The sequence below is a fragment of the Azospirillum mesophilum genome, assembly GCF_053470405.2.
Genome location: NZ_JBPXMQ020000001.1, coordinates 223384 through 278432 on the forward strand (window position 1 = coordinate 223384; position 55049 = coordinate 278432).

Genomic DNA, 55049 nt, shown 5'->3' on the forward strand with positions numbered 1-55049 from the left:
TCGACCGCTTGCTAGCGTGCATGGAGCCTGAGGATCGTAGGCTTCCAGGGTTCGAGGACATTCCGCACGACAACGACGAAGCGATTGTTAGGTTCCTTTTCGCCGAACTGGGTAGCATCGCAGTCCCACACCGCTGGCGTGCAGCGCACGCGGTGCGTTTTCTGGCCACGCTTGGACGGACCGACCTGCTCGAGCGGTTGGTTGAGGTCTATGCGCGCGATAAAGAGCCTTGCTTCGGCCATCCAACGGCGCCCTTTTACGCACTGGCGGCGCGGGTATGGCTGATGCTGGCGCTCGCCCGCATTGCCTGGGATACACCGGCAGCGGTGACGCGCTTCAAGGACTGGTTGTTGACGCAAGGCGAGCGCGCCGACTTTCCTCATCTTCTGCTGAGGTTCCTTGCCAAACAGGCTCTACTCGGCCTCGCTGCTGCCAATCCCGAGCTTCTAAGCCCTGACGAGCAGCAGCGGATCACCGTCATTGCCGAAAGCTTGCTGCCACGCATCCCGTCCAAGCAGAAGAGCTACGAAAAGGGCTTTGATCGCCACCAGCCGCCTGGAGACGAAGGGCGGCGGTTCCGCTTCGACAGCCTTGACACACTGCCCTATTGGTACACGCCGCTGATGCGCTGCTTCGCGGATCCCAATCCGGCATATTTTCTCGAGCGCGCCGAGCACTGGATCATCGACCGGTGGGGCGCGGCTGGTGAAACTTGGGACTATGACAAACTACGTGGTAACGGGCATTTCAATCGCGGCGGGCGCGACGTATCGAGTAATCGCCACGGCAGTTTGCCCGAAATCGAGCGCTACCGCACGTATCTCGAGTGGCATGCAATGTTCACTGCCGGCGGTGAGGTCCTCTCCGAATGGCCGCTCACCTCGAGCGATGAGGACAGCTGGGATCAATTTTCGGACTGGATCGTGCGCCAAGCCCCGACGATGGCGCCACTCTGGCTTTCGGATTTGCGCGGTCCTAAGCCTCTCGAACCAGTTTTGTGGTGGCCACCTCACAATCCCCAGACGTGGCTTGCGCATGTCGGTAGCGCAGATATCCGTGAGGTGCTCGCGCTCGATGATCCCGAATGGCTTGTGATCAGCAGCTACACACTAGTACACCACGGCAAGCTAGTCGGCTCTACGGTCCGTGTCGAGAGCGCGCTCGTGTCCCGTGAAAACGCAACCGCGCTTCGGCTGGCGCTCGAAGCAAGTGAGAACAGTTACCAATACCGGATTGCGGTCAACCATGATCATCAGATTGCCTCGGGTCGCTTCGTGCTCGCCTCGCTCCTCGTCGACCGAGATGGCGAAACCGGGCTTGACCGGCATGATATGCTACGAGGCGAAGTTGATGCACCCAGCCAGCTGCCACATTCACGAGTGATTGAAGCCCTTGCGCTCACGCGCGATCCCACTGGCCTGCCGATCTGGCGCGATGGGGCCGGCACGCCGATTATCAGGAGTCTAAGCTGGAGCGATCCGATGCGCGCTGAACACGAGCACTACGGCAGCTTTGGGAATGGCACTCGGCTCATGATGCGCCGCGAGTCGCTTGCACAGCTGCTCGATCAAGAAGGACTAGATCTTCTTACAAACCTGACAATCAGACGACGGAGCGGTAATGACAGCGAAGGATGGACCGAAGCCAACACAGAGCGCGAGTTCGACTACATCATCATCTTCCGTGCAGACGGAACAATCGAAGCGCGACAAGGCGATCTCGGCCGCTGGCGCTGAGATTGAGCGCGCCCTTCATCTTGCCGGAAGCACCGATGTGCTTGCGCGTTGGATGGCATATCGCTTGGCTGAGCTTGATCTTATCATTGCCGAGGCACCAAATGCGGCGGAGCGTAGCGCTGCGAAAACCGAGCGCGACGAGCTCATTCTGGCACTCTGGCGCCAGCGCGCTGCGCTGCCGATTACTGAAAGCGACCGTCAGCTGAAGACCAGTCTCGGCCTGCTGACGGCGTTGTTAGACGATCCTAAGCCGTGGCGGCGCGATGAACCGCGAGTGGGCACGCCGGAAGCGCTGGTCGAAGCCTTGCGCCAAGCGAGTGCACGAATGGTTTCTGCCGCTGCAGTGCTAATCCGCACCCGACACGAGCTCGAAGGTGGGCCGGAAGATCCTGACCTGCCGCTCGCCGAGGAAGAGGCAGAGATACGCAGCCTGCTGGACAAGCTGCGCGGACGTGTCATTCGGGATATCATGTTTGTTGCGGATGACGGCGCACCTGGGGCCGAACCATCGCTAGAGGAAGAGATCGCATTGCTTGAGCGGAAAGTGGATAACGAACTATCCGCTATTGTGGAAGCAGTCACAGAGCTCCGCACGGTGTTGCTGAACGCGCGCCCGCAACCCGCACCGCCAGAGCAGTGCACCACCAAGCCGGCCAAGTGAGAACAAGCAAATGAGACAAAGTGCAGGCGTCTCCCTCACAGTAGGCAGCAAGCCACTGGATGAGTGAAGGAGCACTCTCGGCAGGGGGTTGGGCTTACGGGAGAAGTTTGGGTGGGCGACGTCCGGGCGATGGTCAAAATGTTACCGTGGTTTCTGCGACCCGAACCAAAGGCAGATGTCCTCCGTGTGGGGCTGTCCTCCCGGTTTCGATCCGTTTCATCGAGCATCGCTGATCCTAGTCTGCGAATGGACCTGAACCTTAATGGGTCCTATAAAAAATTTATGCGGCTCTAAACTTAACTTTCAAATAACTTTTGTTAACTTCGAGACGGTAAGGCGGCTTGTTGAGGGTTCGGGGAGTGCCTACGGCGTGGCCATCGCAAAACAGCGAGTCGGGAGAGGTCGCTGTTTTGCGATGCCGGCTAACCCTCAGAAAATACAATGTGCTGGCACCATTTCTCGATCTTCCCCAAGCGTTTGCCGCCTATCAAACAGGCTGAGTTCGCATCGCAAAACAGCGAACTCCGTCGAGACGCGGGCGGAGTATCGATCCATTTGGCAGCCAATAAGCTGCACGTAATGGCAATTCATCAAGGATGGAAAATCTGAAGGATCGGCAGTGCAGCGTTATCGTGTCGGTACAGTGCCAAACAGCAGCAAAATCGAATGACTGAAAAATTGAAGAAATGTCCGGAAAAGTGCCTGAAATACACAAATGTGATATTATAGTGATGGTTTGCTGCGTCGTATGATGTGAAATAACCATTTGAGAAATACATTAGTCACAATGCCATGTATTGGGGGCAGGCAGCGGTAAAAGCCTATTACCTCGCCGTAGCTCGCTACGCTCGCCAGCTCGGGGGCGCTGCGCGCCCATAGCCTATGATTGGATTGATCGAGATTGCTTCGGCAATAGTAAAAAATTGCCGCACTCTAACGAATGCGGGTGCTATACGACTCGAATGGACCGATTGCTTGCTCCCCGGGGCGTGGCCTCACGGGACTAAGCGGTTACAGGTCCTATCAACCCAACCCGTTCAGAACTACGAAGTGCTCATAGGTGTGCGGGTTGGAAATCTGTTTCGTACAATACCTAGAAACCACGTCGTGGTCACGAATAATTTGTGTATCGGTGGTGCCAGCCTGAACAAGCCGCTTCCATGTCGGCTCAACGAGCTGGTGAAACCGCTCATGGTGACGTTCGAGTGGAGAGACTAAGCCGTGCCAATGTGGGTTGGTCGTGAAGCTCTCAAGAAAGAACAGGCACAATGGGCGCTCATCCGGCTTATTTCTCCAACGTGGCCCCAAGAGGTCTCGGTCCAATAAAGCATTCCATTTGAGAAGACGCTCGTTTGCCTTGGCCGGCGTGACGCTCGGATCGTTGAAGGCGAGCGTTACAAAGAAGCTGAAGCGCCGCATCGCGAGCCAGCGCGTTAGCTCAGCCCGGCCGCCCGGCGTCATGCAGTCAGCTCCTCGCAATCATCGCTGGGCAAAGCGACTGCCTTTCCTAAGATGGGGGTGTATGGGATGGCGTGCGCGACGGTGCGCAGCTCATCCACTACTCGGTCGATCTCGCTGAGCGGGTAGATGGTTCGACCGTTGCGTCGCTCGAAGTAGGGCGGGCGGCTCAGGCGCGTACGGTAGACCGGCTGGCGCCGCCGCAGGTCGGTTAACCACAACGCGGGATCGATGTTCGGTAAGAACGGCGCGAGTCGGCGGGCTGCTTCGGGTGCCGGGAGCCATTCGATCAGGGGCGGCATGCTTTACTCCTTAAGATTGAGATTAAGCGCGTTGATGACGTGAGAAGCGCGTGGGAATGTTCCTTACCTAAGCCTTAGGCGCTGGCATTCCCGGAACGGTCAACGATAGTTGGTGCGTGAGCCGCAGCATCGGCAGAGGTTGCCAGCGCGCCAGCGCGGGCCGTGTGACGGCGCATCTCGGCGGCGATCTGCTGGGCGACGACAAACGGAAACGAGCGTTCCGTGTCATTGATCGCGAGGACCAGCCCCCGACCGCGTCGGAAGGTCCGCACCAAACGCTTGCCGCGTTCCGTAGTGGTCGTGAATTCGAAAGACGAACGCACTCCCGCCTTCGCGGTCCGTTCGATGGCGTCGGCTAAGGTGCTGGCCTCGGTGGTGCTGAGTACCGTGAGTGGCGCGCTTTCCAAGCTGATGGCAACAACGGGCGTGGTGCCCACCGTGTGGGCGGTGATCCCGATGTCTGAGAGGAGCCGGTGCGATTTCCGTTCGACCGAGTTGACTCGCTCAATGACGAGCTCTGACACCAGCTGAGCCATCGGCTTCTGCTCGTATTCCGCATGCTCCTTGAGCATGTTATGGACAAATCGCGAGAGCGATAGCTTCACAAAATCTGACAATTTCACCTCCATCACTGAGAGCTTACATTATAGACCCATAGGAAAAAATGCTGCAAGCACATTATGGGTGGGGGTCATAAATGATAAATTATTCTAGGACTTCGGCTTGTGTGACGAAATGACTGTATGACATCACATATTGTTCTTAGTGGGTGCTTGGAATGTGTTTAGTGGATAGGGTTTATGGCATATTGAATGCTCCGTCGCTCAATTCACCTCGCCATCTGACCAAGATCTATTTCCTCGTAGCTAATGCGGCCCATCGCGTCGGCGAGTTGCCTTGGCGTAAAAGCTGTTCCTCCACTACCATAGATACCAGCCGTTGTTTGGTCCGCGTGCCCAAAAAGGGCATCAGCAATGCCGGGGTGCATTCCGGCGCGCCGCTGTGCATCCTTGAATGTGTGTCGAAAGCTGTAAAAGCTGGTCTTCTTCGATTTCACTCCGAGGCTTGGGAGAAAAGTTCTGTTAAAAAATCGTGGAAAGGTGCTGATGTATTCTCCAGAGGAACTTGGCTTCCAGCTGTGGAATATGCGTTGATAGCCTTTGTTCTTCTGCGCTTGAACGTAACGTAGAAAACCAATGTGCTCCAGTTGGGGATGGACGGGTATAAGCCGGACGGCATTCTCCGATTTTAAATGCTTTTTCGGGGCAACTGACGATTTGTCGTCTCCTTCGTCGGCGCTTGTCGTGATATTGAGCATCCATATGCCGTCGCGCTGGATCAGATCCGTAACCAGGAGCTGGGCAAGTTCTGTTGGTCGTGCGCCTGTGAACAGTGCTACCAGCGGTACCCAGAAACGGTGGTCTTTCACCTTATGAGTCCCAGGTTTCTTGGTTTGCGTATCAGACTCACAGCCGACGAATAGTGGAGCCTGGAAGATATGAGCCAGCTGTTCGGCTGAGAAAGGATGGCGCTTATCGCGCCGACGGTCGGCTTTGGTCGTACGGGCCCTGATATCAGCGGCTGGATTGTCATCAATCCAAAGCTCCTCCGCTGCCATAGCGAACAGGACGCGCAAGGGACTGAGCCATTTGTTGATTGTTTTGGACTCCAGCGTCGGGAATGGCTGTGTTCGGCGTCTGTTCAGAGCTGCGGCTTCAGGTAGGGTCTTACCTTGAAACCGCTGCTTTGCGTTGGTGGGAGTTTCCTCCAGTAACTTTCGGAACTCCAAAAAATCGCGCTTGGTCACCTCTCCGATAGGCCTGGGGCCCGCAAACTCCTCGAACATGCGCACCGCGACTTGGTAGTCGCTTGCTGATCGTCCTTCCAGTGCACGACGCCGTAGAAGGTTCTCAAGAAGTTCGCTTAATGCCATGCGACTCTCGGGAGCCCTTTCCGAACTGGTCGATACGAGTCGGTCAGGTGAGAGAGTGCCGGCGGGGGCTGGTGGTGCAGCCGCCACCGTTTGGGCTGGGGCGGATTGAGGGAGGAGCAGTTCAGGCGACAGATTGATGCCGGACGAGGCCCTGTCGATTTCCGTGAGCGCCGCGAGATAGGCCCGGGCCAGCCCGGCGCATAAGTGCGCGTATTGCGATGTGTTTTTCGCGATGTTGAGGCTGTTGCATTCGATCAGGTCATCAGCGATGGCTTGGACGAGAAGCGTCTTTCCCTCGGCAATGTCGCCAGCAAGTGCTCGGGTTAAGTGGGGGCGTTGAGCATCCAAATGCGCCTTCTGCCTTGCCGCACGAGGCGAAAATCTTGCAAGCTCTTCAACTGTGCGGTACTCGCGCAACTCTGCTTCATAGAACTGTCGTACCAGTGCGGCGATGTCGTCTCGCGTCATGCTTTCGTCGTCTCTAACAGCAGTGAACAGAGCGTAAACGAGCTCGGCAGCAACGGCCCCGTAATGCCGCGCTTCCGTCGGGTCCGACGTGCCCAATGTACGTGCTAATTCGAGACGACCGAAGCGGTTGACAAGGTCCGCTGGAACGCGACAGCGGAAGTGGTAAGCCGCGCCACGCCGGCGCACGTTCGTTTGAATGGGCATGCTGCCACCTGCGGTCAATGATGCGGACAGTTCCGCGGACAATGCGCAGCGACAAATGCCCTTTGATACCAATCACCTAGCTAGGCCAGTAGGATAGCGTGCGGTCGGACTATCCTCCCTCTCCCTCCGCCACAGAGTTTTGGGGCAGCACCGCTGCTGACAAAAAGGCCCGGCGACTTGCCGGGCCTTTTTGTTTGTTCGACGGCTTCCCTCGCGGCCTTTTCTACGCCGCCATGACGGCTGGCGCGTTGTTCCGCCACTCCAAGAACAAGGACTGCGCTTCGCTCGCCAGGGCGGCGCGGCGAACCGGGTCGGCGGCCAGTGCCGCGGGGAACAGGGCGCGGATCTCGTCCGTGGTGAGCACGTCGACGGCCAGAATGACGCGGTCCCGGTCGGTCGGGTTGTCGACCTGATGTGGGAACGAGAAGTCGCCGGTCCAGCATTGGCCCTCCGGATAGGTGACGACCTCGTGCCCGATCAGCGTGAAGGCTCCTTCCGGCGCGTGGATGGGGATCAGCAGGCGCGTCATGTCGCAGTGAAGCCCCATGCATTCGTAATGCCAATCCAGCTTGCCATGGGGCGGTTGCCGAAGGACATGGGAGCACTGCACGCGGAGATCCGGCCGCTCCAGAAAGGACCGCACCGTCGGCATATGTTCCAGCCCCGGTTCCGGCTTGCCGGTCAGCAGGGGTATGGCCGTCCAGCCGCTGCCGGGTGCCGCGCCGTAATGCGTTCGCCCCTCCGGCGGCAAGACCGCGTCCAGGGCCGCGAATTCGGCCTTCAGCCTGTCCGCGTCCAGCCGCGCCGAGGCCGCCGCGTGCAGCGTCAGACCGCTTCCGATGGTGACGCTCTGAAACCTTTCCATGTGCTTCCTCGCAACGGACCATTGCCTTCCGACAAACGACATAATGCCGACTCCATCAGAAGGCGACAAGTGCGCTTAAAATTCTACCAAGATCAGCGGCTGTCAGCTTTTCAGCAATCGAAGACCCTAATAATCGTGATGGTGGTCGCCAGGGGGCGTGTGCCACGACCATTCGTCGCATGTCGGGCGGGTGGGCGGGCTGTTATGCTCATTGATAACAATAACGACGCCGTCCAGACCTCGGAAACGAAGCCGGGGATGGATGGACAATCAGGGTTGGGACACCATGCGCTTCAGGGACATCCGCCTGGGCCTGCGGATTCATTTGCCGACCGTTCTCGCGCTGATCGGGTTGGGGCTGGTTCTTCTGATCGTGCTGCTGTCGATTCACGGCCGCATGATGGAGGACCGGCGCACCAAGCTGCGCAATCTGGTGGAAGTCGCGTCCGGCATCGCCGCGAGCTTCGAGGCGAAGGAGCGGGCGGGGCAGTTGACCCGTGATCAGGCGCAGCAGCTTGCCAAGGACACCATCGCCGCATTGCGCTACGAGGGTGACGAGTATTTCTGGATTAACACCGCCAGCGACGCCACGCTGGTTGCGCACCCCAAGCGGCCGAAGGATGTCGGCCGGAGCATGTGGGACTTCAAGACGCCGGACGGCGACTTCGTTTACCGCATGTTCGTCCAGGCGGCGACCGGGCCGGGCAAGGCCGGTTTCCTGTCCTACTCGCAAAAATTGCCGAACAGCGACGTGCAGACGGAAAAGGTCTCCTACGTCAAATTGTTCGAGCCGTGGGGCTGGGTCGTCGGCTCCGGCATCTATTTCAACGACGTGGACGCGGCCCTGCGCTCCACCGGCTGGTCGGTCGGGGCGGCGATCCTGGCGATCGCGCTGGTCCTGCTGGCCGCGGGCGCGGCGATCGGGCGCGGCATCACGGTGCCGCTCGCCGCGTTGGTGGCCGCGATGAAGGAGTTGGCGAACGGCAACCTGTCGGCCCCGGTGCCCGATCGTGACCGCCGCGACGAGATCGGCGCCATGGCACTGGCGCTGGAGACCTTCCGCGAGCACGCCCAGGAGCGTGCCCGCCTGGAGGAGGCGCAGCGGCGCGAGGCGCAGGGGCGGGAGGAGCGCGCCGCCCACATCGACCGCATCGCCGCCGGCTTCGAAACGCAGATTGCCGCTCTGCTGGAAGCGCAGGTGAGCGCCGCCACGCGGCTTCAGGACACCGCGCAGGCGCTGACCGGCATGGCCGAGGACACCACCCGGCGCGCGTCCGCCGTGGCCGCGGCCACCGGGCAGGCCACGTCCAACGTGCAGTCCGTCGCGTCCGCCGCCGAGCAACTGGGCACCTCCCTGCGCGAGGTCAGCCGCACGGCCGGCGTCTCGCGGGAGATCGGCGCCGAGGCCATGGAGCGCGCCGACCGCTCCACCCGGCTGGTGGACGGGCTGGAAAGCGTCGGCCGGACCATCGGCGACGTGGTGAAGCTGATCTCCTCCATCGCGGAGCAGACCAACCTTCTGGCGCTGAACGCCACCATCGAGGCGGCCCGTGCGGGCGACGCCGGCAAGGGCTTCGCCGTCGTGGCGGGCGAGGTGAAGACGCTCGCCAACCAGACGGCCCAGGCGACGGAGCAGATCGTCCAGGAGATCGCGGAGGTGCAACGCGTCGCCCAGGAAACGGGCGAGGCCATCCGCGACGTCTCCGGCATCATCCGCCGCATGGAGGAGCTGTCCAACACCGTGGCCGGCGCGGTCGAGGAGCAGTCCGCCGCGACCCAGCGCATCGGCCGGAACACGCGGGAGGCGGTGGCCGGAACGGAGGAGGTCGCGCGCAACGTCACCGACATCCATGGCGACGCTGAATCCACCAGCCGCGCCGCCGCCGACCTGCTGGGCGCCGCGCGCACCCTGACCCGGCAATCGGAGGATCTGCGCGCCCAGATGCGGCGCTTCCTGGAGGAGCTGAAGGCGGCGTAGGAGCCTACCTGTTGCCGTCGTCCCTGGCCTTGCGCCGCCGTGAGGCGGTGATCTCGGCCAGGGTGACGGGGCGGAAGTTCCAGACGTCCACGCCGACGTCGAACTGGCGGGGCATGCCCTTCAGCTGGCCGTGGCTGTGGCCGTGCAGGTTCAGGGCGCCCTTGTACATGCCGTTCCAGGTGCGGAAGGCGTAGTGGCACATCACCAGCCGAGTGTCGTCCACCAGGATCTCGGCGTAGGCCTGGACGCTCGCCCAGCCGGGCAGGCGCAGGGTGGCGGGGCCGTCGTTGTTGCCGGTGATCAGGTGCTTGGTGCCGTGCAGACGGTCGAGCAGGGTCACCATCTCGTCGGGCGTGCGGCGCAGGGCGAAGTCGCCGAGGTGCCAGATCGCGTCGTCCGGTCCGACGGTGGCGTTCCAGTTCGCCACCATGGCCTCGTCCATCTCCGCCACGGACGAGAAGGGGCGGCGGAAGCGGCTGAGGGCGCCGGTGTGGCCGAAATGCGTGTCGCTGGTGAAGAAGACCGCCATGGCAGGCCGTCAACGCCCCGCGGGCGCGGAGGGTTCCCCTCCGCGCCGGCTTCGGCGGCCGGGGAACGGGGTGCGACCCGTCCCGGCGTCTTTATCCCGACCGGTCGATGCAGGCCGGTGGTGCCGATCAGTGATGCCTGATCAGTGGTGATCGTGGGCGTGGCCTTCGGCCGACGGATCCAGCAGCCGGTGCAGGTGCACGATGAAATAGCGCGTGTGGGCATCGTCGATGGTCGCGCCCGTGGCGCCGCGCCACGCCTTGTAGGCTTCCTCGTAGTTCGGGAAAATGCCGACGATGTGGACCTTGGTGGGGTCGACGAACTGATCGGAATCGGGGCGGACGAGTTCACCGCCGAAGACGAGGTGGAGGAGCTGCTGCTTGTCCGGCATGACGCTGAGATCCTTATAGGCTGGTTTTGCGTCAACTCATATCCGCCTCACGGGCTGTCGTTCAAGTGCAATGCAGTGCTGTGACGCCTTGTCCACCGCCTTCCGCCGCGTTTCGGCGGAAATGCGGGCAAAACGCATCGCAATTGGGCATAGATGAGCAAAGAACACGATAAGCGAGGGCTGATTCATGGCAGGTGGTAATACCACAACTCGGCGGGCGGCTGCGCGCGACGTGACCGTCTGGGACTTGCCGACCCGCATGTTTCATTGGAGTCTCGTCCTGCTGGTGACGGTTGCGGTGGCCTCCGCCAAGCTCGACCGGATGGCGACCCACACCCTGGCGGGGGAGGCGATCCTGGCGCTCCTGCTGTTCCGGCTGGTCTGGGGGCTGATCGGCAGCCAGACGGCGCGCTTCAGCGACTTCGTGAAGGGGCCGCGCGCGGTGCTGGCCTACGCCGCCGGGCTGTCCGGCGCGGGAGCGGGCGATGGCAAGGGCGGGCCGGCCTCGCCGCCGGCGCTGGGGCACAACCCTATGGGCGGGCTGATGGTGGTTGTGCTGCTGGGCGCGCTGCTGACCCAGGCGGCGAGCGGCCTGTTCACCTCCGACGACATTCTGGTCGACGGGCCGCTGGTGCCGCTCGCCGCGTCGGCGACGGTCAAGACGCTCAGCACGCTGCACCGGCTCCTGGCGAACGGCATCCTGCTGCTGGCCGCCGTGCATGTGCTGGCCGTGCTGGTCTATCTGCTGGTGAAGAAGGAAAATCTGATCCGGCCGATGATCACCGGCCGCAAGACCATCCCCGCCGACGCGGCGGTCGCGCCGCCCCGGCGCACGCCGACCGCCGTGGCGTTGGCCGTGCTGGCCGCCGCCGTGGGTCTGGTCGCCGCCGTGGTCCAGGCGGGGTGAGGCAGCCCTTCCCCCACTTGATACGCGGTCCGAAACATTCGGACCGCTGCTTTCACACGCCACGCAGGCTTCGGCCCTCGCGGGCCGCGGCCGCCGTCGCGGCCGATACCGTGTTCGAAAAGTCAGAACTTTCCGAACACGGTATGAGGAGGGAAGGGCTGAGCGCGGAGCGTTACTCCGCGCGGTAACGCTCGTGGCAGGCCTTGCAGGCGCCGCCCAGCGCGGCGAACTGCTTGGCGGTGGCGGCCTTGTCGCCGGTGGCGGCGGCCGTCTCCAGGGCCTTGGCGGCGGATTCAAAGTCCTTGGCCTTGGTCGAGAAGTCGCCGAAGTTCGCCCAGATGTCCGCCTTCGCCTTGGTGTCGCCCTTGTCGCTGCCGGCCGGGAACAGGGTCGGCAACTGGGTCGCGAAGGCGCCGACGCGCTGGGCCACGGCGCCGACCGGGGCCACCTTGTCGCCCTGCAGCAGGTCCTTCATCTCGGCCATCGCCTTCTTGGTGGCTTCGAAACCGTCCTTGCGGGTCTTGATCGTGTCCTGGGCCAGCGCCGGGCCGCCGACGAGCAGCAGGGCGGCCGCCGCGGCCAGCGTGATGCGGGTGAGCATGCGAATTCTCCAAAAGCCTGAGCGTTGATCGAAACCGGAGGACATACTCGCGCTGCTGATCCCGCTGTCAAGAGACGACCGGGCCGCGCGTACCCGTGGTTGCAAGACCACTTCCCGTTGTTTGCCGAAAATGCTAACAAGCACCCATCGATGCAGCCCGCGGCAATGGCCGGTGCGGGGCGATTTCGGCTGAGGACGGGATGGGTGACGGGTTGCGGCGCGTGTGCGGCATTCTTGGGGCTTGGGCGCTCGGCGCGCGCGGCTGGCCGGCCCGTGCCGTCCCCCATGCCGTCCGGGGCCTGTCCGCCGCCATTCTGACCGTTCTTCTCGCGGCGCCGCTCGCTGCAGAACCGCCAACGCCCACCCCGCCAACGCCCACCCCGGCGCCTCCTGCCCCGGCGCCGGCCTTCTTCCACGAATCGCCCGAACTGGCGACGCGGGTGGCGCGTGGTGAGCTGCCGCCCATTAAGGACCGGCTGCCCGCCAACCCCGCCCTGATCCAGGTGGAGGAGGAGGTTGGGACCTACGGCGGCATCTGGCGCATCGCCATGGTGGGGGAGGCCGACGGCCTGCTGCTCTACCGCAACATGGGCTACGAGCAGCTGGTCCGCTGGGATCCGTCCTGGCGCCGCGTCATCCCCAACGTCGCGCAGTCCGTCCAGGTCGCCGACGGGAACCGCCAGTTCACCTTCCGCCTGCGGCCCGGCCTGCGCTGGTCGGACGGCGAGCCCTTCACGGCGGAGGACATCCGCTTCTGGTTCGAGGACGTGCTGCTCGACCCGGAGCTGATGGAGGAGCGGCCGCGCTGGCTGCCCGCCGGCGCCGACGCGGTGCGGCTGGAGGTGCCCGACCCGCTGACCTTGCGGTTCGTCTTCGCCCAGCCCAACAGCCAGTTCCTGCGGGCCATGGCCTCCGGCCACAACGTCGCCTCGGCCACCGAATTTCCCCGGCACGCGCTGGCGCGCTTCCACCCGCGCCACAACCCGGAGGGCATCGCCGCCGAGCTGGCGGCGGCCGGCGTGACGGACTGGCGGGCGTTGTTCCGCCTGAAGGCCCGCATCCAGCGCAGCCCCTCCGACCCGGCCTCGCTGCTGCGCCGGCCGGTGGGGGACCTGACGGTGACCCAGCTCGTGGAGCCGGTGCCCACGCTCGACCCCTGGGTGCTGGAGCGGCGCGAGCCCGGCGACCCGCCGCGCTATGTGGCGCTGCGCAACCCGTACTATTGGAAGGTGGACCGGGCTGGCAACCAGCTGCCCTACATCGACCGGGTGGAGGTTCTGGAAACCTCGCCGGCGCGGCTGGCCGATCTGCTGCGCGCCGGGCGGCTCGGCATGCAGGTCCGCCACGTCGGCACCCGGGACATGCAGGACCACATGCCGGATCTCCAGGCGCGCGGCTACCGGACGGTGCCGCTGATCCCGGCGGGCAGCAACGTGATGCCGCTGGTCTTCAACCTGACCCATCCCGACCCGGCCCGGCGGGCGCTGCTGGCCGACCGGTCGCTGCGCATCGCGCTGTCGCGCGCCATCGACCGCAAGGCGGTCATCGACGACGCGCTGGGCGGGCAGGGGGAGCCCTGGCAGGTGGCGCCCCGGCGGGAGTCCCCGAACTATTCGGACCGGCTGGCGCATCAGTATCTGGAGCACGACCCAGACGCCGCCTCCGCCGCGCTCGACGCGCTGGGGCTGGACCGGCGCGACGGGGAGGGCTACCGCCTGGACGCGGAGGGGAGGCGGGTGTCCCTCACGCTGCTCACCCGGCGGGACCGCCCCTATCAGGCGGCCGTGGGCGCGGCCATTGCCGCCCAGTGGCGTGCGGTCGGCGTGGAGCTGGTGGTGGAGACGCTGGACCGCGTCGCCCTTCAAAGGCGCGTCCGCGAGGGGCGGTTCGACATCGTGCCGGGCACCGGCGACGGCGGCATGGACGCCGTGCAGGAGGCTCACGCCTACATCCCGCTCAGCAACGAAAGCGCCTTCGGCCTGGCCTGGGTGCGCTGGCTGAAGGACCCGTCCGGGCCGGGCGCGGAGGAGCCGCCGGAGCCCGTCAAGCACCAATGGGCCATCCACCGCCGCCTTCAGGAAGCCGAGGAACCGGAGGAGCGGCAGGCGCTGGTCGCGGAACTTCTCGACAGCGTGGCGGAGGCCTTCGTGCAGATCGGCATCGCCACGGACGTTCCCCGCTTCGCGGTGGCGCGCAAGGACTTCCGCAACGTACCCCGCATGCTGTGGGATTCCTGGATCTACCCGACGCCGGCGCCCACCAACCCGGCCCAATATTACATCGACGCCCCCTGAATCATGACCCCTTGCGCGACGGAAACCGCCCTGCGCTCGCGCAATCCGCTCATCCCTTCCGGCGAGCGCACATCCGTGGTAGCACTCGCCGCGAGGAAATTCCCTCGCTCAACGCATGGGCCGGATCGGCCGGCGCGACCGGCGCCGGCACCGGCGGTACAGGGGTGATGCCGGTGCGCACGCTGTTCCGAAGCCTGGTCTTCCGCATCGGCCTTGCGGTGCTGGTCGTGCAGGCCTTGGTGCTGGCCCTGGTCGGCGGGATCGCCCTGGACCGCCTGACGGAGGAGATGGACCTCCGCGCCCGCGACCGCATCACGCTGCCGGGCACGCTGATGGAGCGCGGCGAGCTGTCCTACGAGGCGGTCGCCGACCGCGCCACCCTCACCCACCTCATCGGGCAGGAGCTGGAAGAGGGCATGGTGGTGGGCGCCAACTGGAACGTCTTCCACGCCCTGAACCCCGACCATCTGGGCCGCGACATCCGGCAGCTTCCGGGGATCGACCCCGCCTGGTTCTCCGGCAACGCCCGCCAGCCCTCCATCATCGAGGTGGACGAGGGCGACCGCGGCGCGCTGCTCTGCGTCACCCCGCTGTTCATGCGCGGGGCGGAGGTGCCGACGCTGTTCGCCTACGTCAAGGTCAACACCGGCGCCCTGGCCGCGCAGAAGGCGGCGCTGCGCGACACCGTGGCGGGGGTGGCCCTGCTCTGTGCGCTGCTGACCTCGGCCATCATCGTGCTTCTGTTCCGCGTGACCGTGCTGCGCCGCATCGGCGGGCTGACCGCCTTCGTCGGCCGCATCGCCAAGGGCGACGAGCTGGCGCCGCTGCCCGTCCGTCCCGACGAGCTGGGCGTGCTGGAGGCGGGCGTCAACCGCATGGCCGGCGACCTCGCCCAGCGGGCCGGCCAGCGCGCGCGGGCGGAGGCCGAACTGCGCGAGAGCGAGGCCCGCTTCCGCGACTTCGCCGCCGCCTCCAGCGACTGGTATTGGGAACTGGACGCGGACCTGCGCTACGTCGCCCTGTCCGACCGCTTCTTCGAGCTGGTGCGCCCGGCCCTGTCGCCCATCGGCCGCCCGGCCGACGAGCTGGGGGTGGAGGCCGCGTGGCAGGGCGGCTGGCGCGCCTTCATGGACCGGCTGGAGCGGCGGGAGCCGGTGGCGGAGTTCGACGTCACCTGGACCGACACGCGCGGCCAGTCCTACTACGCGCGGCTGTCCGGCCTGCCGGTGCGGGACCCGGAAGGCCGCTTCACCGGCTACCGCGGCACGGGCCGCGACATCACCCTGCACCGCGCGGCGCGGCGCATCCTGGAAAAGCGGGTGGAGGAGCGCACCGCCGCCCTGACCCGGGCCAACACCGAACTTCAGGAGACGCTGGACAGCCTGAACCGCGCGCAGACGGAGCTGGTGCGGTCGGAAAAGCTGGCCTCCCTGGGGGCGCTGGTGGCCGGGGTGGCGCACGAGATCAACACGCCCGTGGGCGTCGCGGTGACCGCCGCCTCGCACCTCGCCGAGCGCACGCGGGATCTGCGCGGCCGGGTCGAGTTGGGCGGCCTGCGTAAGACCGAACTGGCCGCCTACCTGGATGTGGCGGACGAATCGGCGCGGCTGCTGCTGCAGAACATGGAGCGCGCCGCCGCCCTGATCCAAAGCTTCAAGCAGGTGGCCGCCGACCGCAGCTCCGAACGGCTGCGCGCGTTCGATCTGCGCAGCTATCTGGAGGACATTGTCGCCAGCCTGTCGCCGGCCCTGCGCCGGCAGCAGCACCGCATCGAGCTGGACTGCCCGCCGGGGCTGGAGATGGTCGGCTATCCGGGCCTGCTGAGCCAGGTCGTGACCAACCTCATCATGAACTCCCTGACCCACGCCTTCGCCGAGGGGGACGTGGGCACGCTGCGCATCGGCGCCGCTCTGTCGGGTTCGGGGCTGGTGGAACTGACCTACCGCGACGACGGACGGGGCATCGCGCCGGAGCATCTGCCGCGGATCTTCGATCCCTTCTTCACCACCCGGCGCGAGGCGGGGGCGACCGGGCTCGGCCTCAACATCGTGCACAGCATCGTGACCGGGCCGATGAAGGGGCAGCTGAGCGCGGCCAGCACGCCGGGCCAGGGTGTGACCTTCACGCTGCGCCTGCCGCGCGTTCTTCAGGAAAGCGCGCAAGCGGCGGAGTGATCGGCTTGCAACACGGATAATGCGGAAGTAAGGTCCCGCGTCTCGTTACAACCCACCCGATTTCTGCCACCAATCGCCATAGGGGCAAGCCCGCCATGTCGATCATCGCGTCCCGTCTGTCGCGCATCAAGCCCTCGCCGACCATCGCCGTGACCAACAAAGCCCGCGAGCTGAAGGCGGCCGGTCGCGACGTCATCGGCCTCGGCGCCGGCGAGCCGGACTTCGACACTCCGGACAACATCAAGGCCGCCGGCATCAAGGCCATCGAGTCCGGCGACACCAAGTACACCGCCGTGGACGGCACGCCCGCGCTGAAGAAGGCCATCTGCGCCAAGTTCGAGCGCGAGAACGGCCTGAAGTACGCGCCGGAGCAGATCTCGGTCGGCGTCGGCGGCAAGCAGGTGCTGTACAACGCTCTGATGGCGTCGCTGAACCCCGGCGACGAGGTCATCATCCCGGCCCCCTACTGGGTGTCCTACCCGGACATGGTGGAGCTGGCCGAGGGCACGCCGGTGTTCGTCTCCTGCCCGGCCGAGCAGGGCTTCAAGCTGCAGGCGTCCGACCTGGAGAAGGCGATCACGCCGAAGACCAAGTGGCTGATCCTGAACTCCCCGTCGAACCCGTCGGGCGCGGCCTACACCTATGACGAGATGAAGGCCCTGACCGACGTGCTGGTCCAGCACCCGCATGTCTGGATCATGTCCGACGACATGTACGAGCACCTGCTCTACGACGGCCTGAAGTTCGTCACCCCGGCCCAGGTCGAGCCGAAGCTGTACGACCGCACGCTGACCGTGAACGGCGTGTCGAAGTCCTACTCCATGACCGGCTGGCGCATCGGCTACGCGGGCGGCCCGAAGGAGCTGATCAAGGCGATGGGCGTGATCCAGAGCCAGTCGACCTCCAACCCGACCTCGATCTCCCAGGCCGCCGCCGTGGAGGCCCTGAACGGCCCGCAGGACTTCATCAAGGAGCGCGCCGAGGTGTTCCGCCAGCGCCGCGACCTCGTGGTGTCCATGCTGAACCAGGCCACGGGCATCAACTGCCCGAAGCCGGAAGGCGCCTTCTACGTCTACCCGTCCTGCGCCGGCACCATCGGCAAGAAAACCCCGGACGGCAAGGTGATCGAGACCGACGAGGATTTCGTCACCTATCTGCTGGAGTCGGAAGGCGTCGCGGTCGTCCAGGGCTCGGCCTTCGGCCTCGCCCCGCACTTCCGCATCTCCTACGCGACCAGCACGGAAGCCCTGGAAGAGGCCTGCCGCCGCATCCAGCGCGCGTGCGCCAACCTGCGGGATTGATCCTCGCGGGCACAATGATGTGCGAAGGGCCGGAGGCATCGCCTCCGGCCCTTTTCGTTTGCAAAATCCGTAGGTTGGGTTGAGCGTCAGCGAAACCCGACACTTGTCCGTTTGCGGTCATGTTGGGTTTCGCTGTGCTCAACCCAACCTACGCGGCTCGCGCTCTCCCCCACCCATATCTTCACGACGCGGCCAGCATCTCCTTCCTCATCTCCACGGCCTTGTCCGCCGCCTTGCCGGTCAGTTCCTGCAAGCGTTCGAAGGTCCAGGTGAAGGTGCCCACGCCCAGCGACAGGGACCGCAGTTCCACGATCAGGTCATGGACTTCCGACTGCGGCAGGTAGGCCTTCACCTCGTCCCAGCCCTGCCAGCCGGGGCGGGCGTCGTAGCCGAGGATCTGGCCGCGCCGGCCGCTGATCAGGCGCTGCACCTTCGAGGTGAAGTCGCTGGGCACGGCGATGGACACGTTCAGGATCGGCTCCAGCAGCACCGGCTCGCAGCCCGGCAGGGCCTCCGTCATCGCTTGGCGCGCCACCGTCTTGAAGGCCATTTCGGAGCTGTCCACCGCGTGGAACTGGCCGCCGGTCAGCTTCACGGCGAAGTCCACCACGGGGAAGCCCAGCGGGCCGCGCACCGAATATTCGCGCACGCCGGTCTCCACCGCCGGGATGAACTGGCGGGGCACGACGCCGCCGACGATGCCGTCCTCGAACTGGAACCCGCTGCCGCGCGGCAGGGGCTTCACCTCCACATGGATGTCGGCGAACTGGCCGTGGCCGCCGGTCTGGCGCTTGTAGCGGGCGTGGTGCGACGTGCCCTTGCGGATCGTCTCCTTGTAGGGGACCTGCGGCGGCACGCCCTTGACCGACACGTTGAACTTGTTGCGCAGCCGGTCCATGGCGATCTGCAAATGGATGTCGCCCTGGCCCCACAGCACCAGCTCGCCGGTGTCGGTGGACTGCTCCAGCTTCAGGGCGGGGTCTTCCTCCACCAGCTTCTGGATGGCGGCGGTCAGCTTCACCTCGTCGTTGCGGTTCTGGGCGTGCAGCGCCAGCCCGAAGACCGGCGAGGGAACCTCCGGCCACAGATCCGGCTTGCCCAGGTTGCCCTTGTCGGTCAGCAGGTCGCCGGTCGCCGCCTTCTCCAGCCGGCCCAGCGCCACCACGTCGCCGGCCGACGCGGCGGAAAGCTTGTCCTGGTTGTGGCCCATCATGCGGAAGACGCCGGACACCCGCTCCCCGCCCAGCGTCATGCCGTCGCTGACCGTGCCGCGCCAGACGCGCACGACGCTGAGCTTGCCGGCGTGCGAGCCGTTGAGCGTCTTCACGACCTGCGCGGCCACCGCCGCATCCGCCGGAACGCCCACGCGCTCCGCCGCCACGGACACGCCCGGCCCCTCGTGGCGCAGGGCCTTCAGCAGGCGGCGGATGCCGTTGTCGTTCTCGGCGGAGCCGAAGAAGACCGGCACGATCAGGTCGTCGGCCAGTTCCTTGGCGAGGCGGTCGTAGACCTCCTGGGTCTCCGGCGCGACGTCCTCCAGCAGCTTTTCCAGCAGGGCGTCGTCATAGTCGGCGACGGCCTCCAGCATTTCCTGCCGGGCCTCGTGCTCGCGGTCCTTCAGGCTGTCGGGGATCTGGATCAGCTCGGACGGCTTGTGCGGGTTGAAGTGCCAGGCGCGCTCGCTGACCAGATCGACGAAGCCGGCGATCTTCCCGCCCTCGCGGATCGGCACCTCGCGCAGCACCAGCTTGCGCTCCGACACCGCTTGGTAGGCCTGCACCACGTCACGCACGCGGAGGTCGCCCAGCGCGTCGACCTTGTTGATGAACAGCAGGTGCGGGATGCGGTTCTCGTCCAGGAACTTGAACAGCGGGGCCAGCAGCACGGCCTTTTCCGGGGCGGCTTCCGCCACGATCACGGCGACGTCGGCGGCCATCAGGGCGTTCTGCGTCTCGCAAACCAGTTCCACCGAACCGGGACAGTCCAGGATGTTCCAGCGTTCCCCCAGATAGTCGAAGGAAGCGACGTTGACCTCCACGCTCATCTGCCGGGCCTTGGCCTCGGCGGAGCTGTCGCCGACGGCGTTGCCGTCGCGCACGCTGCCCTTGCGCGTGGTGGCCCCGGCCGCCGACAGCAGGCTTTCCAGCAGCGATGTCTTGCCGCTGAGATAGGGGCCGACCAGGGCGGCGCAACGGGCCGTCTGGATCTGTGTATGGGGCATGCACACCTCCCGTATGGCTCTCTCCCGCAGGGCCCCGTTCGCGGCCCGATGGATGACGTTTCTGGGAAAACCGTGCTCTTTCAAGATCATGGTCCACCCGCGCCGGGGGACCTGTCGATGGAAAAAAGGGGCGGCATGTCGTCACGCCGCCCCCCGGTGGGGAAGTCCTTGTCAGGGCGGGCCGTCGGCGTAGGGCGCCAGGGCCGCCGCGATCACCCTGTGGACGGGGGTGGGCACCCCCAGCTCCGCCCCCAGCCGGACCACCGCACCGGACAGCCAGGGCAGCTCCAGCCGCCCGCCACGCTCCAGGTCGTTGAGCATGGAGGACTTCATCTCCGGCACCAGGGCGTCCAGCAGGCCCTCGACGCGCGTCACGATGTCGGATCCCAAATCCACGTCGCGGACGCGGGCGATGCGCGCCACCTCCGCCACCGCGTCCAGAAACAGGGCGCGCGTCTCCGGCACCCGGCGGATCACCCCGGCCGGCTGGCGGGTCAGGCCGGTGACGCCGCTGAAGGGGGCCAGGAAGGTGAATTTCTCCCAGATCGCCGGAAGGATGGACCGGGACAGGGTGGCCTCGAAGCCCGCCTTCGAGGCGACTTCGTGAAAGGCGGCGAGGCGGGGGGAGGGGGCGCCGTCCAGTTCCCCATAGGTCAGGCGGGCGAGCGCGCCGGTGTGGCGGATCACGCCGGGGGCGGCGATGGTCGCGGCGATGTGGGCGACGCCGCCCCCCACATGCTGCTCGCCCAGGGTGCGGCACAGCGTGTCCAGACTGGTGACGCCGTTCTGGAACGGGATGACCAGGGTGTCCGCCTTCAGCAGCGGCCGGCAGGCCTCCGCCGCCGCGTCGGTATCCCACAGCTTGACCGCGAACAGCACCACGTCCACCGGCCCGACCCGCGCCGGGTCGTCGGTGGCCCGGACGTCGGCCAGATGCAGCGGGGCGGCGTGACTGTCGATGCGGAGCCCGTTGGCGCGGATGGCCTCCAAGTGCCGGCCACGGGCGATGAAATGCACCTCAACGTTCCCGGCGGCATCTCCGGCCGCTTGGCCGGTCGCAGCGATGCGGGCGCCGAAATAACCGCCGACCGCGCCCGCACCCATGACTGCGATGCGCATGCGTGTATTCCTCCCTTGAAGCGGTCCGGGCCGGCCGGCTCCGTTTCGTGGGCTGGCCTTGTCGTCCCGTGACATCGAAAGCGGTGTTAGCAAGCGAACAGTGTTGTGCGCAAACAGTGTGGCGCGCAATGGCCGTCGCGGCAATAGGCCGCACAGGGTGGAATCGCGGTCAGCCTGGGTGACCGGTCATTCCTATGTATTTCAGACGGCTTGATTTTTTGTGCCGGACTGTCGCCTGCCGGGTGCGCGGCAATGTTGCAGTGCGGCAACCTTGCGTAACCGTGGCAAAATGGGCCGGACAAACTCCTGCAATATTTGGCTAATATACGCACCAACGGTGCACCCCGGACGCGTTCCCGCGCGGGTGCCCGAACAACGATGGAATGGCCGGGGCACCACCGGCCTGCCAAACGCTTTTGGGGGAAGTTCCATGCACACGCTCATCCGCGCCCTGTTCGCCGGGCTGATCGCCGTTGGCGCCGCCGGGGGAATCGCCGCGACCGCCGGCCTCGCGCCGACGCCGGCCTTCGCCCAGGACCAGAAGCCGACGCAGGAGAACGCCAAGGCCATCACGCTGAAGGCCGCCGACCTGATCGCGGCCAAGGGCCTGGACGAGGCGGCCAAGGCCTTCAACGCCGACGGCGAGTTCAAGCAGGGCGAGATCTACGTCAACGTCATCGACTTCGCCGGCGTGTGGAAGGTCTACCCGCCGCGCCCGACCGGTGTGGGGCAGAGCGTCGTCAACGTGAAGGACCCGGACGGCAAATTCATCGTCCAGGACATCCTGGCGCTGGCCAAGGACAAGGGCGAGGGCTGGGTCGAATACCGCTGGCTGAACCCGGCCAGCAACAAGATCGAACCGAAGATCACCTACGTGAAGCGCGTTCCGGGCCAGGAACTGGTCGCCTACGTCGGCATCTACAAGTAAGCCGACCCGCCCACCCTGGACCTTTCGCTTCCAGGGGGCGGCCGGGACACAGCACGGGGGAACGGGGATGAGCGGAGGTATCGGGGCGCGCCTGTCGGGGGCGTCGGTGACGGCGCGCGTCTTCGTGGCGCCGCTGATGGGCATCGCGCTGACGGTCGGCGCCCTGTGGCTGGCCGACCGGCAGTCGGAACAGGCGGTCGCTTCGGTGGACGCCATCCACCGCTCGGCGGCCGGGCGGCAGGGGGAGATCGACCGGCTGGTCGCCACCGCCTACCGAATCCACTCCGATGTGTCGCGCCATCTGGCGCTGGCCGGTTCGGGGCTGGAGGAGGCGAAGCTCCAGGGCATGCGGGACGCCATCGCCGCCAACGTCGGGGCGGCGCGCAAGACCATCGCGGCGCTGCGCGACATGCCGCTGGCCGAGGATGAGCGCGCCATGCTGGCCGACATCGGCCGCCGCCTGGACGCCTACGCCAAGGCGGTGGACGAGATGAACCAGATGGCCGCCATCGACCGGCTGATCGGCATCCCGATGATGGGCCATGTGGACGAGCAGTTCGCCGGCCTGACCGACCGCATCATCGCCGCCCAGGGCGCCATCGCGCGCTCCGCCGAGCAGGCCAACCAGGCCGCGCGCGACGCCGCGGCCGAGGCCCGCCTCCGCTTCGCGCTGGTCATGGCGGCGCTGCTGGCCGGCATGGCGGCGGCCGGGCTGGTGCTGGCGCGTTCCATCACGCGGCCCCTGCAACGCCTGTCGCACGCCACGACGGCGCTGGCCGACGGGCAGCTCGGCGTCGAAATTCACGGCACCTGGATGCGCAACGAGATCGGCGCCATGGCCCGCGCGCTTCAGGTCTTCCAGACCAACGCCCGCGAGGTCGAGGCGCTGAAGGCCGCGCAGGAGCGCCAGAAGGCGGAGGCCGAGGCCGAGAAGCACCGGGCCATCCACGAACTGGCCGACCTGTTCGAGGCGCGGGTGAGCGAGGTGGTGCAGCAGGTGGGGGCGGGCGCACACCGGATGCGCACGAACGCCGCCGGCATGCTGCAACGCGCCACCGCCACGACGGAGCAGGCCGCCGCCGTCGCCACCGCCAGCCAGCAGGCCGGGTCCAGCGTCGAGACCGCCGCCGCGGCGGCGGAGGAGATGAGCGCCAACATCGCGGAGATCGGCGGGCAGGTCCGCCGCTCCTTCGACATGGCGCGCGATGCCGTGCGGTCGGTGGAGGAGACGAACGGCCACGTCGTCGGCCTGTCCGACGCGGCCAACCGCATCGGGGAGATCGTCGGCCTCATCAACTCCATCGCCGCGCAGACGAACCTGCTGGCGCTCAACGCCACCATCGAAGCGGCGCGGGCGGGCGAGGCCGGCAAGGGCTTCGCGGTCGTCGCCAGCGAGGTGAAGAACCTCGCCACCCAGACGGCCAAGGCCACCGAGGACATCTCCGCCCAGATCGCCGCCATGCAGCAGGTGACCAACGCCGCGGTCGGCGCCATCAAGGGGGTGGGGGATACGGTGGTGTCGATCAACGAGGTCGTCGCGACCATCTCCGCCGCCATGGAGCAGCAGAGCGCCGCCACCCACCTGATCGCCCGCAACGTGCAGGAGGCCGCCGCCGGCACCGGCGAGGTGTCGCGCAACATCGCCGCCGTGTCGGACACCGCCGGCGAGACGGGCGCGGCAGCCGGCGAGGTCCTGCAAGCCGCCGAACGGCTCGACGGGCAGGCCGCGACGCTCGGCACCGAAGTCAAGCAGTTCATCGGCCGCCTGCGCCAGGGCTGATCCGGCCCGTTTCTCCGCCGCACCGCTTTCGCCAAGGCTTGACCCGCGAACGGCCCGCCCAAGCTTGTCGGGGTGGGCCGTTTCCGCATGCGCCCCCTGCAACGCTGCTTTTAGAACTATTCTAAAATAGGCGCTTTACCGGGCGTATGGCCAAGCGTAGCCTGATGGGCAGCACGGAACGGAAAACGATCAGACGGAGGGTGAGACAGTCATGCAGATCGACATCGGAATCGCGGACACCGACCGGAAGGCCATTTCCGAGGGCCTGAACCGCGTGCTCGCCGACACCTTCGCGCTGTACCTGAAGACGCACTCCTTCCACTGGAACGTCACCGGCCCGATGTTCAACACACTGCACACCATGTTCATGGAGCAGTACACCGAGCTGTGGAACGCCCTGGACGAGATCGCGGAGCGCATCCGCGCGCTGGGCTTCCCGGCGCCCGGCAGCTTCTCGCAGTTCGGCCAACTCGCGACCATCAACGAGGAGCCCGGCGTTCCCAAGGCGCAGGAGATGATCCGTCAGCTCGTGGAAGGGCACGAGACGGTCGCCCGCACGGCCCGCCAGGTCATCGTTACGGCTGACGAGGCAAACGACCAGCCGACCGCCGACCTGCTGACCCAGCGCCTGCAGATCCACGAGAAGACCGCCTGGATGCTGCGCAGCCTGCTGGAGTAGGCTGTTTTCCTTCGAGTTGAAATGTGTCAGATGCGAGGTTTAGCTGCGCTAAGAAGAAACAAGGTCGGCGGTTGGTTGGGAAGCCCTTCTCCCCTTGGGGGAGAAGGGTTGGGATGAGGGGTCGTTACCCGCCCGGAGGGCGGGGACATACGTTTCCTGCCGGCCTTCGGCCGGCGCCACCCTCACCCCAACCCCTCTCCCCTCAAGGGAGAGGGGCTTGCACGCTTCATCCGCTGCGGATCGGCGCGCCCCAACGGCGCGCACGCATCGACCGCATCGCCTGTCGTTCCAACCGCAGGGTGGAGGCAATCGACATGGCTTCTTACGATTACGACCGGACACATGACGCCACGCGGCTCGGTTGGGTGGACCGGACGGCGATCGGCAGCCAGGACCTTCTGCTGCTGGTCGCCCGGCTGCTGATCGGCGCGATCTTCGTGCAGAGCGGCTTCGGCAAGCTGATGAATCTCGGCGGCTTCGCCGGCAGCCTGGCGTCGCAGGGGCTTCCCGCCCCCACGTTGCTGGCCGCACTCGGCGGGGCGGTGGAGTTCTTCGGCGGGCTGGCCGTGGTGCTGGGGCTCTGGACGCGGCTGGCGGCCGCGGCGGTGATCGTCTTCACGATCATGGCGACGCTGATCGCCCACCGCTATTGGGAACTGCCGCCGGAAGCCCAGCCGATGCAGCGCATCCAGTTCATGAAGAACGTCGCCATCATCGGCGGCTTCTTCGCGCTGGTCGCCGCCGGGGCCGGGCGTTTCAGCCTGGACGGCCTGCGCCGACGGTGAGTCACCTCACCGCTCCAGCAGGAAGTTCATCCTTGCGCCCCCTTGTTACGCCCCCGCGCGCTTGGCCGAGAGGCCGGCGGGGGACAGCAGAACCTCGCGCTTGCCCTGGTGGTTGGCGGGGCCGACCACCCGTTCCGTCTCCATCCGCTCCACCAGCCGGGCGGCGCGGTTGTAGCCGATCTGAAGCTGGCGCTGGATGAAGCTGACCGACACCTTGCCCTCGCGCACCACGAGGTTGACGGCCTGCATGTAGAGGTCGTCGCCGCTGGCGCCGCCGCCACCGCCCTCGTCGTCCTCGTCCGCGATGGCCTCTTCCTCTTCCTCGGTGATCGCGGTGACGTAGTTGGGTGCGCCCTGCGATTTGATGAACTGCACGATCTCCTCGACCTCCGAATCGGAGACGAAGGGGCCGTGGACACGGGTGATGCGGCCGCCGCCGGCCATGTAGAGCATGTCGCCCTGGCCGAGCAGCTGCTCCGCCCCGGCCTCGCCCAGGATGGTGCGGCTGTCGATCTTGGAGGTGACCTGGAAGCTGATGCGTGTGGGGAAGTTGGCCTTGATGGTGCCGGTGATGACGTCCACCGACGGACGCTGCGTCGCCATGATCAGGTGGATGCCGGCCGCGCGGGCCATCTGCGCCAGACGCTGGATCGCCGCCTCGATGTCCTTGCCCGCCACCAGCATCAGGTCGGCCATCTCGTCGACCACGATGACGATGTAGTGGAGCGGCGTCGGCTCCTGCGGCGTCAGGTCGAAGACGTTCTCCGCCTCGCCGGGGGCGGTGCGCTTGGGCATCTTCTCGCCGTTGGCGATCATCTCGGCGATGCGGGCGTTGTAGCCCTCGATGTTGCGCACGCCGAGCTTAGACATCGCCTCGTAGCGGCTTTCCATCTCGCGCACGGCCCAGCGCAGCGCCACGACGGCCTTCTTGGGGTCGGTCACCACGGGGGTCAGCAGGTGCGGGATGCCGTCGTAGACCGACAGTTCCAGCATCTTCGGATCCACCATGATGAAGCGGCAGCGCTCCGGCGGCAGGCGGTAGAGCAGCGACAGGATCATCGTGTTGATCGCCACCGACTTGCCCGAACCGGTCGTGCCGGCCACCAGCAGGTGCGGCATGCGGGCGAGGTCGGCGACCACCGGCTCCCCGCTGATGTCCTTGCCCAGCGCGATGGCGAGATGCTGCTGCGCGTTGTCGCGGAACTTCTCGTGGTCGAACATCTCGCGCAGATAGACCATCTCGCGCACCGGGTTCGGCAGCTCCACGCCGATGACGCTGCGGCCGGGCACGATGGCGATGCGGGCGGTGACCACGCTCATGGACCGCGCGATGTCGTCGGTCAGGTTGATGACCGTGGCGGACTTGGTGCCGGGCGCCGGCTCGAACTCGTAGAGCGTCACGACGGGGCCGGGGCGCACGTCCATGATCTCGCCGCGGACGCGGAAGTTCTTCAGCACCGTTTCCAGCATCCGCGCGTTGCGGGCCAGAACCGTCTCGTCATGCTGCTGCGGCGGGCGCGGCGGCGGGCTCTGCAACAGGGTGACGGCGGGCAGGGCGTAGGCCTGCGGGAAGTCGGCGAGGCTTACCGGCGCGGCGACGGCGACCGGCTCGGCTTCCTCGGACTCCGCATAAGCTTCGACCAGCTCCGGCTCGACTTCGGCCTCTTCCTGAGACTCGGGAGCTTCCAGTTCAGGCTCCGACGGCGGAACGGCGGCGGCCATGGCGGCCGGGGTCGGCTCCTCCACCGGCTCGCGCGCCTCGTAGGCCCACTCCACGCCCGACAGGAAGGCGAAGCCGGCGACCACCGCCAGCGCCTCGTCGGCGAGGTTGGTCGAATAGACCGTGCCTGCGCGCGGCGTTCCCGGCAGCACCTCCACGTCCCACAGCACGCGGCCGTCCGGACGCGCGTTGGGGATCAGGTTGAAGGGCCGGCCGTTCAGCGCGCACCACAGATTGAACTCGTCGGCGGTGACGACCCCGGACTGGGTGATGGGGGCGATCAGGTGGGGCGTGCGCGGCGTCATGCCGGGGCTCCCGGATTCAGGTCGGTGGAGAGGGGCTTGGCGGGATCGGTGTCGTCGGACGGGCCCGTGTCGGATTCGCCCTGGTCAGGCTCGTCCTCATCGGGCTCGCCCTCGGCTGTCGGTTCGTCGGCGGGGCCGTCGGCGGGATCGTCCGCGACGGCCTCGGCAACGGGCTCTTCGGCGGGCGGCTCTTCCGTGATGTCCGAAGCTTCCTCCGGAATATCGTCCAGTGGCGCTTGCTCGGCGAGCGGGGCATCGCCGTCCGTCAGCTCGTAGGCGGCGACCAGCAGCTTGTCGATCAGCTCGCCGTCGCTGGACATGGGCAGGGCCAGCCGTTCCCAGGTCCGCGTCACGCCGTTGAAGTCGGCCGTGTAGACACGGGCGACCGGCAGCCGCTCCCGCCGGACCGATTCGTATTCGGGGCGCAGGATGGCGCGCTGCTCTTCCGGCAGCTCGTCCAGCGTGGCGCCCAGGCGCGAATGGCCGAACGCCTCGGCCAGAGCCTTGCCGTAATAGGAATAGACGAAGTCATCTTCTCCAATGACTTCAAAAATCACAATGTTGTCCTTCCACGGCCACAGGTCGGCCGGAGCAATCGTGCTGGACACCGGCGGTTTGTCGCCGATGCATTTGGTGAGCCAAAAGTCGAGCAGGCCGCTCAGGTGCGGCGTCGCCAGCTCGGTTCTTTCCTTGATCATCGATTTGGGTGCGGAATTCTCGGGCGGCGCCCCGCGGGGCTGCCCCCTGGAGCTTTCATGGACCGCCGGAACCATACCCGGAAGGGGAGGGCCCACGCAACCGCGAGGGCGCCCGTCGCGCGCGTCGGGCTACCCCTGTCGCGCGGATGTCGCAGTGGGTGCGGTTGCCCCCACCCTAACCCTCCCGCGCTTCGCAGGAGAGGGAGCCGTGGGAAGGGTGGGGGCGACCGCAAGCCTCAGATCGCGCAGCTCACGCCGGTGCCGCCAAGCCCGCAGTAGCCGGCCGGGTTCTTGGACAGATACTGCTGGTGATAGTCCTCGGCGTAGTAGAAGGGCGGGGCCTCGCGGATTTCCGTGGTCACCGGGCCGAAGCCGGCCTCGCCCAGCCGCGCCTGATAGGCGTCGCGGCTCGCCTCGGCGGCCTGCCGCTGGGCGTCCGTGTGGGTGTAGATGGCGGAGCGGTACTGGGTGCCCACGTCGTTGCCCTGGCGCATGCCCTGGGTCGGGTCGTGCGCCTCCCAGAAGACGCGCAGCAGATCCTCGTAGCGGACCTTGGCCGGGTCGTAGACGACGCGGACCACCTCCGCATGGCCGGTGCGGCCGGAGCAGGCCTCCTCATAGGTCGGGTTGGGCGTGTGGCCGCCCTGGTAGCCGACCGCCGTCACCCACACGCCGGGCACCTGCCAGAACTTGCGCTCCGCCCCCCAGAAGCAGCCGAGGCCGAAGTCGGCAACCTCCAGGCCGGCGGGGAAGGGCGGGGTCAGCGGGTTGCCGTTGACGTGGTGGCGGGACGTGACCGGCATCGGCGCGTCGCGGCCGGGCAAGGCCTCTTCCGCGCTCGGCAGCCCGAGGGGCTTGCGCAGGAACATTCCGAGCATCAGGACTCCTCCCATGGCCTATGTTCAGCAGCCTATGTCGGGTCGCGGAGCTTCGGCGGCAAGGCCGCTCCTCCAGGGAAGCGGTTGGGGAACCGGCTTGGGCACCGGCCGGTTGTCTCCGGCGTGGAGGTGACCCGCTGAACCCGCTGCTGCATCCGCAACTGGTCAACCCGCCCTTCGGCGACCCCGGCGTCCTGGTGGATGTGCGGTTCGAGCGGCGGTGCCTGCTGCTCGACCTCGGCGACCTGTCGCCGGTGCCGCCGCGCATGCTGCTGCGGACCACGCACGCTTTTGTCTCGCACACCCACATGGACCATTTCGCCGGCTTCGACCATCTGCTGCGCGTCTGCCTGGGGCGGGAGAAGGCGCTGCACCTGTTCGGGCCGCCGGGCTTCGTGGACCGGGTGGCGGGGAAGTTCGCCGCCTACAGCTGGAACCTCGCCCCCGGCTACGCGGCGGACTTCGTGGTGACGGCCACCGCCGTGGAGGAGGACGGCACCGCCCGCACCGCCGAGTTCCACAGCCGCCGCAGCTTCGCCCGCGAGGCGGAGCGGGACACCCGCATCGACGGCGGCCTGCTGGTGGCGGAGGACACGCTGAGCGTCCGCGCCGCCACCCTCGACCACGGCATCCCCAGCCTCGCCTACCGGATCGAGGAGCCGGCGCACGTCAACGTCTTCCGCGACCGGCTGGAGGAGTTGGGGCTCGCCGTCGGGCCTTGGCTGCGCGACCTGAAGCGCGCGGTCTTCCGGGCGGAGTCCGACGAGGTTCCCATCGCCGCCCCCGGCCGCGACGGCGGGACGGTGATGCTGCCGCTGGGGCAACTGAAGGCACGGGCGCTGTCGGTCACCGCCGGGCAGTCCATCGCCTATGTGGTGGACGCGGCCTTCACGGCGGAGAACGCCGCGCGCATCCTCGACCTCGCGCGCGGCGTCGACCTGCTGTTCATCGAGGCGCCCTTCCGCGCCGCCGACGCGGAGCACGCCGCCGCCCGGCGCCACCTGACCACCGATCAGGCCGGGCGGCTGGCCGCGGCGGCGGGCGTGCGGCGGGTCGTGCCCTTCCACTTCTCCCCCCGCTACCTGGGCGACGAGGAGACGATGCGGCAGGAGGTGGAAACAGCCTTCCGCGCTGCAAAGCCGCTGTTTTTTAGCGGGAGCCTTCGCCCCTCATCTTGCGTTTAGTCCAAGGTTCCACACGTGGGGGGAAAAGGACGATGAGCATGATCGACGACGAAACCATGCAGCGCCTGACCGATCTGGGCCGCCGCCACGGCAACCGCCTGAGCGTCGAGCAGTTGGGCCAGGAAGTCCCGGTCGAGACCATGACCCCTGAAGAGGTCGCCGTGGTCGTGGACCAGTTGGAAAGCGCCGGCATCGACGTGGAGCTGGACGACGCCCGCCTGAAGCGCCCGCGTGCCGCCCGCGCCTACGACGGGCCGGTGGACAGCAGCGCCGGCGTGGTGGACTTGGCGAGCCCCGCCGCACCCGCCGTGTCCGTTCCCGGCGTGAAGCCCTCCGTCCACGGCTGGGAGGACGAGGGGCTGGGCCACGCCCACGGCACCGCCCATGGGTCGCGCAAGGCGCCGGTGTGGATGCGCAACGGCGTGGACATGCTGCCCATCGTCATCGTCGTGGTGGTGGCGGTGGTGCTGATCGGCGTGCTGGGCGGGCACTGAAGGCCGGGATTACCCCTTCACCGGCCCCTTCACCGGCTTCGCCAGCGCCTGGATGAGGATGGCCGCCGTGGCCGCGACGTTCAGCGACTGAATGCGGCCGGTGCCGGGGATGGTCAGCACCTCCTCGCAGGCGGCGAGCGTGGCCGGGGGCATCCCGTCCTCCTCGTTGCCCAGCACGACGGCGACCGGCTTGTCGGACCGGGCCAGCGCCGCCACGTCGGTCACCGCCCGGCCTTTGCCCAGCGCGGTGCCGACCACCCGGTAGATCCCGCGCAGCCGCTTCAGCGCCACCGGCAGGCTGGCTGCCTGATACAGCTCCACCCACTCGAAGCCGCCCTCGGCGACGCGGTAGGCGGCCTCCGACGGCAGCGCCTGGCCGGGATGGTCCGACACCACGACGCGCGGCAGGCCGAAGAAGGCCGCCGTGCGCAGGATGGCGCCCAGGTTGTGCGGGTTGCCCACCCCGTCGAGGATCAGCAGCGGCTGCCCGTCCGCCGCCCAGCGCTTGGCCTCCTCCGCGTCGAAGGCCGGCACCGGCCGAGGCGCGATCAGGGCGACCACGCCGCCGTGCAGCACCGTGCCGGCGACCTTCGCCAATTCGTCGGCCTCCACCATGCGGTACGGCTTGCGCGCCGCCGCCAGAGCCTTGCAGAAGTTGCCGACCTCGCCCTTCAGCCGCTCGTCGAAGAACAGGCGCTCGACGCTGGCCGGGTCATGCTCGAACAGGGCGGAGACGGCGGACAGGCCGGCGACGCGGAACAGCTTCCTCGGCTCCTCGCGCGGAGCACCGGCCTGCGCCGGCGGGGCCTTGGGAGCGCGGGAGGGGCGGGAACGGGAAGGAACGGGCGTGCGGCCGCGCGGCGTCGCCGGCTTCGGCATCATCATCTCGGGGGTTGGATGGTCGGGGGCTGGGTGGACGGGCCGGCATTCTGGACCAACCCGTTACCCAAAACCAACCTTAATGGCGCCGCTCATCGCGCAGGTCATGGTGGTGGCGCCGCGCGTAGCCGGCGTAGGCGGCCGCCGCAGCCGCCGCGACCCCGGCGACGAGCATGGGCGCCATCCAGGCCGGCGCCGGCGAGCGGTACCCGCCGGTGACGCCGCGTCCTTCCTCCATCGGCTCGAACAGGTTGCCGTCGCTGGCCGGGGCGGCGGGGGTGCGGCTGAAATGGCGGTGGGCGCCGCGGCCGGCGATCCGCTCCATCAGGCGCGGCGCGACGGCATGGCCGAGACGGGTCAGCGGAGTGAGGGCCCCGACCATCGCCTGGGCTCGCGGGCGCAGCGCCACCGCCACGATGGTTTCCGCCACGTCCTCCGGGTCGTCGTAGAAGGGGTTTTCGGCCTGCAACTCGTGCCCGGTGTAGTTGGCGCCGTGCGTCATGCCCGGCGTGTCGGTGAAGGACGGGTAGACGCCGCAGATGTGGATGTCCGGCTGGTCGACCAGCTCCGCCCGCAGGCTCTCCAGCAGCCCTTCCTGCCCGAACTTGCTGGCCGCATAGGCGGCGGCGTAGGGGGCGGGCGCCCAGGCGCCGACCGACACGGTGTTGATGAGGGTGCCGTGGCCCTGCCGCCGGAACACCGGAATCGCCGCGTGCGCGGCGTGGAGCGTCCCGAACAGGTTGGTTTCGATGACGCGATGGTGCGCCTCGATGGGCGTTTCCTCGAAACGGCCGACCGCACCGACGCCCGCGTTGGCGACCCACACGTCGATGCCGCCGAGGTCCATCACCGCCCGCTCGGCCAGCCGCTTGACCGCGTGATGGTCGGTGACGTCGACCGGCACGACGATGGCCTCGGCGCCCAGGTTCCGGCATTCGTCGGCCACCTCGTCCAGCAGCCCCTCGCGCCGGGCAGCCAGCACCAGCCGGGCGCCCTGCCGCGCGAAGGCCTGCGCGGTCGCCCGCCCGATGCCGCTCGACGCGCCGGTGATGACCACGCGGGCCCCTTGCAGACTGTCCATCCGTCCCCTCCTGTCGACAGCGTATCGCCAGCGTCAACAGGGCGGGAGGCGGGGGGTTGCGGTTACGTCGGCAACGGGAGCACCATCGTTGAGCGGCGCACGCACTTGCACTACTTTATGCGGAGGCTGCGGGGGAGGCCGGCATGGGCCATATTACGATCAAGGATCTGGATGACGCTGTGATCGAGGCGTTGCAAAGCCGCGCGGACCGCCATGGCCGGTCCGTGGAGGACGAGGTGCGGGACATCGTCACGAAGTCTGTCCACAAGCCATTCACACCGGAGGAACGGGTGGCCTTTGCGGATCGCGTTCGGGCCATGACGCGTCCGGGTCCGCATCCACTGGCCGAAGAACTCATTCGTCAGGATCGGGACAGCCGATGAGGCTGATCGCCGATGCCAGCGTTGTGATCAAGTGGCTGGTCGAAGAGCCGGGTTCAGAGCATGCGCGCGGATTGCTGGGTCCGGAGAATGAATTCGAAGCTCCGGACCTGATTATCGCGGAAGTTTGCAACGTCATCTGGCGTCTGCATCGAACCGGAGTTGTGCGTACCGAACAGCACGGTCAACTCATCGAAGGGCTGCCGCGTCTCTTTGCCCGTTTCGGAAGCTTGTCCGCGCTTGCACCCCGCGCTTCGGTGATCGCCCGCACGCTCGGGCACCCAATTTACGACTGCTTCTATCTGGCTTTGGCCGAATACAGGCGAGCCCCTCTCGTCACCGCCGACCGGCGTTTCCTGAACGCCGTGTCGGGGAGCCCCTGGCAGGGGCTCGTCCGCGATCTGTACGCGCTTGGCGCCTAGATGAGCTTGATGACCAGGAAGCCGCCGACCAACGCGACGGCGAAGGCGGTGGTGACCAGGGTCAGGCGCTTTTCGATGAAGGCCCGCACCGGCTCGCCGAACCAGTAGAGCAGGGCGGCCACCAGGAAGAAGCGCATGGAGCGCGAGATGATCGACGCGCCGATGAACACCCACATGCTCAGATGCGCCACCCCCGCCGTGATGGTCAGCAGCTTGTAGGGGATAGGCGTCATGCCCTTGATGATCAGGATTTCCGCGCCGTAGTCGATGAACTTCTGGCGCAGCACCTCGAACTGGTCGTTCAGGTGGTAGAAGTCAATGACGGCGCGGCCGATGGCCTCGTACAGGAAATAGCCGATCATATAGCCGGCGATGCCGCCGACGACCGAGGCCAGCGTGCAGATCGCCGCGATGCGCCACGCCGCCTGCCGGTTGGCGAGCACCATCGGGACCAGAAGCAGATCCGGCGGGATCGGAAAGAAGGAGCTTTCCGCGAAGGAGACGCCCGCCAGCCACGCGGTGGCGTTCTTCGAGGCCGCCTTGGCCATCGTCCAGTCGTAAAGGCGCTTCAGCATGCCGGTCGCAGCCCATGGTTGGTGCCCTAGGTCACCCTTGTTTTAGCGGGGCGACGGCGGCGCGGCTACGGCCAAATCGGGGCGGCCCCGGAAAGGTCCCCGGAATTCCCCCGGAATTTCTATGATGACTTCTCCGCCGGGGTAGGCCGGGCGGCGTCCGGTTCGGCGCGGGCGTTGGGCGCGCAATCCTCGTCCAGCGGGCCGCCGGGGAAGCCGCCGGGCATGCCGCGGAAGCGGGTGTCGGGGTTGGACCCGCCGCCGCCCATCTCCTCGTCGCACACCGGTTCGATGTCGGTCTTGTGGTTCGGGTTCGGGGTTTCGGTCGGGTGCTGCTGCTGGGGTTCGCCAGCCATGCCGGTCGCTCCGTGACTTGCGGATAGGACACTGGGAACAGCCTCCAGTCCCGGCGGTTCCCGCCCGTCAGCCTCCGCCGCGCTGGAAGGCCCGGTCGAAGCGGGCGAGAAAGGCGGTCCGCTCCGCCTCGTCCCAGCCCCGGAAGGCGAAGCCGACCCGCAGGCGCGGGATCGCCACCGGGCCGAAGCGGCGGGGCGGCAGTGGTTCGACGTGCAGGTCCACGCCGCCCGCCTCATCCCCGATGCGCACCCGGTCCCCGTCGGCCCGCCAGGGAAGCGCGCCGACGGCTCCGGGCAGCAGGCGCAGCAGGTCGTCCCAGGTCAGCGCCATGTCCTTGCTGATCATTCAGCCCGTCAGCCGCCGGCCACGGGCGGCCACATGGCGACGGCGTCGCCCGCTTTCAGCGGGTGATGGTCGAGCTGGCTGGGCGCGACATAGACCCCGTTGACCAGCACGAGGTGGCATTTCTCCCGCGCCATGTTCAGCCGGTCGATGACGTGGGCCGGGGTGGCGTCCTCCGGCAGCTCGATCCGCGTCTGGTTCTGCTTCGATCCCGGCGGCAGGTGCTGGGACAGCGTGGCGTAGAGCTTGACGACAATCTCCATGATCCCTCCGGGAAGCCCAGGGCTGGGTGGCGGGCGGGCGCCCGCCCCCTTTCCGTGGGCTTACGTCAGATGGGTGCGGGCGATGTAGGCTTCCATGAGGCGGTGCGGGTCCGCCTGCAGCCGGGCCTTCCAGGGGCCGAGCTTCGTGCCCGTCTGGATCAGCCCGCGCAGCACGCCGACATGCTGGGTCATGCCGATGGCCGTGCCGCCCACCAGCACGTCGTCGGCGAATTGCAGGTTCAGGTACTTGTAGTTGGTGTCGTCCACCACTTCGATCGAATCGCCGCCGTCCACCCCGGCCCACAGCCCGAAGGAGCTGGAGATCAGCCCCACCGTGTCCAGCACGTTCATCTGGAGGCTGCCGTTGTACTGGATGTTGTGGCCGGCCATGTTCATGGCGGCGATGCGCCCGTGCTCCGACGCGGTCGGCTGGATGGCGTGGACGTCGTGCGCCTTGGTCGAGAAGTCGTAGCCCTGGGCCACGTCGCCGGCGGCGTAGATGTCGTTCACGCTGGTCCGCATGTAGCGGTCCACCATGATGCCGCGGTCCAGCTTGACGCCGCTGTTCTCCAGGAACTCCACGTTCGGCCGCACGCCGGCCGACACGACGACGAGGTGCGCGGCCAGCATCTCGCCGCTGTCCAGTTCCACGTCCAGCGTGTCGCGGCTGTCGGTCGGCTCCTTGCGCTTCAGGAAGCCGAAGATGCCCCGGCTCTTTTCCGCCGCGACGTTCTGCAGCGACTTGATCTTGGTGTTGGTCAGGACGCGGATGCCCTTGGCCTCGCACCAGCGGCGGATCATGGTCCCGGCGATGGGGTTCATCATGCGGGGGACCATGCGGTCGCCCATCTCCACCACCGTCAGCTGCACGCCGCGCGCGGCCAGCGCCTCCAGCACGATGCAGCCGATGAAGCCGGCGCCCATCAGCACGACGTGCGTGCCGGGCTCGGCCAGCTTCATGATGTTGCGGGTGTCCTCCAGCGTCCAGCAATGGTGGACGCCCTTCAGGTCCAGGCCTGGAATGGGCGGACGGACGGGCCGCGCGCCGGTGGCGATCAGCAGCCGGTCGTATTTCAGATGGGTGCCGTCGGCGAAGTCGATGCGCTTGTTGTCGGGCATCAGCGAGGTGGCGCGCGCGTTCACGCGGACATCGATGCCCTTGGCGGCGAAGTGGTTGTCGCCCTTGCGCAGGTGGGTCCCCGCCTCGCCGATCTTGCCGGTGAGGACGTAGGGGATGGCCATGCGGGAATAGGGCGGCTCGTTCTCGCTGCTGACGAGCGTGATGGAGCCGGTGGGATCGGCCTTGCGCAGGGTTTCCGCCGCGACAACGCCCGACGGCCCCGCCCCGAGAACGACGTAATGCATTTTATGGCCCTCATGGGGAAAGCATCACTCCCTCTCCCCTCCGGGGAGAGGGGCGGGGTGAGGGGGATGTCGGGGGACCGTACGCTCAGGCGATGCCGGACCCCCTCACCCTAACCCTCTCCCCGGAGGGGAGAGGGGACTTGAGGCGATGTCAGAGCGCCAGCCGGGCCAGCGTCTCGCTGGTCGGCACGCCGTCCGGCGTCCAGCCGCGGATGTCGTAGTATTCCGGCAGCATCTTGGCGAGATCGTTGACGCGGCCCTTGGCGGGGCCGGAGTTCGCCGGTTCGGACAGCAGGCGCTTGGGCAGCGTGTCGTCCTTGGCGGTGAAGCCGGCGGCGAGGTTGAACTGGCGCTCCAGGTTCCAGATGCGCTCGCCCGTCTCGACCATGCGCTCCACGGTCCAGCCGCCTTCGATGTCCGCGTCCACCTGCGGGGCCACGTCCTGGAGGGTCCAGGCGAAGGAGGTGAAGATGCAGATGCCGGCACTGTCGAAGGCTGCCGTGGCGTCCTGGAAGGCCTTCACCAGACCGGCCTTGCCGTCGGTCGCCAGCGGATCGGTCTTCTCCGGGATGCCCAGGATCTCCGAGGCCACGGTGTAGCTGCGCAGGTGGCAGGCGCCGCGGTTGGAGGTGGCGTAGGTCAGGCCCATGCCCTGGATGCCGCGGCTGTCGTAGGCCGGGAATTCCTGGCCCTTGACGCCCATGTGGAAGTCCGGATGGCCGTACTTCTCGCACAGCAGCTTGGAGCCCAGGCCGATCTCAGCGCCGAAGCCCTCGCCCTTGCCGGTCAGCTCGGCGAGCTGGGTCAGCGCCTCGGCCGAGCCGAAGCGCAGCTCGATGCCGCCGGTCTGTTCCGTCGTGATGGCGCCGATCTCGAACAGCTCCATCGCCGCCGACACGGTGGCCCCGAAGCTGATCGGGTCCATGCCCTGTTCGTTGCAGATGAAGTTGGCGAAGGTCAGGGCTTCCAGATCGTCCACGCCGGTGTTGGAGCCCAGCGCCCAGGCCGCTTCATACTCCAGACCGCCCGACGCACCCCAATACTGCGGCCGGTTGACGACCGTGTAGTGGGTCTTGTCGATCACGCTGACGCGGCCGCAGGCGATGGTGCAGCCGAAGCAGGCCTGATTGGCGGCGAGGTTCGACTTGCCGTCGGTCGGGCGCTTCTCGGCCATCGCTTCGGCGGAGATCTTGTGCGCGCCCTCGAACTGGATGTCGCGGTGGTTGCGCGTCGGCATCGCGCCGGTCTCGTTGATGACGTTCATCAGGACCTGCGTGCCGTAGGTCGGCAGGCCCTGGCCCGTCACCGCGTTGCCGGACAGAACGGCCTTGGCGGCGTTCGACGCCTGGAAGAAGGCGTTGAAGTCGCGGACGCCGACGCCCTGCGTGCCGCGCACGGCGACGGCCTTCAGGTTCTTCGACCCCATCACGGTGCCGACGCCGGACCGGCCGGCGGCGCGGTGCAGGTCGTTGACGATGCAGGCGTACTTGACGCCCTTCTCACCGGCGAGGCCGATGGTGGAGACGCGGATCAGCGGGTCCTGAAGCTCCGCCTTGATGGCGTGCTCGGTGTCCCAGACCGACTTGCCCCACAGGTGGTCGGCGGGGATCAGACGCGCGTTGCCGTCCTCGACGAACAGGTAGACGGGCGAGGGCGCCTTGCCCTCGAAAATGATCATGTCCCAGCCCGCGAACTTCAGCTCCGCGCCGAAGAAGCCGCCGGAGTTGGAGCAGGCGATGGCGCCGGTCAAGGCGCCCTTGGTGATCACCGTATAGCGCCCGCCGGTCGACGCCATGGTCCCGGTCAGCGGGCCGGTGGCGAAGATCATCTTGTTGTCGGGCGACAGCGGATCGACCTTCGGGTCGATCTCTTCCACGAGGTACTTCGTGCCGAGACCGCGGGAGCCCAGATACTTCTGTGCCCACTCCATGTTCAGCGGTTCGGACTTGATCGTGCCGGCGGTCAGGTTGACGCGCAGGATTTTACGTGCCCAGCCCATATCGGTGGCCCCCCTCAGTTCGCGCGAGCGCCGGTGTCGGTCTTGGCGGCCCAGGCGCGCATCTTGTCCAGCCCGGTCCAGTTCGAATCGACGAAGGTGATCGCCTGCGTCGGGCAGGCCTTGGCGCACGCCGGATCACCCTCGCACAGGTCGCACTTCATGACCTTGCCGGAGGAGGCGTTGTAGTTGATGGTGCCGAACGGGCAGGCGATCGTGCAGACCTTGCAGCCGACGCAGAGGTCCTCATGGACCTCCTTGGCGCCGGTGGCGAGGTTGATCTTGATCGCGTCCACGGGGCAGGCCTGCATGCACCACGCTTCGGAGCACTGGGTGCAGGTGTAGGGCACGAAGCGCGCCTCGGCATCGAAGGTGAAGACCTTGATGCGCGACTTCGATGGATTGAACACGCCTTCGTTCTCGTAGGAACAGGCCATTTCACATTGCCGGCACCCGGTGCATTTGCCCGGGTCGATGTTGAGCGAGCGCTGCATCGACGCACTCCCTAAGCGCGGTGAACTTCTGGAACCGAGGTGTTATCGGGTCGGCACGTCACCGCTCCTCCTTCGCGGGGAAGGGGAGACGGGCGTTCGCCCATTTTCATTTTTTCGAAATCGAGCCTATGCGCGCACGCGGGTCGGAGCAAGGTCGGCGGCGTCGCAGGGCATCGTACTTTAGGCGGAGAGGGGGCGCGATGCCCCCTCCCTCCCGCTTCGTGGGTCCCTCCCTCCCCCGCTTTCGGCGGTGGAGGGTTAGGGAGGGGGCAACGGCGGTCACTTCGTCGCGGTCTGCAGATACGCAATCAAATCCGCCCGGTCCTCCGGCTTTTGAATTCCGCCGAACGCCATGCGGCTGTCCGCGATGATCGACCTCGGGTCGGTCAGGTAGCGATCCAGCGTCGTCGCGTTCCAGGTGATGCCGGACGCCTTCAGCCCGTGGGAGTAGTTGGCGTAGCTCTCCACCGTGCCGGCCTTGCGGCCGAACAGGCCGTGCAGGGTGGGGCCGATGCGGTTCTTGCCGGCCTCGGTCGTGTGGCAGGACTTGCACTGGCGGAAGAGCTTCTCGCCGTTGGCAGGGTCGCCCTCGGCTTGGGCGGTGGCGGTCAGGGCCAGCAGGGTGGTGGCGGCGAGAACGGTGCGGGTCGCGGTGAGCATGGGGTAAAAGCCTCCCTCGTTTCGCCGCGCGGACGAGTGGCGGCGTCGGGGGCAGACTTTACGGATCGTCCGCGTCGGGAATATTGGACTTTGGATCGGCGTCGCTCACGCTTCCGTCCGCCAGTTCCGGCTTCAGCGCCTCGTTCAGCCAGGACAGGTGGGGGGACGCGGCCTTGCGTGCCTCCTCCTCCATCCTGCGGTAGCGGGCGATGACCTCCTGCCCGAAGGCGGTCAGGCCGGCGCCGCCGCCCTCGCGCCCGCCGACGTTGGTGCGGACCACCGGTTCGCGGAAGGCGCTGTTCATCGTCTCCACCAGGAACCAGGCGCGGCGGAAGGACATGCCGAGCGACCGCGCCGCCGCGGAGATCGAGCCCGTGCGGTCGATCGCCTCCAGAAGCGAAACCTTGCCGGGGCCGATGGCCCCCGACGGATGCAGGAATCGCACCCGGATGTCGGTCGTCATGTCCGTTCGTCTCGTCGCGTGCAGAAGGGTCGTCCTTCGCCCAAGGTACCATTTACGGCCATGGGGTCATTCCACAAAACTCACGCCGTCTTACCAGCCGGTGCCCACCGGCTGCGTCTTTCGGCCGCAGCACGGCCGATCCAGCAGGCGCCGGGGTTTCCTCTGAGCCCGGCCCGCGACGGAGGGCGTCCGTCGAACCTCAGCCGGGGACCCCATCGCGGGTCCCCGGCGCTTTTCGGGGCCAGACTCCGGCCTTCAACCAAAGTCGAATTTACCGGAAGGGCCGAAAGCCGCGATAACGGTGGGGCGCTGTGACGGGAAATGCATATCGGGCGATATGACATTTTTCTCATAGCGAACCACAATCCGCATCGGGAGGACACGGTCGTGATCCATCAGGCTCTGGAATCGCTCAGCAAGCAGGTCGCCATCCGTCCGCGCTACGACAATTTCATCGGCGGCCAGTGGGTTGCCCCCACCAAGGGCCAGTACTTCACGAACCTGACCCCGATCACCGGCAAGCCGCTGTGCGAAGTCGCCCGTTCCACGGCCGAGGACGTCGAGAAGGCGCTGGACGCCGCCCACAAGGCCAAGGACGCCTGGGGCCGCACCTCCCCGGCGGAGCGCTCGCGCATCCTGAACAAGATCGCCGACCGCATGGAAGAGCGCCTGGACGTGCTGGCGCTGGCCGAGACGCTGGACAACGGCAAGCCGATCCGCGAGACGACCCACGCCGACCTGCCGCTCGCCATCGACCACTTCCGCTACTTCGCCGGCTGCATCCGCGCCCAGGAAGGCACGATCGCGGAAATCGACCACACCACCTACGCCTACCACTTCCATGAGCCGCTGGGCGTCGTCGGCCAGATCATTCCCTGGAACTTCCCGCTGCTGATGGCCGTGTGGAAGCTGGCCCCCGCGCTGGCCGCCGGCAACTGCGTCGTGCTGAAGCCGGCCGAGCAGACCCCGATGGCCATCATGGTCATGATGGAGATCATCGGCGACCTGCTGCCGGAGGGCGTCATCAACGTCGTCAACGGCTTCGGCGTCGAGGCCGGCAAGCCGCTGGCGCAGAGCCCGCGCATCTCCAAGATCGCCTTCACCGGCGAGACCTCGACCGGCCGTCTGATCATGCAGTACGCGTCGGAGAACATCATCCCGGTCACGCTGGAGCTGGGCGGCAAGTCGCCGAACATCTTCTTCTCCGACGTGATGGCCGAGGACGACGAGTTCCTGGACAAGGCGCTGGAAGGCTTCGCCATGTTCGCGCTCAACCAGGGCGAGGTCTGCACCTGCCCGAGCCGCGTGCTGATCCAGGAGAAGATCTACGACAAGTTCATGGAGAAGGCTCTGGCCCGCGTCGCCGCGGTGAAGCAGGGCAGCCCGCTCGACCCGGCCACCATGATCGGCGCGCAGGCCTCCATCGACCAGCTTGAGAAGATCCTGGGCTACATCGACATCGGCAAGTCCGAGGGTGCGAAGGTCCTGATCGGCGGCGAGCGCGCCCACCTCGGCGGCGAGCTGGAAGGCGGCTACTACGTCAAGCCGACGGTCTTCGAAGGCCACAACAAGATGCGCATCTTCCAGGAGGAAATCTTCGGGCCGGTCGTGTCCGTGACCACCTTCAAGACCGAGGACGAGGCGCTCGCCATCGCCAACGACACGCTGTTCGGCCTGGGCGCCGGCGTGTGGAGCCGCGACGGCAACCGCGCCTTCCGCATGGGCCGCTCCATCCAGGCGGGCCGCGTGTGGACCAACTGCTACCACCTCTACCCGGCCCACGCGGCCTTCGGCGGCTACAAGCAGTCGGGCATCGGCCGTGAGACGCACAAGATGATGCTCGACCACTACCAGCAGACCAAGAACCTGCTGGTCAGCTACAGCCCGAAGGCCCTGGGCTTCTTCTGATCGCGGAGGCGCCCGACGTTGGGTTTCGGCTGCACCTCAACCCAACCTACGAAAGACCGCTCTCGCAGGTTGGGTTGAGCGAACGCGAAACCCAACGTCGGGCCCCCCCCTGATCGTTGTTCCCTTCATCTTCCTCCCCGGAGGGGAGAAGGGATTTCGGCAGCACCGATGGTTTTGTTCTCCTCCCTGTGACTTCCGGCCGGGGGCCTTCGCGGCCTCCGGCCTGCTTTCTTTGGAGCATCCGCCCATGGTCGAACGTGTCGTCGCCACACCGGCCGCCCTGGAGCTGATCGAAAAGCTGCGCGGGCTGTACGGGGCTTTGTTCTTCCACCAGTCCGGCGGATGCTGCGACGGCAGCGCGCCGATGTGCTTCCTGGAAGGGGAATTCCGGCCGGGCGGGCAGGACGTCCGGCTCGGCGCGATCGGCGGCTGCGAGTTCTACATGGGCGCAGCCCAGTTCGAATACTGGCGGCACACCCAGCTCATCATCGACGTGGTGCCGGGGCGGGGCGCCAGCTTCTCGCTGGAGGCGCCGGAGGGCGTGCGCTTCCTCACCCGCTCGCGCCTGTTCACCGACGAGGAGATGGAGTGCCTGCAAATCCTGTGACGATATGATGATTTTAGCATAGCGCCAGACCGCGGAACTTGGTATGTAGACTGTGACTTTGGGAATTTTCCCGGTCTCGTACGGCCGCAGGCCCGCCTGACCCCCGTCAGTCCGGCCCCTTTGCGCGGCGGTGCATTTGGAACCGAACTCGGCGCCCCCGCCCTCCCGCGGGTGGCGCCATTTTCGTAGACTGCCCGGTATTCATGCAAAGCCTGGTGGTTCCCTTAGACGATGGTCGAATGCCCGTGGAGGCCCGTCGGCTTTGCCCGGCGCGTGCCGGTGGGGTAACGTTAGCGTGAGCCCAAGACTCAAGCGTTTTCCCTTCGGGCGGTGGATGCCATGCCGATGCTGACCGGAACCCGCTACCCGCACAGTTCTTCGCCCGCCCCGTTCCCCACCGGCGAAGCGCCCGCGCGCCCTCCATTGCCGCGCGCCGTCTCCATGGCGGAGGACGCGCGGACCGCCGCGCGGGAACTTCACGACGCGCTGTGCGGGCCGAACTCGCCGAGCCCCGATCTGGAGATGGCGCTGGTCTTCTGCTCCGCCCATTACGACCGGGAGGAGCTGGCGGCGGCGCTGGCCGAGCTGTTCGGGCCAATCCCGGTGGTCGGCTGCACCACGGCGGGGGAGATCACGCCCTTCGGCTACGCCGCCGGGTCCCTGGTCGGCATCGGCTTCCCGCGCGAGGACTTCACCATCGTGGCGCGGCGCATCGACGACCTCGACCGCTTCTCCATCGCGGAGGCGCCGCGTGTGCTGCGAAGTCTGCTGGAGCAGCGCGACGCGGCGCTGGCCGCCCGCACCGACGATTTTCTGGACCGGGGCAGCTTCGCCTTCCTGATGATCGACGGCATGTCCCGCTGCGAGGAGATGGTCGTCAGCGCGCTGCACAGCGTGCTGATGGACATCCCGCTGTTCGGCGGCTCCGCCGGGGACGAGCTGCGGTTCGAGCGCACCTTCGTCCTGAACGAGGGGCGCTTCCACACCAACGCGGCGGTGCTGCTGCTGGTCACCACGGCGCGGCGCTTCACCGTGTTCCGGACGGAGCATTTCGTCGCCTCCAACCGCAAGATGGTGGTCACCGGCGCCGACCCGCAGAGCCGCATCGTGACCGAGATCAACGCGGAGCCCGCCGGCCGCGAGTACGCCCGCATGGTCGGGCTGGAGGGCGAGCCGCTGACCCCGATGATCTTCGCCGCCCATCCCGTGGTGGTGCGGGTGGGGGGCGAGTATCACGTCCGCTCCATCCAGAAGGTCAACGAGGACGAGAGCCTGACCTTCTACTGCGCCATCGACGAGGGCATCGTCCTGACCGTGGCGGAGGGCGTGGACCCGGTGGAGAATTTCGAGGGCATGATGCTGCGGCTGGCCGCGGAACTCGGCGGGCCGCCGGACCTCGTGCTCGGCTGCGACTGCATCCTGCGCCGGCTGGAGCTGGAGCAGCGGCAGCTGAAGCAGGTCATGTCGGATTCGCTGGCCCGCCACAAGGTCGTCGGCTTCTGCGCCTACGGCGAGCAGTACAACGCGATGCACGTCAACCAGACCTTCACCGGCGTTGCGATAGGTGCGCGATGACGCTCATGTTCTCCGACCGGCCCGGCCCGGCCCCAAGCCCCGACGAACAGACGCGCCTTGCCGCGCTGGAGCGCGAGAACGCCAAGCTTCGCCGCATCAATCAGGTGCTGATGGACCGGGTGGAGCGGTCCATGGACGTGCAGGGGGGCGCCTTCTCCCTGTTCCAGACCGCCATCGTGCTGGAGCAGAAGGTGCGCGAGCGCACGCTGGAACTGGAACGGGCCCTGCGCGAGCTGGAGAACAGCCACCGCGACCTCGCCCGCGCCAAGGAACTGGCCGACACCATGCGCACCCGCCTGTCGGAGGCCATCGAGTCGGTCAACGAGGGCTTCGCCATCTTCGACAGCGACGACCGGCTGGTGCTGTGCAACAACAAGTACCTCGCCCTCTGGCCGGAAATCCGCGACCGCATCATGCCGGGCGTGCGCTTCAAGGACATCGCGGAGCTGGCCGCCTCCTCGCGCTCCGTCGCCGACGCCTACCCGCGCCCCGACCTGTGGCTGGCGCAACGGCTGGCGCAGCACCGCGAGCTGAAGGGACCCTACATCTACCGCCTGTCGGACGGCCGCTGGATCCAGGTGAACGAGCGGCGCACCCGCGACGGCGGCGTGGTCGGCATCTACACCGACATCACCGACATCAAGGAGCATGAGACCCGCCGGCGCGAACGCGAACTGGCGGAGAAGTCGGCTCTGCTCCAGGCCACGCTGGACAACATCGCGCAGGGTGTCGGCGTGTACGACCGCGACCAGCGGCTGGTCGCCTGGAACGAGCGTTTCGCCGGTCTCCTGCGCCTGCCCGAGAATGTGGCCTGCAAGGGGGCGAGCTTCGCCGACTTCGTGCTGCACCACGCCGCACTCGGCGACCGCGGGCTGGCGCTCAGCGCGCTGATGATGCCGAGCTGTCTCGTGGAGCAGCCCTGGCTGAATGACACGGTGCTGGAGATCAGCCGCAACCCCATGCCGGGCGGCGGCTTCGTCATGACCTTCACCGACATCACCGGGCGCAAGCAGGCCGAACAGGCGCTGCGCGACAGCGAGCAGCGCATCCGGCTGGTCACCGACGCGGTGCCGGCGCTGATCGCCTATGTGGACGCGGAGCAGCGCTTCCGCTTCGTCAACAAGGCCTATGAGGACTGGTTCAACCGCAAGCGCGAGGAGATCGAGGGCCAGTCCATGTGGTCCGCCCTCGGCGACTCCTATTACGCGGTGCGCCGCCCCTATGTGCAGCGGGCGCTGGCCGGCGAGGAGGTCACCTTCGAGCTGGAACTGCCCAGCCAGAACGGCGACGGGCCGCGCTATGCCGTCGCCACCTACATCCCGCATTTCGGCGAGACCAAGGCCGGCGGCAAGCCGGAGGTGCTGGGCTATTTCGGCCTGATCCACGACATCACCGAACGGCGCCTTGTCGCGGAGGCGCTGGCCGACGCCAAGGACAGCCTTGAGCGGCGCGTCGCCGAACGCACGGCCGAGCTGACGCGCCTCAACGGCCAGCTCCAGCAGGAGATCGCCGAGCGCATCGCGGCGGAGGAGGCACTGCGGCTCGCCAAGGCGGAAGCGGAGCAGGCCAACCTGTCCAAGACCCGATTCCTGGCGGCGGCCAGCCACGACCTGCTGCAACCGCTGAACGCCGCGCGCCTGTTCGTCTCGGCGCTCAGCGACCTGGAGCAGCCGGCCCAGAACCGCGGGCTGGTGGACAACATCGACGTGGCGCTGGCCTCGGTCGAGGATCTGCTGTCCACGCTGCTGGACATTTCCAAACTCGACGCCGGCGCGGTGCGGCCGGAGGTGGCGGACTTCCCGATCAAGAGCCTGCTCGGCGCGCTCGCCACCGAATACGCCGCCGTGGCGGGGGAACGCGGGCTGACGCTCGATGTCGTCGGCAGCCACGCGGTGGTGCGCAGCGACATCCGCCTGCTGCGCCGCATCCTCCAGAACTTCCTGTCCAACGCCCTGCGCTACACCCCGGCCGGCTCGGGGGCGGGGCGGGTGCTGGTCGGCTGCCGCCGCACCAAGGCCGGCCTGCGCATCGAGGTGTGGGACACCGGCCCCGGCGTGCCGGCCGACAAGCTTGGCGAAATCTTCCAGGAATTCCGCCGCCTCGACACGCCCTGCGCCAACGAGCGGGTGCGCGGCATGGGCCTCGGCCTCGCCATCGTGGAGCGCGTGGCGCGGATGCTCGACCACCCGATCACCGTGCACTCCACCCCGGGGCGCGGCTCCGTCTTCGCGGTGACCGTGCCCTTCGGCACCTACGCCCGCCCGGCCCGCGTGCTGGAAGCCCCGGTGCGCACGGCGACCAACCGGCTGGCCGGGACGCGCGTGCTGGTCATCGACAACGAACCGGCGGTGCTGGCCGGCATGCGCGCGCTTCTGGAAGGCTGGGGCTGCGCGGTGGCGACCGCCGCCAACGGCGACGAGGCGCTGGCCGCGGTGGCCGCGGTGGCGCCGGACGTGCTGTTCGCCGACTACCACCTCGACAACGGGGTGATCGGCCTGACCGAGATCGCGCGGGTTCGCGCACGCTGCGGCCCGGACCTCCCCTCCATCCTCATCACCGCCAACCGCACCGCCGATCTGGTGGAGGAAGCGCAGTCCCAAGGCTGCCAGGTCCTCAACAAGCCTGTGCGCCCCGCGCAGCTCCGCGCCCTGATGACCGGCTTGCTGGGGTGATTTCCCCCTCGCCCGCCTCCGGCGGGAGAGGGAAGGGGCCCATGGCGTAGCCATGGGAAGGGTGAGGGCAAGGTTTTGCCGAAAATCCTCCGTACCCATTACCATGATTCTCGGGCTGACCTTGCCCTCACCCTCCCACCGCTTCGCGGCGGGTCCCTCCCGGTTGCTCGCAAGTCTCGCAACCTCGCTTCGCCTACAGGTGCCTTTGGCACCTGTCCGGCCTCCGGCCGTCGGCTACGCGCCCATCGGAGATGGGCGAGGGGAAAACAAAAGCCCCTCACCCCTCCTTGCCGGGGACGACCCACCACGCCGCCGGGTAGCCGCTGTTGCGGAAGTCCAGGTCGTATTTCGGGCTCTTGTCCGGAAAGGCCAGCTTCGTCTTGTAGGCGATCCAGTTTTCCGGGTTGTACCAGTGCGGGATCATGTAGAAGCCCCACAGCAGCACGCGGTCGAGCGCGCGGGTGGCGGACTGCACCGACTCCAAGTCCTTGGCCGCCAAGGCGCGGTCGATCAGGGCGTCCGCGGCGGGCTCCTTGATGCCGGCGTAGTTGGCCGATCCCTTGATGTCCGCCGCCGCCGAGCCGAAGTAACCGCGCAGCTCCGTCCCCGGCGGGGTGAAGAAGTTGAAGTTCGCCACCACCACGTCGAAGTCGAAGTCGTTCGTGCGCCGCTGGTACTGGGCGGTGTCTACGATGCGCATCGACGCGTCGATGCCGACCTTGCGCAGGGTTTCCACATAGGGCTGGACCACGCGGGTCATGCCGCCGTCGTTGTCCAGGAACTCGATGCTCATGACCTCGCCGGTCCTGGTGTTGGTCAGCTTGCCGTTCTTCAGCTCCCAGCCGGCCTCGCGGAACAGGCGTGTTGCCTCGCGCACCTGGGCGCGGTTGTTGCCGCTGCCGTCGCCTTTCGGCGGCTCGAAGGCGCTGGTGAAGACGCGCTCCGGCAGCTTGCCCCGGAAGGGCTCCAGCAGCGCCAGCTCGGCCGGTGTGGGCGGACCCTTGGCGCCGAAGTCGGAGTTCGGGAAGTTGGAGGTGGTGCGGGTGTACTGCCCGTACAGGATGTTCTTCTGGATCCAGTCGAAGTCGAACAGATACCCCAGCGCCTCCCGCACGCGCGGGTCGGCGAACTTGGCGCGGCGGCTGTTCAGGCGGAAGCCCTGGGCGCCCAGCGGCAGCTCGCTCTTGATGGCGGCGCGCTTCACCCGGCCGTCCTGCATGGCGGGGAAGTCGTAGCCGGTGGTCCAGCGCTGCGCCCGGTTCTCGGCCCGGAAGTCGTAGGCGCCGGCCTTGAAGGCCTCGAACATCACGTCGTCGTCGCGGTAGTAGTCCACCTTCACGCTGTCGAAATTGTGGAAGCCCCGCGCGGTGGGCAGGTCCTTGCCCCAATAGTCCTTCACCCGCTCGTAGGTGATGGAACGGCCGGGATCGACCGCCTTGATGCGGTACGGCCCGCTGCCGAGCGGCGGTTCCAGCGTCGTCTTTGAGATGTCGCGCCCGTTGGCCGTCCACCAATGCTTGGGCTGGGGCGAAATGGCCGTGGCGAAGTCGATGATCGGCTTGATCTCGCCCGTGGTCTTCAGCGTGATCTTCAGCCGGCGGTCGTCCAGCGCCTCCACCGAGGCCACGCGGTCCAGAAAGGATTTCAGGAAGGGGGAGCCGTGCGCCTGGATCGAGTCCCAGGCGAAGGCAACGTCCTGCGCGGTGACCGGCACGCCGTCGTGCCAGCGCGCCTCCTTGCGCAGGGTGAACACCGCCCAGCTCTTGTCGTCCGGCACCTCCACGCTTTCGGCCAGCGCGCCGTAGGCGGCGTCCATCTCCCAGCCGGAGCCGACCATCAGCCCGTCGGAGATCAGCCCCAGCGTACGCGGCGTCACGCCGCGCAGGATGATCGGGTTCAGGCTGTCGAAGCTTCCCTGCGCCCCCAGCGTCAGCGCACCGCCCTTTGGCGCGTCGGGATTGGCGTGGGGGAAGTGCGTGAAGCCCGGCTTGAACTCCGGCTCCCCGAACTGCCGCAGGGCTGTCACGGTCACGGTGTCGGCGTACGCTGGTAGAACCGCCGGCAGGGCGATCGCCAGCAGAACGGTCGTGCAGGCGGCGGCAAGGACACGGCGCATCGGGAAGCCTGTGGCTGGTGGGGGACTCCGGTGCGGCCAGTCTAGCACGGGCTGCGGGGCCGGGTACGCAACGGTATCTTACGTCCGGTTACTGGCTGTTACGCCGTCCGAAAGGTCACCAAAGAGCAGGGAGAGGCCAGAAGCAGGGTGATATGATGTCGATGATCCGGCGGACGACGGCAGAGTTTATCGGCACCTTCTGGCTGGTCTTCGGTGGCTGCGGCAGCGCGGTTCTGTCCGCCGCCTTCCCGCAGGTCGGCATCGGGCTGGCCGGCGTCGCGCTCGCCTTCGGGCTGACCGTGCTCACCATGGCCTACTCGATCGGGCATATTTCCGGCTGCCATCTGAACCCGGCGGTGACGATCGGGCTGTGGGCCGGCCGCCGCTTTCCGGCCAAGGACATCCTGCCCTATGTGATCGCGCAGCTCGTCGGCGCCTTCCTGGCGGCGCTGGTGCTGTACGTCATCGCCAGCGGCAAGGCCGACTGGTCGCTGGCCGCGAAGGGGCTGGCCGCCAACGGGTACGCTGACCATTCGCCGGGCGCGTACAACCTCACCTCCGGCCTTGTGGCGGAGGTGGTGCTGACCTTCATGTTCCTGATCGTCATCCTGGGCTCCACCGACCGGCGGGCGCCCGCGGGCTTCGCGCCGCTGGCCATCGGGCTGGCGCTGACGCTCATCCACCTGATCAGCATTCCGGTGACCAACACCTCCGTCAATCCGGCGCGCAGCACCGGTCCGGCGCTGGTCGTCGGCGGCTGGGCCTTGCAGCAGCTCTGGCTGTTCTGGGTGGCGCCGATCCTCGGCGGGGTGCTCGGCGGCTTCGCCTACCGCGTGCTGGCCGAGGAGATGCCGCCGCAGCCGGCGATCACCGGCGAAGCTCGTCCTTCCGCCTGACCCGTCCCTCCTCCCCCAACCCTCCTCAAAGGGCCTCCTCCAAGGGCAACCTTGCGGACCGCGCTCCCCGGCGCGGTCCGTTTTTCGTGCCCGCGCCCAGGCCACGGGGGCATGTCACCGCCATGTCGCGAGACCTCCGCGCGCGTCAACGGTTATTCTGGCCGTGTGTTGACGCAACCGGAGTACAGCATGCGGCAGTTCGATCCCGACTCGAACCCGATGACGGACGAGGACTATGGAATCATCCTCGGCCTTTTCATCGGCCTTTACCTCGGCCTGCTGCTCGTCTCGCTGACGTCCTGATCGAGCCGCCGGCTCATGGCCTTCCAATGGTCGGCCATGCGGTCCATCAGCTGGCGGTAGCGGCGGTCGGTCCGCATCAGCTTGCGCACCGCCTTGCCGTTGCGCGGGTCGGACAGCATCCAGCGGTCGGCGGCGTCCTGGTGTTCCGGGTGGATGGACAGGATGTAGATGGCCGCCTGCTCCGGGCCGGTGATGGCGTCCTCGTCCAGCCCTTCCAGGATCGCGCCGACGTAGAGCGGCAGCACCTTGCGGAAGTCCGCCGGTCCCGTCTCCCCGTCATCGGCACCACCGTCCGCCCCGTCGGCCATCAGCGCGCGGCGTTCGTCCCCCGGCAGGGCGAAGAAGGCGTCCAGCCCCAGCAGCAGGTCGCACACCGTCTTCTTGCGCACCATCCAGTTCGCCCCGCCCGACACGCGGGCGCCCAGCGAGCGCAGGAAGGGTTGCAGCTTCTCCGGCGAGGTCTCGAAGACGGAGCGGGCGGGCTTGGGGATCGTGATTGTCATGGTCTCTCTCAGCCGGCCAGGGCGGCCAGGGTTTCCCGGTGGGTGCGGGCATCGCCGGCGGCGACCACGCGGCCGGAGGCGTTGGCGTCGAGCGGCTTGCCGTCCCAGTCGGTCATCAGCCCGCCGGCCCCGGTCACCACCGGCACCAGCGCCGCGAAGTCGTACAGCTTCAGCCCCGATTCGACGACGAGGTCGAGATGCCCCGCCGCCAGCAGCCCGTAGCTGTAGCAGTCCCCGCCGTAGACCGACACCTTGGCCGCGGTCGCCACGCGGCGGAACCCGTCGATGTCCGATCCGGGGAAGAGGTCGGGCGACGTGGTGCCGAGCACCGCCGAGGCGAGCCCCCCGGCGCAGGCGCGCACGCGGGCCGGCTGGCCGTTGAACAGGGTGGGGCGGCCCTCCACCCCGATCCAGCGGTCGTTGATGATCGGCTGGTCAATGATGCCCAGCACCGGGCGGCCCCGGTGCAGCAGCGCGATCAGCGTGCCGAAGATCGGGCGGCCGGTGATGAAGGACTTGGTGCCGTCGATGGGGTCGATCACCCACACCCACTCGGCGTCCAGGTTTTTGGTCCCGAACTCCTCGCCATAGATGCCGTCGTCGGGGCGTTCGGCCTCGATGATGGCGCGGATGGCGCGTTCGGCCTCGCGGTCGGCGATGGTGACGGGAGAAGCGTCGGCCTTGTCGTCCACCGCGACCGGCGTGCGGAAATATTGACGGATGACCGGGCCGGAGGCCTCGGCCAGACGCTCCGCCAGCGTCACCAGGGGGGTGGGGCAGGTCTCGGTCATGGGGGACACTCCGGCGGGTCGGGAAGGGGAGGGCGCATCCTAATCGGGCTTGGCGCGGGCGCAAACCTCGAATGCGGGGGGAGGGTTGCAGCAAAGTCGCCTTCCCCACCGGCCAGGGTTGTGGCAGCCTCTCCCCATGCGCGAACGACCGAACACCTACGCGGGCATCCCGCTCGACCGCGCGGCCCACCGCCGCAAGAACAAGGACTGGCTGGCGGAGGCCTGGGCCTCGCCCACGGCGCGGCTGCTGCCGGTCTCCAACTCCCGCAACTTCGTCAGCGGAGCCGCCGAGGAGCCGCGCGCCGTCTTCATCCCCTGCGCGGGCGACTGGGGGGCGGAGCCGGTGTTCCTTGGCCTGCTGGAGGAGTCGCCGCTGTTCGCGCTGGACCTCACGGCACACGGGGCGCTGGAGGACCACCCGGCCTTCGCCGGACTCGGCCGGTTCGAGGACCTGCGCACCGTCGGCCCGCTGATGCCGGTGACGGAGGCGGGGCTGTGCGCCTACGCCCGCGGCATCGCCTGGTGGAACGCGCGGCACCGCTTCTGCGGCGTCTGCGGCTCCGCGGCGGCGAGCGCGGAGGGCGGGCATGTGCGCGTCTGCACCAACCCCGACTGCGCCACCCACCATTTCCCGCGCACCGACCCGGCGGTCATCATGCTGGTGCACGACGGCGCGGGGCGGGTGGTGCTGGGCCGCAACAACCGCTTCCCGCCGGGCCTGCATTCCGTGCTGGCCGGCTTCGTCGAGCCGGGCGAGAGCCTGGAGGACGCCGTCGCGCGCGAGGTGTTCGAGGAAGTCGGGCTGACCGTCACCGACATCCGCTACCACTCCTCGCAGCCCTGGCCGTTCCCGTCCTCGCTGATGCTGGGCTTCAGCGCGCGGGCGGTGGACCTGGACATCCGCACCGACCAGGACGAGTTGGAATCCGCCCGCTGGTTCGACCGCGCCTATCTGCGCGACGTCGTTCCCAGCGAGGAATTCCGCCTCGCCCGCCCCGACAGCATCGCCCGCCGCATGCTCGACGAGTGGGTCGCGGAGGGGTGACCGCCCGCTAATGCCGCCCGCTAATGCCGGATGATCGGGTGCGTGGGGCGCACCGGCGACCGGCGGCGGTCGCAGGGGCTGGGGTGCCGTTCGCAGGTTTCACGGTACAGGACCGTCAACGCCTCCGCCCGGCCGGGGTGGTGAAGCTGGTTGGCGGCGCACAGGTTGTCCCAGACCATCTGCCGGATCGCCGCGTCCCCCCAGGGGTTCGTCAGCAGAGCGGCCCCCTTCTCCAGGGCGGCCGTGAAGGGCAGGCGTTCGTGCAGCGCGATTTGCGTGACCTCATCCTGGTCCAGGTCGGCAAGGACGAAGCAGTCTTCCAAGGTGATCATGGCGTCCTCCATCCCGATGATGGTGCCATGGCCGTCGGCGGGGGTGATCGTCGCCGGATGCCCCGTCAGCCGCCGTGGTTGCGGGCCGCTGCGAGCGGCGCCGTCATTGTGGAGGATTTATAGCATATTTACGGATTATTCAGCGATGCGGCAGAACGGCCCAGGGCGGGCCCAGGGCGGGCCCAGGGCGGGCCCAGGGCGGGCCCAGGGCGGGCCCAGGGCGGGACTGTCCTCAATCTTCGCCGATCCGCTGGCTTTCCTGATAGCGGAAGGGGTTGGCGGGATAGACGCCCAGGATCTTCACCTCGCGGGCGAAGAAGTCCAGTTCCTCCAGCGCCAGCTTCAGCGAGCGCTCGTCGGGGTGGCCTTCCACGTCGGCGTAGAACTGGGTGGAGGTGAACTGCCCGCCCAGCATGTAGCTTTCCAGCTTCGTCATGTTGACGCCGTTGGTGGCGAAGCCGCCCATGGCCTTGTAGAGCGCCGCCGGCACGCTGCGCACGCGGAAGACGAAGGTGGTGATGACCTTCCCCTGTCCCAGCGGCGGCATCTTCGGCTCGCGCGCCAGGATCAGGAAGCGGGTGGTGTTGTGCGTTGCGTCCTCGATGCTGCCCTTCAGGATGTCGAGCCCGTAGATCTCGGCGGCGAGCGAGGAGGCGATGGCGGCGTGCTGCGGGTCGTTCAGCTTGGCGATCTCGGCGGCGGCCCCGGCCGTGTCGGCGTGGGAGATGGCCTGCAAGCCCAGCTCGCGCGTCATCTTGCGGCATTGCGACAGCGCCTGGATGTGGCTGCGCACCGTCTTCAGCCCGTCCAGCGTGGCGCCCTTCGGCGCCAGCAGCTGGTGGTTCACGCGCTGGAAATGCTCCCCGATGATGTGCAGCCCGCCTTCGGGCAGCAGGTGGTGATTGTCCGCCACGCGGCCGGCGACGGAGTTCTCCACCGGGATCATGGCCAGCGCCGCGCGCCCCTCGCGCACGGCGGCGAAGGCGTCCTCGAACGTGGCGCAGGGCAGGGTCTTCATGTCCGGGAAGACGGTCCGGCAGGACAGGTCCGAATAGGCGCCGGGGAAGCCCTGGAAGGCGATCACGTTCGAGTTCGGCATGGGCTGGTCTTTTTACTGGGAGGCGCGGCGGGCGAGGATCGCGCGGGCGCGTTCGAGGTCGGCGGGAGTATCGACGCCCAGCGGAACCGCGTCAACGACGGCGGCGTCGATGCGCATGCCGAAGGCCAGCGCGCGCAGCTGCTCCAGCCGCTCCCGGTTCTCCAGCGCGGACGGCGGCAGCCGGACGTAGCGCTCCAGCGCGGCGCGGCGGTAGGCGTACAGCCCGATGTGGTGGAACAGCGGCCCGTCGCCCCAGGGGGCGGTGGCGCGGGTGAAGTACAGCGCCCGGCCGCGCTTCGCGCCCGGCGGCAGCTCCAGCACGGCCTTCACCACGTTGGGGTCGGTGCGCTCCTCCTCCCGGGTGATCTCCACGACCAGCGTGGCGATGTCCACCTGCGGGTCGGACAGCGGCGCGAAGGCGGCGCGCACCACGGCGGGCTCGATGGTCGGCAGGTCGCCCTGCACGTTGACCACCGCGTCGTACTTGCCCTCGGGGTCGAGCAGGCTGACCGCCTCGAAGATGCGGTCGGAGCCCGAGGGATGGTCCGGCCGGGTCAGCACGGCGGTGCCACCCGCGGCCTCCACGGCCTTGGCGATCTCCGGCTCGGCGCAGGCGACGACCACCGGGCCGATCTCCGCCTCCACGGCGCGGCGCCAGACCTGGACGATCATGGGCGCGCCGGCGATGTCGGCCAGCGGCTTGCCCGGCAGGCGCGTCGAGGCCATGCGGGCCGGGATGACCACGATCGGGTTGGACGGGGGCGGGTTGGCGTCGCTCATGGAACGGGTAATCCGTGTCACGTCTTCGGGTGGCGGGGGTGAACCATGGATCCCACTTTCCGTCAAGGGGCGCGGCACCACCACGGAGCCGGACCCGGCAGCCGCCGGGCCGGTGACAACCCGCCGCGCTCACGCTATCGTGCGGGGAAACGCCGCGGACCCGGACGGCCGAAGGAGCGGTCGGAACCGGGGCTCGAACCATAAAAAGAGGGGTTGAGACGTATGAGCATGGAGTGGAACAAGATTTTCGGCGCCGTGCTGCTGGCGGGGCTGATCGCCATGTTGACGGGTTTCGCGGCCGAAGTTCTGGTGCACCCGAGACACCTTGAAAAGGCGGCCTATGTGGTCGCCGTTCCGGAAGGGCAGGGCAAGGGCGGCGACAAGGGTGCTGCGGCGGCCGGCGGCCCGGGCGACATCGTCCCGCTGCTCGCCAAGGCCGATCCGGCGGCCGGCCAGACGGCGGCCAAGGCCTGCGCCGCCTGCCACAGCTTCGACAAGGGTGCCGCGGCCAAGGTCGGCCCGAACCTCTACGGCGTCGTCGGTGCCAAGCACGGCC

52 protein-coding genes (2 of these 52 only partly in view) are annotated in these 55049 nt (G+C 67.5%); 22 read left to right on the plus strand and 30 right to left on the minus strand.

The window, feature by feature from the left end; genetic code table 11:
• Both ACSVC7_RS01060 and ACSVC7_RS01065 read left to right on the plus strand, forming a co-directional pair.
• Positions 1–1736, plus strand: partial view of a hypothetical protein gene (locus ACSVC7_RS01060; RefSeq protein ID WP_448203981.1) — the final stretch only. It extends 4675 nt beyond the left edge of the window; the window shows 1736 of its 6411 coding nt (coding positions 4676–6411); the start codon falls outside the window, past its left edge; the stop codon is at positions 1734–1736.
• On the plus strand, positions 1684–2397 hold the full coding sequence (locus ACSVC7_RS01065) for a flagellar assembly peptidoglycan hydrolase FlgJ (protein WP_448203982.1): 714 nt from the start codon (positions 1684–1686) through the stop codon (positions 2395–2397). Before ACSVC7_RS01060 ends, ACSVC7_RS01065 begins: the two co-directional genes overlap by 53 nt.
• A 1023-nt stretch (positions 2398–3420) precedes the next feature.
• On the opposite strand, the gene ACSVC7_RS01070 is transcribed toward ACSVC7_RS01065, so the two are convergent.
• The 5 genes from ACSVC7_RS01070 to ACSVC7_RS01090 form a co-directional block, all read right to left on the minus strand.
• A complete protein-coding gene (locus tag ACSVC7_RS01070; protein WP_448203983.1) occupies positions 3421–3858 on the minus strand; it encodes a hypothetical protein in 438 nt (145 codons plus the stop codon).
• On the minus strand, positions 3855–4157 hold the full coding sequence (locus ACSVC7_RS01075; protein ID WP_448203984.1) for a hypothetical protein: 303 nt from the start codon (positions 4155–4157) through the stop codon (positions 3855–3857). The genes ACSVC7_RS01070 and ACSVC7_RS01075 overlap by 4 nt, the downstream gene beginning before the upstream one ends.
• A gap of 74 nt (positions 4158–4231) precedes the next feature.
• Positions 4232–4786, minus strand: a complete 555-nt coding sequence (locus ACSVC7_RS01080; protein WP_448203985.1) for a hypothetical protein — start codon at positions 4784–4786, stop codon at positions 4232–4234.
• A gap of 200 nt (positions 4787–4986) precedes the next feature.
• On the minus strand, positions 4987–6762 hold the full coding sequence (locus ACSVC7_RS01085) for a DUF6538 domain-containing protein (RefSeq protein WP_448203986.1): 1776 nt from the start codon (positions 6760–6762) through the stop codon (positions 4987–4989).
• A gap of 223 nt (positions 6763–6985) precedes the next feature.
• Complete coding sequence (locus ACSVC7_RS01090; protein WP_448203987.1) at positions 6986–7627, minus strand: aspartyl/asparaginyl beta-hydroxylase domain-containing protein; 642 nt, start codon at positions 7625–7627, stop codon at positions 6986–6988.
• A 286-nt stretch (positions 7628–7913) separates the two neighbouring features.
• On the opposite strand from ACSVC7_RS01090, the gene ACSVC7_RS01095 reads away from it, so the two are divergent.
• A complete protein-coding gene (locus ACSVC7_RS01095; protein WP_448203988.1) occupies positions 7914–9605 on the plus strand; it encodes a methyl-accepting chemotaxis protein in 1692 nt (563 codons plus the stop codon).
• A 4-nt stretch (positions 9606–9609) separates the two neighbouring features.
• On the opposite strand, the gene ACSVC7_RS01100 is transcribed toward ACSVC7_RS01095, so the two are convergent.
• Together ACSVC7_RS01100 and ACSVC7_RS01105 are read right to left on the minus strand one after the other, a co-directional pair.
• Positions 9610–10134, minus strand: a complete 525-nt coding sequence (locus tag ACSVC7_RS01100; protein WP_448203989.1) for a metallophosphoesterase family protein — start codon at positions 10132–10134, stop codon at positions 9610–9612.
• Between the two features lie 141 nt (positions 10135–10275).
• The gene (locus tag ACSVC7_RS01105; protein ID WP_448203990.1) at positions 10276–10524 is read right to left on the minus strand and encodes a DUF4170 domain-containing protein; all 249 of its coding nucleotides are present in this window, start codon (positions 10522–10524) and stop codon (positions 10276–10278) included.
• Between the two features lie 187 nt (positions 10525–10711).
• Here ACSVC7_RS01105 and ACSVC7_RS01110 point away from each other — a divergent pair, with 187 nt between their 5' ends.
• On the plus strand, positions 10712–11431 hold the full coding sequence (locus ACSVC7_RS01110) for a cytochrome b/b6 domain-containing protein (RefSeq protein ID WP_448203991.1): 720 nt from the start codon (positions 10712–10714) through the stop codon (positions 11429–11431).
• A gap of 172 nt (positions 11432–11603) precedes the next feature.
• Here the strand turns inward: ACSVC7_RS01110 and ACSVC7_RS01115 are convergent, their stop codons facing one another.
• A complete protein-coding gene (locus ACSVC7_RS01115) occupies positions 11604–12032 on the minus strand; it encodes a c-type cytochrome (RefSeq protein WP_448203992.1) in 429 nt (142 codons plus the stop codon).
• 200 nt (positions 12033–12232) lie between these two features.
• On the opposite strand from ACSVC7_RS01115, the gene ACSVC7_RS01120 reads away from it, so the two are divergent.
• The 3 genes from ACSVC7_RS01120 (at position 12233) to ACSVC7_RS01130 (ending at position 17801) form a co-directional block, all read left to right on the plus strand.
• The gene (locus ACSVC7_RS01120; RefSeq protein ID WP_448203993.1) at positions 12233–14326 is read left to right on the plus strand and encodes an ABC transporter substrate-binding protein; all 2094 of its coding nucleotides are present in this window, start codon (positions 12233–12235) and stop codon (positions 14324–14326) included.
• Positions 14327–14493: 167 nt separating this feature from the next.
• The gene (locus ACSVC7_RS01125) at positions 14494–16500 is read left to right on the plus strand and encodes a sensor histidine kinase (protein WP_448203994.1); all 2007 of its coding nucleotides are present in this window, start codon (positions 14494–14496) and stop codon (positions 16498–16500) included.
• Between the two features lie 95 nt (positions 16501–16595).
• Positions 16596–17801, plus strand: a complete 1206-nt coding sequence (locus ACSVC7_RS01130) for a pyridoxal phosphate-dependent aminotransferase (protein ID WP_448203995.1) — start codon at positions 16596–16598, stop codon at positions 17799–17801.
• 181 nt (positions 17802–17982) lie between these two features.
• Here ACSVC7_RS01130 and ACSVC7_RS01135 read toward each other — a convergent pair whose 3' ends face one another.
• Both ACSVC7_RS01135 and ACSVC7_RS01140 read right to left on the minus strand, forming a co-directional pair.
• On the minus strand, positions 17983–20022 hold the full coding sequence (locus tag ACSVC7_RS01135; RefSeq protein WP_448203996.1) for an elongation factor G: 2040 nt from the start codon (positions 20020–20022) through the stop codon (positions 17983–17985).
• Between the two features lie 171 nt (positions 20023–20193).
• Positions 20194–21141 (minus strand): ketopantoate reductase family protein, encoded by a 948-nt coding sequence (locus tag ACSVC7_RS01140; RefSeq protein WP_448203997.1) that lies wholly within the window; start codon positions 21139–21141, stop codon positions 20194–20196.
• A 430-nt stretch (positions 21142–21571) separates the two neighbouring features.
• Between ACSVC7_RS01140 and ACSVC7_RS01145 the strand changes: the two genes are divergently transcribed.
• The 4 genes from ACSVC7_RS01145 (at position 21572) to ACSVC7_RS01160 (ending at position 25313) form a co-directional block, all read left to right on the plus strand.
• On the plus strand, positions 21572–22069 hold the full coding sequence (locus ACSVC7_RS01145; protein WP_448203998.1) for a cache domain-containing protein: 498 nt from the start codon (positions 21572–21574) through the stop codon (positions 22067–22069).
• 67 nt (positions 22070–22136) lie between these two features.
• A complete protein-coding gene (locus ACSVC7_RS01150) occupies positions 22137–23849 on the plus strand; it encodes a methyl-accepting chemotaxis protein (RefSeq protein WP_448203999.1) in 1713 nt (570 codons plus the stop codon).
• A 211-nt stretch (positions 23850–24060) separates the two neighbouring features.
• Positions 24061–24528, plus strand: coding sequence for a Dps family protein (locus tag ACSVC7_RS01155; protein WP_448204000.1), 468 nt, complete (start codon positions 24061–24063; stop codon positions 24526–24528).
• Between the two features lie 314 nt (positions 24529–24842).
• Positions 24843–25313 carry a DoxX family protein gene (locus ACSVC7_RS01160; protein WP_448204001.1) on the plus strand — a complete coding sequence of 157 codons (471 nt, stop codon included), beginning with the start codon at positions 24843–24845 and terminating at the stop codon, positions 25311–25313.
• Positions 25314–25358: 45 nt separating this feature from the next.
• Here the strand turns inward: ACSVC7_RS01160 and ACSVC7_RS01165 are convergent, their stop codons facing one another.
• From ACSVC7_RS01165 to msrA, 3 genes are all read right to left on the minus strand, one after another.
• Complete coding sequence (locus tag ACSVC7_RS01165) at positions 25359–27338, minus strand: DNA translocase FtsK (RefSeq protein ID WP_448204002.1); 1980 nt, start codon at positions 27336–27338, stop codon at positions 25359–25361.
• Positions 27335–28036, minus strand: coding sequence for a PAS domain-containing protein (locus ACSVC7_RS01170; RefSeq protein ID WP_448204003.1), 702 nt, complete (start codon positions 28034–28036; stop codon positions 27335–27337). Before ACSVC7_RS01170 ends, ACSVC7_RS01165 begins: the two co-directional genes overlap by 4 nt.
• 236 nt (positions 28037–28272) lie before the next feature.
• Positions 28273–28914, minus strand: coding sequence for a peptide-methionine (S)-S-oxide reductase MsrA (gene msrA / locus ACSVC7_RS01175; protein ID WP_448204004.1), 642 nt, complete (start codon positions 28912–28914; stop codon positions 28273–28275).
• 20 nt (positions 28915–28934) lie between these two features.
• On the opposite strand from msrA, the gene ACSVC7_RS01180 reads away from it, so the two are divergent.
• Positions 28935–30098, plus strand: a complete 1164-nt coding sequence (locus ACSVC7_RS01180) for a ribonuclease Z (protein ID WP_448204005.1) — start codon at positions 28935–28937, stop codon at positions 30096–30098.
• A gap of 32 nt (positions 30099–30130) precedes the next feature.
• Complete coding sequence (locus ACSVC7_RS01185) at positions 30131–30592, plus strand: hypothetical protein (protein WP_448204006.1); 462 nt, start codon at positions 30131–30133, stop codon at positions 30590–30592.
• Between the two features lie 9 nt (positions 30593–30601).
• Here the strand turns inward: ACSVC7_RS01185 and ACSVC7_RS01190 are convergent, their stop codons facing one another.
• Both ACSVC7_RS01190 and ACSVC7_RS01195 read right to left on the minus strand, forming a co-directional pair.
• Complete coding sequence (locus ACSVC7_RS01190) at positions 30602–31471, minus strand: TrmH family RNA methyltransferase (RefSeq protein WP_448204007.1); 870 nt, start codon at positions 31469–31471, stop codon at positions 30602–30604.
• A gap of 79 nt (positions 31472–31550) precedes the next feature.
• On the minus strand, positions 31551–32552 hold the full coding sequence (locus ACSVC7_RS01195; protein ID WP_448204008.1) for an SDR family oxidoreductase: 1002 nt from the start codon (positions 32550–32552) through the stop codon (positions 31551–31553).
• 143 nt (positions 32553–32695) lie between these two features.
• Here ACSVC7_RS01195 and ACSVC7_RS01200 point away from each other — a divergent pair, with 143 nt between their 5' ends.
• Positions 32696–32935 carry a FitA-like ribbon-helix-helix domain-containing protein gene (locus ACSVC7_RS01200; RefSeq protein ID WP_448204009.1) on the plus strand — a complete coding sequence of 80 codons (240 nt, stop codon included), beginning with the start codon at positions 32696–32698 and terminating at the stop codon, positions 32933–32935.
• The gene (locus tag ACSVC7_RS01205; protein WP_448204010.1) at positions 32932–33354 is read left to right on the plus strand and encodes a type II toxin-antitoxin system VapC family toxin; all 423 of its coding nucleotides are present in this window, start codon (positions 32932–32934) and stop codon (positions 33352–33354) included. Before ACSVC7_RS01200 ends, ACSVC7_RS01205 begins: the two co-directional genes overlap by 4 nt.
• Here the strand turns inward: ACSVC7_RS01205 and ACSVC7_RS01210 are convergent.
• The 9 genes from ACSVC7_RS01210 to ACSVC7_RS01250 form a co-directional block, all read right to left on the minus strand.
• Positions 33351–33929 carry a YqaA family protein gene (locus tag ACSVC7_RS01210; RefSeq protein ID WP_448204011.1) on the minus strand — a complete coding sequence of 193 codons (579 nt, stop codon included), beginning with the start codon at positions 33927–33929 and terminating at the stop codon, positions 33351–33353. The two genes, ACSVC7_RS01205 and ACSVC7_RS01210, sit on opposite strands and share 4 nt — an antisense overlap.
• 119 nt (positions 33930–34048) lie before the next feature.
• Positions 34049–34282 (minus strand): hypothetical protein, encoded by a 234-nt coding sequence (locus ACSVC7_RS01215; protein ID WP_448204012.1) that lies wholly within the window; start codon positions 34280–34282, stop codon positions 34049–34051.
• Between the two features lie 67 nt (positions 34283–34349).
• Positions 34350–34628, minus strand: a complete 279-nt coding sequence (locus tag ACSVC7_RS01220) for a hypothetical protein (RefSeq protein ID WP_448204013.1) — start codon at positions 34626–34628, stop codon at positions 34350–34352.
• Between the two features lie 8 nt (positions 34629–34636).
• Complete coding sequence (locus tag ACSVC7_RS01225; RefSeq protein WP_448204014.1) at positions 34637–34888, minus strand: MoaD/ThiS family protein; 252 nt, start codon at positions 34886–34888, stop codon at positions 34637–34639.
• Positions 34889–34948: 60 nt separating this feature from the next.
• Entirely contained in the window at positions 34949–36253 is a 1305-nt protein-coding gene (locus tag ACSVC7_RS01230; protein WP_448204015.1) for an NAD(P)/FAD-dependent oxidoreductase, read from the minus strand.
• Between the two features lie 151 nt (positions 36254–36404).
• Complete coding sequence (locus tag ACSVC7_RS01235) at positions 36405–38252, minus strand: aldehyde ferredoxin oxidoreductase family protein (protein WP_448204016.1); 1848 nt, start codon at positions 38250–38252, stop codon at positions 36405–36407.
• 14 nt (positions 38253–38266) lie between these two features.
• Positions 38267–38743, minus strand: a complete 477-nt coding sequence (locus ACSVC7_RS01240) for a 4Fe-4S dicluster domain-containing protein (protein WP_448204017.1) — start codon at positions 38741–38743, stop codon at positions 38267–38269.
• A gap of 279 nt (positions 38744–39022) precedes the next feature.
• Positions 39023–39403, minus strand: a complete 381-nt coding sequence (locus ACSVC7_RS01245; protein ID WP_448204018.1) for a c-type cytochrome — start codon at positions 39401–39403, stop codon at positions 39023–39025.
• Positions 39404–39461: 58 nt separating this feature from the next.
• Positions 39462–39866: a winged helix-turn-helix domain-containing protein gene (locus ACSVC7_RS01250; RefSeq protein ID WP_448204019.1), complete on the minus strand. Its 405-nt coding sequence runs from the start codon at positions 39864–39866 to the stop codon at positions 39462–39464.
• A gap of 387 nt (positions 39867–40253) precedes the next feature.
• On the opposite strand from ACSVC7_RS01250, the gene adh reads away from it, so the two are divergent.
• The 4 genes from adh (at position 40254) to ACSVC7_RS01270 (ending at position 46628) form a co-directional block, all read left to right on the plus strand.
• Complete coding sequence (adh, locus tag ACSVC7_RS01255; protein ID WP_448204020.1) at positions 40254–41774, plus strand: aldehyde dehydrogenase; 1521 nt, start codon at positions 40254–40256, stop codon at positions 41772–41774.
• Between the two features lie 247 nt (positions 41775–42021).
• Entirely contained in the window at positions 42022–42381 is a 360-nt protein-coding gene (locus ACSVC7_RS01260; protein WP_448204021.1) for a DUF779 domain-containing protein, read from the plus strand.
• Between the two features lie 339 nt (positions 42382–42720).
• Positions 42721–43956 (plus strand): nitric oxide-sensing protein NosP, encoded by a 1236-nt coding sequence (gene nosP / locus ACSVC7_RS01265; protein ID WP_448204022.1) that lies wholly within the window; start codon positions 42721–42723, stop codon positions 43954–43956.
• Positions 43953–46628: a hybrid sensor histidine kinase/response regulator gene (locus ACSVC7_RS01270; protein ID WP_448204023.1), complete on the plus strand. Its 2676-nt coding sequence runs from the start codon at positions 43953–43955 to the stop codon at positions 46626–46628. The genes nosP and ACSVC7_RS01270 overlap by 4 nt, the downstream gene beginning before the upstream one ends.
• Before the next feature lie 277 nt (positions 46629–46905).
• Here the strand turns inward: ACSVC7_RS01270 and ACSVC7_RS01275 are convergent, their stop codons facing one another.
• Positions 46906–48744 carry an extracellular solute-binding protein gene (locus ACSVC7_RS01275; RefSeq protein ID WP_448204024.1) on the minus strand — a complete coding sequence of 613 codons (1839 nt, stop codon included), beginning with the start codon at positions 48742–48744 and terminating at the stop codon, positions 46906–46908.
• A gap of 152 nt (positions 48745–48896) precedes the next feature.
• Between ACSVC7_RS01275 and aqpZ the strand changes: the two genes are divergently transcribed.
• On the plus strand, positions 48897–49640 hold the full coding sequence (aqpZ, locus tag ACSVC7_RS01280; RefSeq protein WP_448204025.1) for an aquaporin Z: 744 nt from the start codon (positions 48897–48899) through the stop codon (positions 49638–49640).
• A gap of 266 nt (positions 49641–49906) precedes the next feature.
• Here aqpZ and ACSVC7_RS01285 read toward each other — a convergent pair whose 3' ends face one another.
• Together ACSVC7_RS01285 and hisN are read right to left on the minus strand one after the other, a co-directional pair.
• Positions 49907–50446 (minus strand): hypothetical protein, encoded by a 540-nt coding sequence (locus ACSVC7_RS01285; RefSeq protein WP_448204026.1) that lies wholly within the window; start codon positions 50444–50446, stop codon positions 49907–49909.
• An 8-nt stretch (positions 50447–50454) separates the two neighbouring features.
• The gene (gene hisN, locus ACSVC7_RS01290; RefSeq protein WP_448204027.1) at positions 50455–51237 is read right to left on the minus strand and encodes a histidinol-phosphatase; all 783 of its coding nucleotides are present in this window, start codon (positions 51235–51237) and stop codon (positions 50455–50457) included.
• 136 nt (positions 51238–51373) lie between these two features.
• Between hisN and nudC the strand changes: the two genes are divergently transcribed.
• Positions 51374–52282 carry an NAD(+) diphosphatase gene (nudC, locus tag ACSVC7_RS01295; protein ID WP_448204028.1) on the plus strand — a complete coding sequence of 303 codons (909 nt, stop codon included), beginning with the start codon at positions 51374–51376 and terminating at the stop codon, positions 52280–52282.
• Positions 52283–52302: 20 nt separating this feature from the next.
• Here the strand turns inward: nudC and ACSVC7_RS01300 are convergent, their stop codons facing one another.
• From ACSVC7_RS01300 to ACSVC7_RS01310, 3 genes are all read right to left on the minus strand, one after another.
• Positions 52303–52614: a hypothetical protein gene (locus tag ACSVC7_RS01300; protein WP_448204029.1), complete on the minus strand. Its 312-nt coding sequence runs from the start codon at positions 52612–52614 to the stop codon at positions 52303–52305.
• 232 nt (positions 52615–52846) lie between these two features.
• Positions 52847–53713, minus strand: a complete 867-nt coding sequence (locus tag ACSVC7_RS01305) for a prephenate dehydratase (protein WP_448204030.1) — start codon at positions 53711–53713, stop codon at positions 52847–52849.
• Between the two features lie 12 nt (positions 53714–53725).
• The gene (locus tag ACSVC7_RS01310; RefSeq protein WP_448204031.1) at positions 53726–54493 is read right to left on the minus strand and encodes a 3-deoxy-manno-octulosonate cytidylyltransferase; all 768 of its coding nucleotides are present in this window, start codon (positions 54491–54493) and stop codon (positions 53726–53728) included.
• A 222-nt stretch (positions 54494–54715) separates the two neighbouring features.
• Here ACSVC7_RS01310 and ACSVC7_RS01315 point away from each other — a divergent pair, with 222 nt between their 5' ends.
• Positions 54716–55049, plus strand: the 5' portion of a protein-coding gene (locus tag ACSVC7_RS01315) for a c-type cytochrome (RefSeq protein WP_448204032.1). 209 nt of this gene lie beyond the right edge of the window; the window shows 334 of its 543 coding nt (coding positions 1–334); its start codon is at positions 54716–54718; the stop codon falls past the right edge of the window.

What these genes read in the sequence shown, in the direction of transcription:
- ACSVC7_RS01160 (WP_448204001.1), top strand. Translation starts at nt 24,843, where the DNA reads ATGGCTTCTTACGATTACGACCGGACACATGACGCCACGCGGCTCGGT.
- ACSVC7_RS01115 (WP_448203992.1), bottom strand. Translation starts at nt 12,032, where the DNA reads ATGCTCACCCGCATCACGCTGGCCGCGGCGGCCGCCCTGCTGCTCGTC.
- ACSVC7_RS01305 (WP_448204030.1), bottom strand. Translation starts at nt 53,713, where the DNA reads ATGCCGAACTCGAACGTGATCGCCTTCCAGGGCTTCCCCGGCGCCTAT.
- msrA (WP_448204004.1), bottom strand. Translation starts at nt 28,914, where the DNA reads ATGCTCGGAATGTTCCTGCGCAAGCCCCTCGGGCTGCCGAGCGCGGAA.
- ACSVC7_RS01145 (WP_448203998.1), top strand. Translation starts at nt 21,572, where the DNA reads ATGCACACGCTCATCCGCGCCCTGTTCGCCGGGCTGATCGCCGTTGGC.
- ACSVC7_RS01085 (WP_448203986.1), bottom strand. Translation starts at nt 6,762, where the DNA reads ATGCCCATTCAAACGAACGTGCGCCGGCGTGGCGCGGCTTACCACTTC.
- ACSVC7_RS01225 (WP_448204014.1), bottom strand. Translation starts at nt 34,888, where the DNA reads ATGGAGATTGTCGTCAAGCTCTACGCCACGCTGTCCCAGCACCTGCCG.
- ACSVC7_RS01155 (WP_448204000.1), top strand. Translation starts at nt 24,061, where the DNA reads ATGCAGATCGACATCGGAATCGCGGACACCGACCGGAAGGCCATTTCC.
- ACSVC7_RS01300 (WP_448204029.1), bottom strand. Translation starts at nt 52,614, where the DNA reads ATGATCACCTTGGAAGACTGCTTCGTCCTTGCCGACCTGGACCAGGAT.
- ACSVC7_RS01260 (WP_448204021.1), top strand. Translation starts at nt 42,022, where the DNA reads ATGGTCGAACGTGTCGTCGCCACACCGGCCGCCCTGGAGCTGATCGAA.
- ACSVC7_RS01150 (WP_448203999.1), top strand. Translation starts at nt 22,137, where the DNA reads ATGAGCGGAGGTATCGGGGCGCGCCTGTCGGGGGCGTCGGTGACGGCG.
- ACSVC7_RS01235 (WP_448204016.1), bottom strand. Translation starts at nt 38,252, where the DNA reads ATGGGCTGGGCACGTAAAATCCTGCGCGTCAACCTGACCGCCGGCACG.
- ACSVC7_RS01180 (WP_448204005.1), top strand. Translation starts at nt 28,935, where the DNA reads ATGTTCAGCAGCCTATGTCGGGTCGCGGAGCTTCGGCGGCAAGGCCGC.
- ACSVC7_RS01230 (WP_448204015.1), bottom strand. Translation starts at nt 36,253, where the DNA reads ATGCATTACGTCGTTCTCGGGGCGGGGCCGTCGGGCGTTGTCGCGGCG.
- ACSVC7_RS01165 (WP_448204002.1), bottom strand. Translation starts at nt 27,338, where the DNA reads ATGACGCCGCGCACGCCCCACCTGATCGCCCCCATCACCCAGTCCGGG.
- ACSVC7_RS01120 (WP_448203993.1), top strand. Translation starts at nt 12,233, where the DNA reads ATGGGTGACGGGTTGCGGCGCGTGTGCGGCATTCTTGGGGCTTGGGCG.
- ACSVC7_RS01070 (WP_448203983.1), bottom strand. Translation starts at nt 3,858, where the DNA reads ATGACGCCGGGCGGCCGGGCTGAGCTAACGCGCTGGCTCGCGATGCGG.
- ACSVC7_RS01310 (WP_448204031.1), bottom strand. Translation starts at nt 54,493, where the DNA reads ATGAGCGACGCCAACCCGCCCCCGTCCAACCCGATCGTGGTCATCCCG.
- ACSVC7_RS01100 (WP_448203989.1), bottom strand. Translation starts at nt 10,134, where the DNA reads ATGGCGGTCTTCTTCACCAGCGACACGCATTTCGGCCACACCGGCGCC.
- ACSVC7_RS01170 (WP_448204003.1), bottom strand. Translation starts at nt 28,036, where the DNA reads ATGATCAAGGAAAGAACCGAGCTGGCGACGCCGCACCTGAGCGGCCTG.
- nudC (WP_448204028.1), top strand. Translation starts at nt 51,374, where the DNA reads ATGCGCGAACGACCGAACACCTACGCGGGCATCCCGCTCGACCGCGCG.
- ACSVC7_RS01135 (WP_448203996.1), bottom strand. Translation starts at nt 20,022, where the DNA reads ATGCCCCATACACAGATCCAGACGGCCCGTTGCGCCGCCCTGGTCGGC.
- ACSVC7_RS01110 (WP_448203991.1), top strand. Translation starts at nt 10,712, where the DNA reads ATGGCAGGTGGTAATACCACAACTCGGCGGGCGGCTGCGCGCGACGTG.
- ACSVC7_RS01130 (WP_448203995.1), top strand. Translation starts at nt 16,596, where the DNA reads ATGTCGATCATCGCGTCCCGTCTGTCGCGCATCAAGCCCTCGCCGACC.
- ACSVC7_RS01205 (WP_448204010.1), top strand. Translation starts at nt 32,932, where the DNA reads ATGAGGCTGATCGCCGATGCCAGCGTTGTGATCAAGTGGCTGGTCGAA.
- ACSVC7_RS01275 (WP_448204024.1), bottom strand. Translation starts at nt 48,744, where the DNA reads ATGCGCCGTGTCCTTGCCGCCGCCTGCACGACCGTTCTGCTGGCGATC.
- ACSVC7_RS01270 (WP_448204023.1), top strand. Translation starts at nt 43,953, where the DNA reads ATGACGCTCATGTTCTCCGACCGGCCCGGCCCGGCCCCAAGCCCCGAC.
- ACSVC7_RS01285 (WP_448204026.1), bottom strand. Translation starts at nt 50,446, where the DNA reads ATGACAATCACGATCCCCAAGCCCGCCCGCTCCGTCTTCGAGACCTCG.
- ACSVC7_RS01250 (WP_448204019.1), bottom strand. Translation starts at nt 39,866, where the DNA reads ATGACGACCGACATCCGGGTGCGATTCCTGCATCCGTCGGGGGCCATC.
- ACSVC7_RS01210 (WP_448204011.1), bottom strand. Translation starts at nt 33,929, where the DNA reads ATGCTGAAGCGCCTTTACGACTGGACGATGGCCAAGGCGGCCTCGAAG.
- ACSVC7_RS01095 (WP_448203988.1), top strand. Translation starts at nt 7,914, where the DNA reads ATGCGCTTCAGGGACATCCGCCTGGGCCTGCGGATTCATTTGCCGACC.
- ACSVC7_RS01195 (WP_448204008.1), bottom strand. Translation starts at nt 32,552, where the DNA reads ATGGACAGTCTGCAAGGGGCCCGCGTGGTCATCACCGGCGCGTCGAGC.
- ACSVC7_RS01220 (WP_448204013.1), bottom strand. Translation starts at nt 34,628, where the DNA reads ATGATCAGCAAGGACATGGCGCTGACCTGGGACGACCTGCTGCGCCTG.
- ACSVC7_RS01105 (WP_448203990.1), bottom strand. Translation starts at nt 10,524, where the DNA reads ATGCCGGACAAGCAGCAGCTCCTCCACCTCGTCTTCGGCGGTGAACTC.
- ACSVC7_RS01090 (WP_448203987.1), bottom strand. Translation starts at nt 7,627, where the DNA reads ATGGAAAGGTTTCAGAGCGTCACCATCGGAAGCGGTCTGACGCTGCAC.
- ACSVC7_RS01125 (WP_448203994.1), top strand. Translation starts at nt 14,494, where the DNA reads ATGCCGGTGCGCACGCTGTTCCGAAGCCTGGTCTTCCGCATCGGCCTT.
- ACSVC7_RS01080 (WP_448203985.1), bottom strand. Translation starts at nt 4,786, where the DNA reads ATGGAGGTGAAATTGTCAGATTTTGTGAAGCTATCGCTCTCGCGATTT.
- ACSVC7_RS01200 (WP_448204009.1), top strand. Translation starts at nt 32,696, where the DNA reads ATGGGCCATATTACGATCAAGGATCTGGATGACGCTGTGATCGAGGCG.
- aqpZ (WP_448204025.1), top strand. Translation starts at nt 48,897, where the DNA reads ATGATGTCGATGATCCGGCGGACGACGGCAGAGTTTATCGGCACCTTC.
- ACSVC7_RS01240 (WP_448204017.1), bottom strand. Translation starts at nt 38,743, where the DNA reads ATGCAGCGCTCGCTCAACATCGACCCGGGCAAATGCACCGGGTGCCGG.
- hisN (WP_448204027.1), bottom strand. Translation starts at nt 51,237, where the DNA reads ATGACCGAGACCTGCCCCACCCCCCTGGTGACGCTGGCGGAGCGTCTG.
- ACSVC7_RS01190 (WP_448204007.1), bottom strand. Translation starts at nt 31,471, where the DNA reads ATGCCGAAGCCGGCGACGCCGCGCGGCCGCACGCCCGTTCCTTCCCGT.
- ACSVC7_RS01215 (WP_448204012.1), bottom strand. Translation starts at nt 34,282, where the DNA reads ATGGCTGGCGAACCCCAGCAGCAGCACCCGACCGAAACCCCGAACCCG.
- ACSVC7_RS01075 (WP_448203984.1), bottom strand. Translation starts at nt 4,157, where the DNA reads ATGCCGCCCCTGATCGAATGGCTCCCGGCACCCGAAGCAGCCCGCCGA.
- ACSVC7_RS01245 (WP_448204018.1), bottom strand. Translation starts at nt 39,403, where the DNA reads ATGCTCACCGCGACCCGCACCGTTCTCGCCGCCACCACCCTGCTGGCC.
- ACSVC7_RS01185 (WP_448204006.1), top strand. Translation starts at nt 30,131, where the DNA reads ATGAGCATGATCGACGACGAAACCATGCAGCGCCTGACCGATCTGGGC.
- ACSVC7_RS01140 (WP_448203997.1), bottom strand. Translation starts at nt 21,141, where the DNA reads ATGCGCATCGCAGTCATGGGTGCGGGCGCGGTCGGCGGTTATTTCGGC.
- nosP (WP_448204022.1), top strand. Translation starts at nt 42,721, where the DNA reads ATGCCGATGCTGACCGGAACCCGCTACCCGCACAGTTCTTCGCCCGCC.